The organism is Gammaproteobacteria bacterium, assembly GCA_028817225.1.
GTDB lineage: Bacteria > Pseudomonadota > Gammaproteobacteria > Poriferisulfidales > Oxydemutatoraceae > Oxydemutator.
This window is the reverse complement of record JAPPQC010000019.1, coordinates 1-57,671: the sequence shown is the minus strand read 5'-3', so window position 1 is coordinate 57,671 and position 57,671 is coordinate 1. Positions and strand designations below refer to the sequence as shown.

50 protein-coding genes and 1 tRNA gene are annotated in these 57,671 nt (G+C 61.2%); 20 read left to right on the top strand and 31 right to left on the bottom strand.

Translation table 11 applies throughout. From position 1 onward, the window contains the following. Positions 1–166: 166 nt before the first annotated feature. The 5 genes from OXU50_02655 to OXU50_02635 all read right to left on the bottom strand — a co-directional run bounded on the left by OXU50_02655 (position 167) and on the right by OXU50_02635 (position 3,838). Positions 167–574 carry a PBECR2 nuclease fold domain-containing protein gene (locus OXU50_02655; protein MDD9868784.1) on the bottom strand — a complete coding sequence of 136 codons (408 nt, stop codon included), beginning with the start codon at positions 572–574 and terminating at the stop codon, positions 167–169. 110 nt (positions 575–684) lie between these two features. Beyond that, positions 685–2,199, bottom strand: coding sequence for a YifB family Mg chelatase-like AAA ATPase (locus OXU50_02650; protein ID MDD9868783.1), 1,515 nt, complete (start codon positions 2,197–2,199; stop codon positions 685–687). Next, positions 2,156–2,428, bottom strand: coding sequence for a hypothetical protein (locus OXU50_02645; GenBank protein ID MDD9868782.1), 273 nt, complete (start codon positions 2,426–2,428; stop codon positions 2,156–2,158). The genes OXU50_02650 and OXU50_02645 overlap by 44 nt, the downstream gene beginning before the upstream one ends. A gap of 289 nt (positions 2,429–2,717) precedes the next feature. After that, entirely contained in the window at positions 2,718–3,485 is a 768-nt protein-coding gene (locus OXU50_02640) for a hypothetical protein (protein ID MDD9868781.1), read from the bottom strand. 101 nt (positions 3,486–3,586) lie between these two features. Further along, complete coding sequence (locus OXU50_02635) at positions 3,587–3,838, bottom strand: accessory factor UbiK family protein (protein ID MDD9868780.1); 252 nt, start codon at positions 3,836–3,838, stop codon at positions 3,587–3,589. 235 nt (positions 3,839–4,073) lie between these two features. On the opposite strand from OXU50_02635, the gene OXU50_02630 reads away from it, so the two are divergent. From OXU50_02630 to OXU50_02610, 5 genes are all read left to right on the top strand, one after another. Then, a complete protein-coding gene (locus tag OXU50_02630) occupies positions 4,074–4,979 on the top strand; it encodes a DUF5655 domain-containing protein (GenBank protein MDD9868779.1) in 906 nt (301 codons plus the stop codon). 267 nt (positions 4,980–5,246) lie between these two features. Beyond that, positions 5,247–5,552 carry a segregation and condensation protein A gene (locus tag OXU50_02625; protein ID MDD9868778.1) on the top strand — a complete coding sequence of 102 codons (306 nt, stop codon included), beginning with the start codon at positions 5,247–5,249 and terminating at the stop codon, positions 5,550–5,552. A 35-nt stretch (positions 5,553–5,587) separates the two neighbouring features. Continuing rightward, positions 5,588–5,998, top strand: a complete 411-nt coding sequence (locus OXU50_02620; GenBank protein ID MDD9868777.1) for a YkgJ family cysteine cluster protein — start codon at positions 5,588–5,590, stop codon at positions 5,996–5,998. Next, entirely contained in the window at positions 5,998–6,807 is an 810-nt protein-coding gene (gene cysQ, locus OXU50_02615) for a 3'(2'),5'-bisphosphate nucleotidase CysQ (protein MDD9868776.1), read from the top strand. The genes OXU50_02620 and cysQ overlap by 1 nt, the downstream gene beginning before the upstream one ends. 79 nt (positions 6,808–6,886) lie before the next feature. After that, positions 6,887–7,840 carry a site-specific DNA-methyltransferase gene (locus OXU50_02610; GenBank protein MDD9868775.1) on the top strand — a complete coding sequence of 318 codons (954 nt, stop codon included), beginning with the start codon at positions 6,887–6,889 and terminating at the stop codon, positions 7,838–7,840. Positions 7,841–7,943: 103 nt separating this feature from the next. Here the strand turns inward: OXU50_02610 and OXU50_02605 are convergent, their stop codons facing one another. From OXU50_02605 to dnaA, 13 genes are all read right to left on the bottom strand, one after another. After that, positions 7,944–11,081, bottom strand: a complete 3,138-nt coding sequence (locus OXU50_02605) for a DEAD/DEAH box helicase family protein (protein ID MDD9868774.1) — start codon at positions 11,079–11,081, stop codon at positions 7,944–7,946. 42 nt (positions 11,082–11,123) lie between these two features. Beyond that, a complete protein-coding gene (locus tag OXU50_02600; protein ID MDD9868773.1) occupies positions 11,124–11,684 on the bottom strand; it encodes a hypothetical protein in 561 nt (186 codons plus the stop codon). After that, positions 11,681–14,773, bottom strand: coding sequence for a DNA methyltransferase (locus OXU50_02595; protein ID MDD9868772.1), 3,093 nt, complete (start codon positions 14,771–14,773; stop codon positions 11,681–11,683). Before OXU50_02595 ends, OXU50_02600 begins: the two co-directional genes overlap by 4 nt. Before the next feature lie 116 nt (positions 14,774–14,889). Beyond that, positions 14,890–14,965, bottom strand: a tRNA-Phe gene (locus OXU50_02590). A gap of 12 nt (positions 14,966–14,977) precedes the next feature. Continuing rightward, positions 14,978–15,247 (bottom strand): oxidative damage protection protein, encoded by a 270-nt coding sequence (locus OXU50_02585; protein MDD9868771.1) that lies wholly within the window; start codon positions 15,245–15,247, stop codon positions 14,978–14,980. Beyond that, positions 15,213–16,295 (bottom strand): A/G-specific adenine glycosylase, encoded by a 1,083-nt coding sequence (gene mutY, locus OXU50_02580; protein MDD9868770.1) that lies wholly within the window; start codon positions 16,293–16,295, stop codon positions 15,213–15,215. Before mutY ends, OXU50_02585 begins: the two co-directional genes overlap by 35 nt. Before the next feature lie 151 nt (positions 16,296–16,446). Beyond that, on the bottom strand, positions 16,447–17,082 hold the full coding sequence (locus OXU50_02575; GenBank protein MDD9868769.1) for a ParA family protein: 636 nt from the start codon (positions 17,080–17,082) through the stop codon (positions 16,447–16,449). A gap of 31 nt (positions 17,083–17,113) precedes the next feature. Then, positions 17,114–17,971 carry a hypothetical protein gene (locus tag OXU50_02570; GenBank protein ID MDD9868768.1) on the bottom strand — a complete coding sequence of 286 codons (858 nt, stop codon included), beginning with the start codon at positions 17,969–17,971 and terminating at the stop codon, positions 17,114–17,116. A 77-nt stretch (positions 17,972–18,048) separates the two neighbouring features. Continuing rightward, positions 18,049–18,816: an exodeoxyribonuclease III gene (gene xth, locus OXU50_02565; protein ID MDD9868767.1), complete on the bottom strand. Its 768-nt coding sequence runs from the start codon at positions 18,814–18,816 to the stop codon at positions 18,049–18,051. Between the two features lie 15 nt (positions 18,817–18,831). After that, positions 18,832–21,240, bottom strand: coding sequence for a DNA topoisomerase (ATP-hydrolyzing) subunit B (gene gyrB, locus OXU50_02560; protein MDD9868766.1), 2,409 nt, complete (start codon positions 21,238–21,240; stop codon positions 18,832–18,834). Between the two features lie 83 nt (positions 21,241–21,323). Then, a complete protein-coding gene (recF, locus tag OXU50_02555; GenBank protein ID MDD9868765.1) occupies positions 21,324–22,685 on the bottom strand; it encodes a DNA replication/repair protein RecF in 1,362 nt (453 codons plus the stop codon). Between the two features lie 12 nt (positions 22,686–22,697). Continuing rightward, positions 22,698–23,801, bottom strand: a complete 1,104-nt coding sequence (dnaN, locus tag OXU50_02550) for a DNA polymerase III subunit beta (protein MDD9868764.1) — start codon at positions 23,799–23,801, stop codon at positions 22,698–22,700. A gap of 227 nt (positions 23,802–24,028) precedes the next feature. Next, complete coding sequence (dnaA, locus tag OXU50_02545; protein MDD9868763.1) at positions 24,029–25,357, bottom strand: chromosomal replication initiator protein DnaA; 1,329 nt, start codon at positions 25,355–25,357, stop codon at positions 24,029–24,031. 202 nt (positions 25,358–25,559) lie between these two features. Here dnaA and rpmH point away from each other — a divergent pair, with 202 nt between their 5' ends. The 5 genes from rpmH to radC all read left to right on the top strand — a co-directional run bounded on the left by rpmH (position 25,560) and on the right by radC (position 30,202). Continuing rightward, entirely contained in the window at positions 25,560–25,694 is a 135-nt protein-coding gene (rpmH, locus tag OXU50_02540; protein ID MDD9868762.1) for a 50S ribosomal protein L34, read from the top strand. A 6-nt stretch (positions 25,695–25,700) separates the two neighbouring features. Further along, positions 25,701–26,111: a ribonuclease P protein component gene (gene rnpA, locus OXU50_02535; GenBank protein MDD9868761.1), complete on the top strand. Its 411-nt coding sequence runs from the start codon at positions 25,701–25,703 to the stop codon at positions 26,109–26,111. Then, the gene (yidC, locus tag OXU50_02530) at positions 26,111–27,805 is read left to right on the top strand and encodes a membrane protein insertase YidC (protein ID MDD9868760.1); all 1,695 of its coding nucleotides are present in this window, start codon (positions 26,111–26,113) and stop codon (positions 27,803–27,805) included. Before rnpA ends, yidC begins: the two co-directional genes overlap by 1 nt. 57 nt (positions 27,806–27,862) lie before the next feature. Next, entirely contained in the window at positions 27,863–29,413 is a 1,551-nt protein-coding gene (locus OXU50_02525; protein ID MDD9868759.1) for a tRNA modification GTPase, read from the top strand. Positions 29,414–29,521: 108 nt separating this feature from the next. Continuing rightward, positions 29,522–30,202 carry a DNA repair protein RadC gene (gene radC / locus OXU50_02520; GenBank protein ID MDD9868758.1) on the top strand — a complete coding sequence of 227 codons (681 nt, stop codon included), beginning with the start codon at positions 29,522–29,524 and terminating at the stop codon, positions 30,200–30,202. A 71-nt stretch (positions 30,203–30,273) separates the two neighbouring features. On the opposite strand, the gene OXU50_02515 is transcribed toward radC, so the two are convergent. Together OXU50_02515 and bioB are read right to left on the bottom strand one after the other, a co-directional pair. Beyond that, a complete protein-coding gene (locus OXU50_02515; GenBank protein MDD9868757.1) occupies positions 30,274–31,437 on the bottom strand; it encodes an 8-amino-7-oxononanoate synthase in 1,164 nt (387 codons plus the stop codon). Positions 31,438–31,452: 15 nt separating this feature from the next. After that, positions 31,453–32,448 carry a biotin synthase BioB gene (gene bioB / locus OXU50_02510; GenBank protein MDD9868756.1) on the bottom strand — a complete coding sequence of 332 codons (996 nt, stop codon included), beginning with the start codon at positions 32,446–32,448 and terminating at the stop codon, positions 31,453–31,455. 167 nt (positions 32,449–32,615) lie between these two features. Here bioB and OXU50_02505 point away from each other — a divergent pair, with 167 nt between their 5' ends. Next, positions 32,616–33,548, top strand: a complete 933-nt coding sequence (locus OXU50_02505; GenBank protein MDD9868755.1) for a phosphoribosyltransferase family protein — start codon at positions 32,616–32,618, stop codon at positions 33,546–33,548. A 4-nt stretch (positions 33,549–33,552) separates the two neighbouring features. Here the strand turns inward: OXU50_02505 and ubiA are convergent, their stop codons facing one another. The 3 genes from ubiA to OXU50_02490 all read right to left on the bottom strand — a co-directional run bounded on the left by ubiA (position 33,553) and on the right by OXU50_02490 (position 36,057). Continuing rightward, entirely contained in the window at positions 33,553–34,419 is an 867-nt protein-coding gene (gene ubiA, locus OXU50_02500) for a 4-hydroxybenzoate octaprenyltransferase (GenBank protein ID MDD9868754.1), read from the bottom strand. A 4-nt stretch (positions 34,420–34,423) separates the two neighbouring features. After that, positions 34,424–35,059, bottom strand: coding sequence for a hypothetical protein (locus OXU50_02495; GenBank protein ID MDD9868753.1), 636 nt, complete (start codon positions 35,057–35,059; stop codon positions 34,424–34,426). 308 nt (positions 35,060–35,367) lie between these two features. Continuing rightward, positions 35,368–36,057 carry a DUF599 family protein gene (locus OXU50_02490; GenBank protein ID MDD9868752.1) on the bottom strand — a complete coding sequence of 230 codons (690 nt, stop codon included), beginning with the start codon at positions 36,055–36,057 and terminating at the stop codon, positions 35,368–35,370. A 173-nt stretch (positions 36,058–36,230) separates the two neighbouring features. On the opposite strand from OXU50_02490, the gene recQ reads away from it, so the two are divergent. Then, positions 36,231–38,093, top strand: coding sequence for a DNA helicase RecQ (gene recQ / locus OXU50_02485; protein ID MDD9868751.1), 1,863 nt, complete (start codon positions 36,231–36,233; stop codon positions 38,091–38,093). Between the two features lie 244 nt (positions 38,094–38,337). Then, positions 38,338–39,435 (top strand): Fic family protein, encoded by a 1,098-nt coding sequence (locus OXU50_02480; GenBank protein MDD9868750.1) that lies wholly within the window; start codon positions 38,338–38,340, stop codon positions 39,433–39,435. Positions 39,436–39,510: 75 nt separating this feature from the next. On the opposite strand, the gene dprA is transcribed toward OXU50_02480, so the two are convergent. Then, positions 39,511–40,647: a DNA-processing protein DprA gene (gene dprA, locus OXU50_02475; GenBank protein ID MDD9868749.1), complete on the bottom strand. Its 1,137-nt coding sequence runs from the start codon at positions 40,645–40,647 to the stop codon at positions 39,511–39,513. A 168-nt stretch (positions 40,648–40,815) separates the two neighbouring features. Here dprA and def point away from each other — a divergent pair, with 168 nt between their 5' ends. The 6 genes from def to OXU50_02445 all read left to right on the top strand — a co-directional run bounded on the left by def (position 40,816) and on the right by OXU50_02445 (position 46,434). After that, complete coding sequence (gene def / locus OXU50_02470) at positions 40,816–41,355, top strand: peptide deformylase (GenBank protein ID MDD9868748.1); 540 nt, start codon at positions 40,816–40,818, stop codon at positions 41,353–41,355. 16 nt (positions 41,356–41,371) lie between these two features. Next, positions 41,372–42,331: a methionyl-tRNA formyltransferase gene (fmt, locus tag OXU50_02465; protein MDD9868747.1), complete on the top strand. Its 960-nt coding sequence runs from the start codon at positions 41,372–41,374 to the stop codon at positions 42,329–42,331. Next, positions 42,328–42,975, top strand: a complete 648-nt coding sequence (locus tag OXU50_02460) for a DUF4390 domain-containing protein (GenBank protein ID MDD9868746.1) — start codon at positions 42,328–42,330, stop codon at positions 42,973–42,975. The genes fmt and OXU50_02460 overlap by 4 nt, the downstream gene beginning before the upstream one ends. 93 nt (positions 42,976–43,068) lie before the next feature. Next, positions 43,069–44,451 (top strand): Trk system potassium transporter TrkA, encoded by a 1,383-nt coding sequence (gene trkA / locus OXU50_02455; GenBank protein MDD9868745.1) that lies wholly within the window; start codon positions 43,069–43,071, stop codon positions 44,449–44,451. Further along, positions 44,451–45,905, top strand: coding sequence for a TrkH family potassium uptake protein (locus OXU50_02450; protein MDD9868744.1), 1,455 nt, complete (start codon positions 44,451–44,453; stop codon positions 45,903–45,905). The genes trkA and OXU50_02450 overlap by 1 nt, the downstream gene beginning before the upstream one ends. 121 nt (positions 45,906–46,026) lie before the next feature. Then, entirely contained in the window at positions 46,027–46,434 is a 408-nt protein-coding gene (locus tag OXU50_02445) for a hypothetical protein (GenBank protein ID MDD9868743.1), read from the top strand. Between the two features lie 111 nt (positions 46,435–46,545). On the opposite strand, the gene OXU50_02440 is transcribed toward OXU50_02445, so the two are convergent. Beyond that, positions 46,546–47,184: an OmpA family protein gene (locus tag OXU50_02440; protein ID MDD9868742.1), complete on the bottom strand. Its 639-nt coding sequence runs from the start codon at positions 47,182–47,184 to the stop codon at positions 46,546–46,548. 152 nt (positions 47,185–47,336) lie between these two features. Here OXU50_02440 and OXU50_02435 point away from each other — a divergent pair, with 152 nt between their 5' ends. Further along, positions 47,337–49,184 carry an ATP-binding cassette domain-containing protein gene (locus tag OXU50_02435; GenBank protein MDD9868741.1) on the top strand — a complete coding sequence of 616 codons (1,848 nt, stop codon included), beginning with the start codon at positions 47,337–47,339 and terminating at the stop codon, positions 49,182–49,184. A gap of 18 nt (positions 49,185–49,202) precedes the next feature. Here the strand turns inward: OXU50_02435 and OXU50_02430 are convergent, their stop codons facing one another. The 6 genes from OXU50_02430 to OXU50_02405 all read right to left on the bottom strand — a co-directional run bounded on the left by OXU50_02430 (position 49,203) and on the right by OXU50_02405 (position 57,485). After that, a complete protein-coding gene (locus tag OXU50_02430) occupies positions 49,203–49,436 on the bottom strand; it encodes a hypothetical protein (protein MDD9868740.1) in 234 nt (77 codons plus the stop codon). A gap of 17 nt (positions 49,437–49,453) precedes the next feature. Further along, positions 49,454–50,830, bottom strand: coding sequence for a UDP-glucose/GDP-mannose dehydrogenase family protein (locus OXU50_02425; GenBank protein MDD9868739.1), 1,377 nt, complete (start codon positions 50,828–50,830; stop codon positions 49,454–49,456). 16 nt (positions 50,831–50,846) lie between these two features. Further along, a complete protein-coding gene (locus OXU50_02420) occupies positions 50,847–51,788 on the bottom strand; it encodes a dimethyl sulfoxide reductase anchor subunit (GenBank protein ID MDD9868738.1) in 942 nt (313 codons plus the stop codon). 36 nt (positions 51,789–51,824) lie between these two features. Further along, a complete protein-coding gene (locus OXU50_02415) occupies positions 51,825–52,556 on the bottom strand; it encodes a 4Fe-4S dicluster domain-containing protein (GenBank protein MDD9868737.1) in 732 nt (243 codons plus the stop codon). Next, positions 52,553–55,531, bottom strand: a complete 2,979-nt coding sequence (locus OXU50_02410; GenBank protein MDD9868736.1) for a molybdopterin oxidoreductase family protein — start codon at positions 55,529–55,531, stop codon at positions 52,553–52,555. Before OXU50_02410 ends, OXU50_02415 begins: the two co-directional genes overlap by 4 nt. Positions 55,532–55,748: 217 nt before the next feature. Beyond that, positions 55,749–57,485 carry an AAA family ATPase gene (locus OXU50_02405; protein ID MDD9868735.1) on the bottom strand — a complete coding sequence of 579 codons (1,737 nt, stop codon included), beginning with the start codon at positions 57,483–57,485 and terminating at the stop codon, positions 55,749–55,751. Positions 57,486–57,671: the final 186 nt, after the last annotated feature.

Here is a 57,671-nt window from a genome sequence, read left to right as displayed (position 1 = left end):
TTTTCGACTCCTCCCTGCCCGCCACTTGCCGCCTTTTCCGCTGTAGGGAAGCAAGCATGTTATAATGCTGGCGAGAGCGGGGTTGGGTGCCTGGTGGATGGCAATATCAATGACCAGCGCGCCCCACCGGATAGGGTTGCCCCTGTGGTCGGAACTGTGCCCGCTCTCACTTCATCTTCTTCTTGTAAAGCAGAACGCCCTGTCGCTGCTTGTCCATATAACTCCAGCCTGTCTTGAAAAAAGTTGTCAGGAAACCCCCACCAGCATTTTCACATACGATTGCCATAAACTTGTAGTCCTTGCCTGCAAAGACTTTCAAGTAACGTTTTCGGCAACTCCTGTACTCCGGATAAAACACCAGCCAGACTTCGTCCGGGTTTTCCAAGGTTGGCAGGATAAAGCCTGCATATTGCTCGCGCCCTGCGGCCCTGTCCTCTGCGATGTGCTCTAACCGCTGCCGATTGATGACAACATCTTCAATCGGTGTTTTGACTGTTCTCATGGCTTTATCACCGAACAAAGCTTTGGCAAGTGCATCGACAGCACCAGCCTTGCCTGTCTTTTTCTGCCGCAATGGGGGGGCCTCAGGCAGTTCCCACTTTTCCTTCCGGGCCGGCTTCGCCGAGTATTTGCCGCCCCTCGCCCTCCTGACAAGGTCTCTGCCCACCCTTCCTGCCCGCGCGCTTATTTCAGCAGTTGGTCGAGGGAGCGGTAGCTGACGGCTTCCAGCAGGTGGGGGCGGGCGATGGTGTCGGTGGCGGCGAGGTCGGCGATGGTGCGGGCGACTTTCAGCACGCGGTAGCAGGCGCGGGCCGACAACTGCAAACGTTCCGCCGAGCGGGTCAGCAGCGCGCGGTTTTCGGCTGACAGGCCGCAGAACTTTTCGATTTCCTTGTTGCCGAGGCAGGCGTTGGGACAGCCCTGGCGTTCCAGTTGCCGCCTGCGCGCGGCGACGGTGCGCTTGCGGATAACATCGCTTGACTCGCCGCGCCCGCTGGCGCCGCCGTTCTCCAGATGGCTCCAGCGAACGCGCGGCACGCGGATGTGGATGTCAATGCGGTCGAGCATCGGCGCCGACAGGCGGCGGTAGTAGTGCATCAGCCTTTGCTCGCTGCACGGGCAGCGGCCCGTTTCGTCGGTGTCGGAACCGTCCGGGCACGGGTTCATCGCCGCAATCAACTGGAAGCGCGACGGGTAACTGACGCTGTAACCGGCGCGCGAGATGTGAACCATGCCGCTTTCAATCGGCTCGCGCAGCGCGTCAAGCGCCTGGCGGCTGAATTCCAGCAATTCATCAAGGAACAGCACGCCGTTGTGCGCCTTGGAAATCTCGCCCGGCCTCGGTTCGCTGGCGCCGCCGCCAACCAGCGCCACCGCCGTGCAACTGTGGTGCGGCGAGCGAAACGGCCTGCGGTAGAAGTGCGCGGGGTCGGGCGGCTCGGAGCCGAGCGACATCACCGCCGCGGTCTCGACCGCCTCGTCCTTGCCCATCGGCGGCAGGATGCCCGGCAGGCGGTTGGCGAGCATCGTCTTGCCGCTGCCGGGGGAGCCGAGCATCAAGCAATGATGGCGCCCGGCGGCGGCAATCTCAACCGCGCGCACCGCCTGGCGCTGGCCGCGCACATCGCGCATGTCGGGCGCGGCGGGCGGCGCCGGCGGCTGGTGCGGGTCCACCCGCTTCATTTCCACTTCGCCGAGCAGGCCGCCGTACACTTCCAGCAGATGCGAGGCGGTGTAGATGCCCTGCCCGCCGACCAGCCCGGCCTCGGCGGCGTTGTCCTCCGGGATGACGAGGTTGCGGCGCGCGCCGGCGGCGGCCAGCACCGCCGGGATGATGCCGCGCACCGGCAGCAGCGAGCCGCTCAGACTTAATTCGGAGATGAACTCGCAGTTGTCAATCGCGTCCGCCGGCAACTGGCCGCTGGCCGCGAGGATGCCGAGCGCAATCGGCAGGTCAAAGCGCCCGCCTTCTTTCGGCAGGTCGGCGGGCGCCAGGTTGACCGTGATGCGCCGGCACGGAAACTCAAAGCGGTTTTGCGACAGCGCCGCGCGCACGCGGTGCTTGCTTTCGCGCACGGCGGTCTCGGGCAGACCGACGATGTGCATAACCGGAAGCCCCGGCGCAATGTGCACCTCGACCTTGACCGGAATCGCCTCAAGCCCGCGACACGCCCTGCTGTGAACGGTAGCCAAATGCATGAAATGCTCCTGGCAACGGATTGTCCGCATACGGGGCAAGGCGGCGCGCCGAACCCGACGAACGGTCGTTTTTGGCCGACGAACGGCGCAATGGGCTCTGTTCACATTGCGTGCAATTCTGTAAAAACATCACTGCATTAAAAACCGCAGCAATGCTGTATAGCTGCAGAATACCCGGAAGTTCCATGTTGCAGGACATCACTTGCAACCATTCGGATGGTGAGTTCATCTATGTTTTCATTGGTTTCTCTGGTTTGATGGTTAAGATTAAAAGCCAGTGAACACCGCCAGCGTTTTGCCGATGAAGTTGATTTATTTAGTGCTAAGCATGTTCTACCTCAGCGGGACGATAACTTGGATACGGTCACTACCCGCAGTCTGTTAAGTGGAAATCCAGCACTTTTTTATGATTTCCCACTTGCACAGAAACTTGGCCTATCTGTGAGGAAAAAGCAAAATGTAAAGACGGTGATAGCGATGGAGGCTGAGCGCAATTAGAGATGATTTCTCGCCTTGAGTTAACGGAAATTTCTGAGTAGTTTGTATGTGATTTTCCTGTTATCGGCCTCAATAACTTCAAGAAGAGCACCTTTATAGCCAACCGTGTTTGAAACTGATAAATCGTATTCGATGGAATTGGTAAAAGCATCCCTTGCCATACCACCGCTGAATTCGCGATAACTAATATTTAGCTTGTCGCCGATTCTCCCACTATAAATCAAGGTCTGCTGAAAGTTTTTTCCGGTTTCACTTGTCACAGTGTCACGCCGCCATTGCCCTTCGTAGCAAGCAGCAGTATTAGAAAATGAGGTAGCGACACATAATTCTGCATCTGCTTCCTTGCTTAAACACAATGCCAAAATAGGATCTACAATAGGATTTTTTGTCACTCCGATTGCAGAATAAAAATCGCGCTCCGAGTCACCTCCGATTTGCATGTATGTTCTCGCTGGTATGTTGTAAGCCCAACCATTGATTGGACTGAGTACCGTTAATGCGCCGTGTTTGGTAATCACCCCCTTTTCAACCAAGTGGTCACCAACAAATGCTGTGGTCACCACACCAATCGACGGATAATCAACATTCTGCACCGATATCCCACCACCGTACGGGATACTAGCGCATCCCAACAAGCCAAGAATGGCGGTTAAAGATATGAGTTTTCTTGCATATTTCATTGCAGCCTCCAAATGCGTGGACGAAATTGATTCAAGTGTGGGTTTTTTACGTCGAGCATGATGAACCCCCAGTTGGGTTATGCCTTTTGCAGGTCTCGACTGTCCCATGTGTAGTAATTAATGCCCCACTCTTTGCAGGTGTACTTGCGTCAATCACTAATAATAACGGCGTTAAGCTGCCAGCCAATCTCTTGTGCGTACGTAGCAGACTATGCATCCGGTGAGTCACTTTCGGCTTGTTTCAGGCGTTGTTCCAGTTCGGCGACGCGCTGTTGCAGGCGTTCAAGCAGGGCGACCTGGATGTCGTATTCCTCGCGGCTGACAAGGTTCATCTTCTGCAGCAGGGATTCAAGGCCGGCGCGGGTGTTGCGCTCGAACTCCTCGCGCATCTCGCCCGCCAGCGGCGGCAGGCCGCTAATCAGGTCCCTGACGAATTGGCCGATGGTTTCGGAATCGCGCATCCGTTTATCATACATCGTTTAGGGAAAATATGTGCAAGGGACTTATATACTATAACCTAGAAGTTGTGGTATAATGCTCATACAAATCTTGGTATTGCATTGATGCGGCGAAAGCCAAGCGTGGAGTGATACGAGGTTAGCCTTCGGGAACAGGACGGTAACCGGCCTGTCAAGTACCAAATGAAACCTGAATCTGCTTTTGCAGATTTGGGCATGTAATTCGCTAAATAAAGTTATGCCTTTATTCTCAATCAACAACGGCAATGTAAAGAAAATCCCACCTATCAAGGTCGGGCGAGAAAAAGACATCCAAAAGATATTTGAGGAAAACCTCAGCGAGATTTTGGACATTACTTTTCTTGCGAGCGAATACTCAACGAGTGGCGGGCGTATTGACTCGCTCGGAATTGATAACGGCGGCTCGCCAGTAATCATTGAATACAAGCGAAGTCAAAACCACAGTATTATCAATCAAGGACTTTCGTATCTCCGTTGGCTTCTGGACCATAAAGCAGATTTTGAGATGTTAGTGCAAAAGGCGAAAGTTAATCTTGAAATTGATTGGGATTCCCCTCGCGTTATCTGCGTTGCTGGGAGCTATAACAAATTTGATTTGGACACCGTTGACTTACTCCCTATAAACATTGAGCTTCTGAAATTCCGCATTTACCAAAACGATACCCTTTTGGTTGATCCAGAAACACAGCAGAAAACCTACATCCCAAAGTCAAAAGTTTTCGACAAAGGAAAGAAAGAAAAAGCGATTAAGGAAGAAGTCCATTATGCGCTTGAAGACCATTTCCGCGGGGAAAAGCCAAAAGCCAAGAAAATTTTTGAGGAAATCAATGAAAAAATTGTTGCTCTTGATGAATCGATTATTGTTGAGCCGAAAGCGAAGTATATCGCCTACAAACTAGCGACGAATTTTGTTGATATTGTCATAAAGCAATATGGCCTCAAAATTTATCTCAATGTACCAAGTGGTCAACTGGACGATCCACACGGCATTGCCCGCAATCTCACCAAGCCGAAGGAAATCAAACATTGGGGCAATGGCGACTATGAAGTGAAGCTTGAAAAAGAAGAAGAAGTTGACGAAGTTTTTGAGCTTATCAAGCAAAGCTATACCTACAACAAATAGCTTGCGGAAGACACTTAACGGATTTTTTTCGCCTTGACCAGATGCGACCTTCGCGCCATCATGGACAAACTGAACAATTATTCTTCGGAGTCAAACCGGTATGTTGCACTTGCGAGTTGAATCCGCAGTGATAAATAACGCCAAAAAAGCAGAAATCGAATCCGGCTAACCATCGCCCTGTCAACTCGCCTATATAATATCCCATCGTTTATAATGTAATGGCCGCCGCGCGGCGGGCAAAGCCGTGGAAACGCCATCAGAAAGGCCATGAGAGACAACACACTCAACAAGGAACAACGCATCCTGATTGCGATGCGCAAGACGCTTGCGGGCGTCGTCAAGGACACGACGCCGCTGCCCGGCAGGCGACACCTGCTGAAGGAAGGCACGATACGGGACATCCGCCACTGCTTCTCGCTGATTTCGGCGCGCGAGCGCGAACTGGCCGGCGAGAAAGCCGAAGGGGCGGAGCGCAAGGTGTCGGCGATGCGCCCGCGTTACGCCGACGAGCCGCACGACGAGAAAGTCGTGCCGGTGGCCGCCATCAAAAAAACAACCGCCCCAAACCAATAACAAGAACCAATAACAAGGGCCGATAACAAAAACCAATGAAAAAACTCGACATTCCCATCCGCATTGACGGCGTTGAACTGACGCCGGAGAACAAGTGCGGCTTCTGCACCAACAGCAAATGCTGCCACTATGTTACGCAGTCCATAGACGCGCCGCGCAGCAAGCACGACTTTGAACACCTGCTGTGGCAGGTGTCGCACGGCAATGTCCAGGCATACAAGGACTCCGACGGCTGGTGCCTGCTGTTCGAGACCAGTTGCGTGCATCTGCTGCCGGACGGCAAATGCGGCATCTACGAGGCGCGCCCGGAAATCTGCCGCGAGCATTCCAACGACTACTGCGAATTCGACGCGCCGGCGGAGGAAGGCTTTGACCTTCACTTCAAGGACTACCAGTCGCTGCTGAAATACTGCAAAAAGCGTTTCCCGCGCTGGGAACGCGGCTGATGGCCGGCGTGCCCGCCGCCTGGCTGCCCGCCGTGTGCCGCACCGCGCGCAATGCCGGGGCCGAGATACTCGACATTTACCAACAGGACTTCGGGGTTGAATACAAGCAGGACAAGTCGCCCGTCACCATCGCCGACCTGAAAGCCGACCGGCTGATTACCGCCGAACTGGGCGAACTGACGCCCGCCATCCCGGTGCTGTCCGAGGAAGACTCGCCCAACCGCTCCGCCGAAGAACGCGCAAGTTGGGGCACCTACTGGCTGGTGGACCCGCTCGACGGCACCAAGGGGTTCATCCGCAAGAACGACTTCTTCACGGTCAACATCGCGCTGATTGAAGACCACAAGCCGGTGCTCGGCGTCGTCTTCGCGCCGGCGACAAACCGGCTGTATTACGCGGCGCAAAACCACGGCGCGTTTTCGCAAAATGGCGACGCCGAGCCGCGCGCGATACGGGTGCGCGACACCGCGCGCGCGAAACCGGTGATTGCCGTCAGCCGCGAGCACATCAACCAGCCGACCCGCAAGTTGATTGAGCAACTGGGCGAACACGAACTGATCCGCGCCGACAGTTCGCTGAAATGCTGCCTGGTGGCCGACGGCAGCGCCGACCTCTACCTGCGCGTCGGCCCGACCTGCGAGTGGGACACCGGCGCAAGCCAGTGCATCCTTGAAGAAGCCGGTGGCCGCCTGACCGACTGCGCCGACCAGCCGCTGCGCTACAACACGAAAGAGTCGCTGATTAATCCGTCCTTCGTCGCATATGCGCCGGCGGCGCCGGACTGGCGGCGGTATGTGGAGGGGGAGTAGCAGTAGATTAAGGGGTGGAACAGTGCCGGAAACACCGGGCTCCCGGCCTTCGTGAAAAATGAAGGCATGCGAAACAGCGATGCAACAGAACTCCAATCAAATCCTGCACGGCGACAACCTGCCGTTTCTGAAGCGGATGGCGGATGAATCGGCGGCATTGATTTACATTGACCCGCCGTTCAACACCGGCAAAATGCAGTCGCGCAAGCGCATCAAAACCACGGCGGTGGCGGATGCGGCGCAAGGCGACCGGGTGGGTTTTGGCGGGCGGCGGTATGCAACCGAGGTGGTCGGCGACTCCGGCTATGCCGATTCGTTTTCCGACTACCTCGGCTTCCTGCGCCCGCGCCTGATGGAGGCGCATCGAGTTTTAACCGCCAACGGCAGTCTGTTTTTCCACATTGACTGGCGCGAGGCGGCAAGGTGCCGTTTGCTGCTGGAAGAGATTTTCGGCGGCGCGCGGCACTGCATCAACGAAATCATCTGGGCCTACGACTTCGGCGCGCGCTCGAAGAGTCGATGGTCGGCCAAGCACGACAACATCTATTGGTTCGCCAAAAACCCCGACGACTGCATCTTTAACTACGATGCCATCGACCGCATTCCGTATATGGCGCCGGGACTGGCCGGCGCGGCCAAGGCCGCGCGCGGCAAAACCCCGACCGACACCTGGTGGCAAACCATCGTGCCGACCAACGGCCGGGAAAAAACCGGCTACCCGACGCAGAAACCGCTGGCGATTTTGGAGCGCATCGTGCGCGTCCATTCCAACCCCGGCGACACCGTGCTGGACTTCTTCGCCGGCAGCGGCACAACCGGCGAGGCGGCGGCGAGGAATGGGCGGCAGTTTGTCATGATTGACGAAAATCCCGAGGCAATTCGGGTGATGGAAAAGCGACTGGGCGGCTTGGTGGACGCAAAACAACCGGAGAAAAGACATGCAAAATCCGGAATACGGGCGGAGCAAAGAGATATCAAACAGGCGGCGCTGCCATCTAATGGCCGACCCGCTCCTGCCAGGCCCGCGTGCTGATTTGCCCGTAAATCCGCTGGCCGGGTTTTCCGATTAAGCGTTTGATTGGAGCGCCGGCGGCGCCGGACTGGCGGCGGTATGTGGAGGGGGAGTAGGGGCGGGGTTATGCCGGGGGTGTGAGGGCGTCTTTGAGGAGGCTTTCGAGTTCCGGCGCCTGTCTGTCGGCAAAGAATATGCCCTTTTGCCGGCATTTCTCACGGGTTGACGGAATATCCCCTGATATATTCCCGGTTTCAATCTGTCTGAATGGTGTTACGGACCAGATATAGGAGTGCAGAAACAGTTCAGGGTTTTTCTCTTTAACCTTTTCCTCGGTTTTCTTGATGCGTTCATGCAGCCTTATCTTGGACTTCACCCTTCTGCCGGAGTGCACAAGCCCTTTCGGGTCTATGAACAAAATATCCTGCCTTTCTGAATCTTTAACCCAGAGAATGAAATCGGGATAGAACGAATAATCATCAAAGAAGGAAATGCCTTCTCCTCCGCTCAGATTGCGCATCAGATATATCTCCTTGTCTTGCAGAAACTCATCGTCCCGGTTTTCTATGACGGTTTTCAGGTATCTGACAAAGTTGGCCTCTCCATCGTTCAGGGCAACCGGGCTGATTTTGACGGATTCCCGCAAAGGGGCGTGAAGCAAGGGCCTGTAAGCGTGAAAACTCGGGGCAAGAAGCGTTACACCGCCTGACTCAAAATCTTCCCGGTAGTTGTCCCTTTTTACCGCCTCCACCAACTGCTCAATGTCGTGTATCAAGTCCTTTTCCCTGGCATCAACGGACAGTTCGTATTCCTTGACCAGTTTTTCTTCATCCAGCGCTGCAACTTCCATGTGCTCGTGCTCCCATTTGTTCCGCTCCTTGCGCCAGTAGCGGTTTGCGTACTCACAAATCAAGTCCGTTGCAAGGTCTTCCCACTCGCGCACTCTGCCGTATCCTGAACCCTCAAGTTTTTCAGGCGGAATGTAAAGCGTGTACCACTCACTGTTCCCGCTTTCAAGCAGTTCATCGACTGTTTCCTGCGAGATGGTCATGTTGTGCCAGGAAAACCGGCGTTTGCGCTCCAGCACCTTGTGATAGACAGACCTCTTGTTTATCAGCGCCAAATGTTTTCTCTCAAGTTTAAGTTGGTCGTCTTTCCCGCCGGCTGTTTCACCGGCTGCTTGCGTTCCGTCCGATTCAAGAATCTCCAGATGTTTGCGGATATCAAGCGTGATGGCGTCGCGCCCCTTATATTCTGGCGGCAAATCAAAACGCTCTTTGGAGTATTGAAATTCTCCCGCGTCATCCCGCTTTTTGATGACTTTCAGGCTCTTCGCATCTCTGAACTGCCTCGTTGTCGGCAGTGAAAAAGTTACCCGGTCAACCTTGACGCCTTCTTTTGCAAGATACTCCTTGAACTTATCCATATAGTTGGCCTTGAGGCCAAAGATATTGAGCGTTTCAAGCAGTTTGAGTTGGTCGCTGTCCGGCGGTGGAGTTACACCTTCAAGCGCGGTATGCCGCTTGAGCGACATTTCGTGCCCCTTGAGGCGCACCCCGCGGCCAAACATCTGGATTATCTGCGGCCCTTCGCCGGTGCCGACATGCATCAGCCCCATCGTGCTGACACGCCATGAATTCCACCCGGCGGCGAATTTGCGGGCGCCGATAATAATGTTGACCGGCGAGTTGTTACTGTCCACATCGGCAAAAAGCGGCTTGGCGAATGCGTTTTTGTCCAGCGCAAAGGGGCGCGGCTTTTCAATGGCCTCAAGCCGCGTGTAAAGTCCGGCGGCGTCACCCACATTGATAACGCCGAACGACTGGGCATCGCCTGCGGCCAGTTGCAGTTCATCGGCGCCGGTGAGATGGGATACATGCAGCTGGCCCTTGCCGAGGAAGACGGTCGAACACAAGTCGTCATAAATCTCCTGCGCCGTGCCGGTGATGCACGGGAAAGACTTGCTGAAAATGTCCACGCCTTTTTCATCTATGAGTCCCGTATTGCCGCTAATCAGTTCCCCGATGATTTTGACAACCGCTTTCCGGTCGCGCAGCACCCAAGCCAGAAACCGGATAATCCGGACGACATCGGTTTCAGTTGCCTCTTTGCCGGCACTCTTGCCGCCGGTAACAGTTTTGCCGAGAAAAACCCAGAGAGGTCGGGCGATATTGAAATCCCGCCACTCCCCGCCCTTGTCTTCATAGAGGTAGCACTGCTGGTAGAAACTCAAAAGGCAGGCCAGCAAGTAGCGATTGTTGGCCTCACCGTCATCGCTTTGTTGCAAGTTGGAGATTTTGTAATCTTTGCCGTAGCCATCGGCATAGAAAAACTTGTATGAATAGTCAAACAGGATTTGCTTGCCGTATTCATCGCGCAATTCCCTGATGCCTTCCCCGCTGCCGGCCACCGCCTGATTGAAGGTTGCCGAGTATTCAAAAGTGAAGCCGTTTTGGGCCAGTTGTTTGCGGCGTTTTCTCCACACCTTGCCGCCGGTTCCCAAGTGCCCCTCGTCCACCAGAACCAGGTTGTTTTCCTCAAACGATTCCAGCGCCACCCGCTTGATGCCTTTCTTTTCATCCAGTTTGTGCAGGTCAATGATGTCCACCACCGTGCCGCCATGCGAAAACATTGGTTCATCGTCCGAAAACAAGCGCGCCGGCATCCCGCTCGATTCCAGTTCGCGCAGGTGCTGGCGGGAAAGCCCCTCGTCCGGCGTTACCAATATGATTCTGTTGAGTTTGTGTTGCAGTTTATATTCTTTCAGGTAGTGCTGATATTGCAGAATGTTGGCGTGCAGAAGAAGCGTCTTCCCCGAACCGGTCGCGCTCTGGAAGGCGAGAGTGTGAATATCGTCAGTTGTGTAGTCGGGCATATCGGACAGGCGATTGTCCTCTTTCCACTTGTTTAATGCCTCAATCAGAGTCTCCTGATCCTGAAAGTACAAATCAAGGTAGCGCTCGGTAAAAAGCAGGGCAAGGTACTGAAACGGCTTCCATGTTCTGCCGTTGTCTTCGGTCATTCCCAGCGCATTGCTGAGAACGCCGATGTTTTCGTCATAGCGGGCAAGGTCATCTTTGGTTGCTCCTTTTGTATAGGGGTCTATGTATGTGGAAATCGCTTGCGAAAAACGGCTTGTTCCGTTCTCCATAAATCCTTTTGGCAGCCCATCCAGCCGCTTCAGCATATCGCGCAAGCTGCCGTAACCAAACTGGCCGCACATGAAGCCGTGCAACACCATTCTTTGTTCAAGAGTAGGCATTATCTTTCAGCTGTCTCTGCTTTTAGTCATTTTCCATGATTTTCATTCATAAACCTCGTCTTTGCAAGCATCCAGGACTTTTTGTTTCTCCTCTGACCTAATCAATGTGGCCCAAAGTTCACCAGGCTTTAATGCAGAGTCGTCATGCCCCAATTCTTTGCGGATTGTTCTAAAAAATCGCTCACCACCTTTGATGAAATCCTCTTCAGACTCTCCTCCTTTGGCGCGGGAATTTTGCAAGTCATTCCAGGCACGAAGCATAGGCGGCGTTCCCCAGACAAGCAACGCTGGCAAAAAATGCTTTAATTTATTCCGTATCTTCAAGACTTTTTCCTCCTCACTGCCCTTTTCATCATGCAGCGAAGAAATAAGGATATCAACAAGCTCAGTAAGGTAAGCCTCTTTATTGCGCAATAACCAGTTCCGATGTTCTCTTTTTTCTTTCCTTATTTGCAGATGCCATAGAATCCCAGATGGTACCAACCCAACAAATATACCTACCAATATTTCGTGTGGGACGCTGCTAAAAAACCAAAAAAGCGACCCCACAATTGCCACGATTATCAAAAAAGTCACAAAACTGATGATAGTGTCTTTGTTCATACAATTCCTCCAAACATCAATTGCCGAAACATCGGCTCAGTAGTAATAGCCTCCCATTTGTCGTTTGACTTTCTGAGAGCATTCAAGGTGTGGTCACCATTGACATAAATTAGGTTCAGGCTATGGCCAAAAGTTTTGCGGTGCTTGGTGAACCATTTGTTGAGTTGGGAGGCGTCCATTTTGTTCAGATTGCGCCAGAGAGTAAGGCAGTTTTCGCCCTTCCGGGTTGTGCCGGTGATGGCCAGAACGCCGTCCATTTGCCGGCGGCTGGTGAGACGCAAACCGAGCAGGAAGTTGAAAGTTTCGGCGAGGTCGGCTTTCACATTGCGGCGCACGCCATCGCGCACCACGGACAGGGTGTAGTTGAACGGGTCTATGAAATCCTGCCCCACCAGCGAGGCGCTGTCGGCTGTTTCCTCACCGAGCGCATAGCGGAGTTGGTAATCTTCGACAATTCCTTTGTCTTCTCCTGTGAGCAAATCCTTTCGGGATTTGACCGCCAAACTGTCAAGCGTGTCTTCGTATGATTCAAGGCGGACATACTTGAATAACTGGCTGATTCCATTTCTGTCTCCCGGTTTGCCGTCTTTCCATTCGTCGGAATAGGCAACCTTTTTCATGCGCGGCAACATAACATCTTCAAAATGGTGCCCAATTTCAACAAGGACATATTTACGATTTCCATTATCCTTGCGGTTAAGATTAATCACCGCATGTCCGGTGGTGCCGGAGCCAGCAAAATAGTCAAGAACAGCACCTGATGGTTTATTTTTCAAGGATGCATCTACACTATTTCTTACTGTGTTGATGGACTTGGGATAGTCAAAGTCATTGGCGGGAATCATTCCGTTAAGAATCACGCTGCCATGCGAGTTGGCCGAGTATTGTGACCCTGTCCAGACAGTATTGTAAGTAAAATGAGATTTGGTTCGTATGATGTCGCTTTGCTTGGTCTTTTTATCATATTTCACGGAAAGTTCACCGGCGATATTCTCAACAGTTTCTCTGGAAAAAACCCATTTCCTTTCCACTCCCGATGAATCAATAGGATAAACCTCTATCACCCCATCATCTCTGATAATGTTCTTTGAATCTGGGTGAAATTCTTCATCACAAACAGGACCAAATCCCTGAATCTTTCCCTTTTTCACATAAATAGGATAAAAGCAACTAGCCGCATCAGTCCGGAGATGAGAACCAGTAGAAACATCTCTGAGAGGTCTAATATCAGGGCTTTCTGTTCTATCCTCAAGACCAATCATCCTGCTCTTATCAGGATAGATAAAATATGCAAATTCATTTGTATGTGAGAAGTTGGTGCCTTGCTGTCCGGTAGGATTATGCACAACAGTTATGCAGGTTTTGGAGTAGTTTGGAAAAACTTCCGGGATTAGTTTCCCCAGTCTTTCCTGCTCTACCTCATCTATCGCAATAACTGTAACGCCATCCGGTGACATGAGACCTTTGCCAATGGACAGCCTGTTCTCCATCAGAGAAAGCCAGCTAGAATGTTTATAATCATTCTTGTACAGAATTTGTGATGACTTTGCATTGTATGGAGGATCAATATAAACACAGTTAATCTGTCCCCGGTACCTCTCTTGCAGCAAATTCAAACCCTGAAAATTCTCCCCGTGAACAAGCAACCCGTCCATCTGCTCGTCAACCGACCCCGCTTCCGACAAAGCAACAAGCAGTCCGTCCGTGAACTTCTTGTCAAAGTGCCTTGTGTCCAGCACCAGATACGGATTCTCTTTCAGGAATTCGGGTTTCAACACTTTGCTATACGCGGTCGCGCCATCAGCACCATCCAGTTCGTCAATGGCGAAAAGTTTGACCCATTCATCTTGCTGGGCCTTGTTTTTGGCAATGGCCGGATAGAGCGCCGCCGGCACCTTGTCGAGCGTTACGCAATACTGCGTTTCCAGCACAAACTTCTTTTTCAGCCAGAGTTGCTTCTGAAAGTTTTCCAGTTGCGCCAGAAAGTCTATGATTTTGTGGCCGACAGCCCTGATTGCCTTCACCTGGGCAAGGCCGCGGATGAAAACGGTCGGGTCATCGGTCAGTTCCAGATTGTCAACGGAGATGACCTCGCTCTTGATATAGGTGTCCAGTTCGCGGCGCAGAAAGCCGCCCAGGTCCTTGTGGATGAAATAGTCAAAACTGTTCTTCGCCGTATAAACGGCGATGTGTTTGTCCAGCAGGGTGCGCTCCGGATCCGCTTCGGTGGGGCAAGGGGCGGAAAGCAGGCGCTGCCAGTCGCCTTTGGTTTTGCCGAGTTTGCCGAGTATCCGCTGCCCGGCTTCCTTGTTGATGGACGCCTGCCGCCTGATGCCGTTTTGAGGATGTTTCTTTTTCTCTCCTTCCGTCAACGGGCGGTGCTCAAAGCGGACAATCAACTGATTCTTTTCTTCGGCGATGAAGTCTTTCGACAAAACAAAGAAACGCTGTTTGCCGTTCGCTTCCTTGATGTTGTCTTTTTCATTGTCGGCTTTCGCAGTCTCAAACCGCACGCGGAGTTTGTCATCGCCGGGAATGAAAATGTAGGAGCAGTAATTCTCCGTTGTCTTGATGTAATACTGGTCGGCGTTTGCCCAATGGAGTTTTACTTCCTCGCCGTTGTACGGGATTGAGTAGGCTTCCTTGCCCGCGCCCTTGTAACGGCGCAGCGACATGAAGTCACCTTCGTCATAGTAGCGGGAAAAGAAGTTGTAAAGGTGGTTGTAGGTGTCGGCTTCTGTCTGCTGGTCGTCTTTGACCGCTTTCAATTGCTTGTGAATCTCCCGCACTTTCGGCGAGGCGTCAGGGCTGACGCCCGCTTCCTTCAGCCCTTTTTCAAGTTTATCCAACTCGGCCTGCAACACCGATTCATCCGATTGCGCGATTTCTCCCAGTGCTTCGGATACCTGCGGCAACAAATCATTATCCAGAAAATCACCCACCTCGGCGCTCTTGTGCGCCATGATGCGGTACAAACCAAAATCAAGGTCGCCGCGGTCGAGTTGAAACAACTCGCGCAGTTTCTCTTTAAGTTTCGAGAAGTTTTCCTCGGAGACTTTGCTTGCGGCGGTCTTGGGGGTATCGCTCATTTCGGGATTCACGACAGGAGATGAGCGCCATTATACAAAACAGGCCGGCCCTTGCGGGGACAATTTGGCGGGGAAATTTGCCGGAGAAATGCGGCAGGCCAAACACCCGCCTGAATTGGTGGCCAGAGGTGGAATCGAACCACCGACACGCGGATTTTCAGTCCGCTGCTCTACCGACTGAGCTATCTGGCCAACCGGGGGCTGTTATTCCGGCGCGACATAGTCCGCCGGTTTTTCGGCGCCGCCCTCGAACAGGAATTTCTCCATTTGCTCCTCGAGGAATTTGCGCGCCTTCGGGTCCACCGGCGTCAGGCGGTATTCGTTAATCAACATCGTCTGGTGGTTAACCCACTCCTGCCATGCCTGCTTGCTGATCTGGTCGTAAATCCGCTGGCCGAGTTCGCCGGGGTACGGAACATAGTCCAGCCCCTCGGCCTCCTCACCCAGTTTCGCGCACTGAACCATCCGTGCCATTGGTTTGTTCCTCAAGTTTTCCGATTAAGCGTTTGATTGGCGCGGCGGCGGCGCCGGATGCCGCCGATAGTGTACACCAAACCAGGCGGTCGTCGTCCGCGATGTCGTCCGCGACGGCGCCGTTGAGCGACTTGTATTCCAGTTTCAGCGGCACGATGACCAGGCGCAGATGCGTCAGGTCGTGGTGCACGGCGGGCCAGTAGCAGGCGGCGTCGGGTTGGCCGAGATGGTGTTCATACCACGCCCGCGCGCGCTGCTTGTCGGGGGCTTCCGGGAAACTCATCAAACGCCCCCAGATGCCCTTCGGCGGGCGGCGTTCCAGCAGCAGGCGGCCCCGGTGCAGCGCCATCAGCGCGATGATGCGCCGCTGCCGGCGCACGCTACCGGGCCTCGGCGCCGGGCGCCGCGCGACGCGCCCGGCGGCCAGCGCGCGGCAGTCTCCGGCAACGGGGCAGGCCCCGCAGTCCGGGTTGTTTCTGGTGCAGACGAGCGCGCCCAAATCCATCATCGCCTGCGTGTAGTCGGCGATGCGCTCGCGCGGCAGGCGTTTCTCGGCGGCGCGCCACAGCCGCCGCCCAACCGCGGCCCTGCCCGGCCAGCCGGCGATGTCGTCGTGCCTTGCCAGAATGCGCTTGACATTGCCGTCCAGTATCGCGTGGTGTTCGCCGCAGGCCAGCGCCAGTATCGCCGCGGCGGTCGAGCGCCCGACGCCGGGCAGTTTCACCAGGTGCTCAAAACGCCGCGGCACGCGCCCGCCGAACTGCTCGCAGATGATGCGCGCGGCGGCATGCAGGTTGCGCGCGCGCGAGTAATAGCCAAGCCCCGACCAGTGCGACATCACATCGTCAAGCGGCGCCTGCGCCAGTTTGCGAACGCCGGGAAAACGCCGGATAAAGCGCCGGTAATACGGTATCGCCGTCTGCACGCGGGTTTGCTGCAACATAATCTCGGACACCCAGACGCGGTAGGCGGAAACATTGCGCTTCCACGGCAAGTCGGCGCGCCCGTTGTCGTCGTACCAGTGCAGCAGCCGGTGGGCGAAGGACATGGCCGGCGTTTACGGCAGGCGGGCGGCGGGCGCGATGCCGCTGATGCTGCGACCGCTGGCGAAGAACATCGCGCCGGTGTTCAGGGCATGCTGCCAGCTCACGCTACAGCAAGATGCCTTTGCTACCCGGGCGAAGAACATGGCCGAGTGTTTACGGCATGCTGCGCTGGCTGCCCAGCCACCGCAGCAGCGGTGTCCATTCCTCGCGGTCCGTGGCGGTTGCGTAGCGCGACATGTCGAACACGCCGAGGCCCTTGTCCGCCGCGCGGATGTAGTTCATGCTGTCGCGCAGCGAGGTCGGAAAAGCGATGCGCTGGGCGCGCAGAAATTCATCAAGGTCCCAGAAGATGTTGGTGTAGTCGCGCACGCGGCAGCCGACCAGCGCGATTTTCGCGCGCTTGCCGTGCACCGTCGGCGTCGCCTTGAGTTCTTTCAGGAAGTCAGCCGCCGCGCGCATGTCCATCGGCGACGGCAGCACCGGCACAATCAGCGTCTGCGCGCGGCGCACCAGGTTGTTCAGCGCCGCGCCGTGCTGCGCCGCCGGCGTGTCCATAATGCAGATGTCGGCGCTGCGCCGCGACGCGCCGCGCTTTCTGACGGCGTCGTAGCCCTTGATGGGCGGCTTCGCCGACGACCGGCGCTTAAGCCATTCAATGCTGCTGCCCTGGGGGTCGAGGTCGCACAAAACGACATCCATCTGACGGTTGGCGTAGTAACTCGCCAGATTGGTGGCGATGGTCGTCTTGCCGGAACCGCCTTTGGCGTTGACCACCATGATTTCTCTCATTTGCTTTCTCCTTTATTAATTGGTTGAGCGTTTATCCGCCGCTTGCGGCGTTATATGCTTCTCTGACCAAATCAGTAATGGTATCTGTATTTTCCTCAATTTCTCCCGGCCTGAGGCGGAGCCGGTACCGTCGCCATTTGTAGCTTACGTCTAAACCAGTGCTTTCCAACTTGTCTGTTATTTCCTTGGAACGCTCTAACCTTAAAAGAAGCCAAGTGTGTTTTTTCCTGGGTATAAAGACAATGAATCTGTTGGAACGGCCATTTTTCACCATACCGATTGACCCTTTGTTGTAATTCAATTCCAACGACCCATCAAACTCTTTTACCAAGTTTAGAATTTCATCCGCCATCGCGACGGTTTCTTTGCTTCCCCTGTTTTCCCAATACTCTCTATCTACCGGTTCGTAGGTTTCTTCATCTTCTTCCTCAAAACCAAGCGACATTTGATTCATAACTGTTGTGAATATCAGGCCGACTTTGTCCTGATTCTTGAGGGCTCTCATTTGAATTGCGACGATTGGAATCGCGCCGTTAAACAAGCCGATGACATTCAGAAACCGGCTTGTAATGTCTTCGGCGATGATGACGGCGGTATGTTCATATTGAGGATAGCGTCGTCTTTCTATGTCCCAATACTCGATGGTTCGGATGATGTGGCTGGGGTCGGTGGCGCCAAGTTGAACTTCCACTTCATAGCGCCAATCGCCATCTTGCAACAGAAGATCGAGAACACCGGCTCTCGGCTGGGCCCTCTCCTTGTCCCGGAGAATCACATCCTCGCCCAAACCGAGAATCGCGGGATCTTCCGCTATGCGAGCCTGCACCCACTTTTCATCCAGGTCAGGATGATTTGTGAGCCGTATTTCTTCAAATTTTGTAAATTCCATTTGTGTAGTTTCCTTGTGGATGGGAGCGTAAAGGATACGGGCCATCCGTGCGGTGGTCAACTGGTTGCGGGGGGTGGTCAGGCGAATTCGGCCACCACCGGGGCGTGGTCGGAGGGGCGTTCCCAGCCGCGCGGTGTTTTGTCCACGGTGCATGACAGGCAGCGTTCGGCGAGGCGGGCGCCGGCCAGCAGCAGGTCTATCCGCAGGCCGCGGTTGCGCTCGAAATCGCCGCCGCGGTAGTCCCACCAGGAAAACGCCGCGTCGTCGGGGTGGTCGAACAGGCGGAAAGTGTCCACCAGGCCCAAGTTCATCAGCGCGGCCAGCGCCTCGCGCTCCGGTTCGCTGCACAGGATGCGCCCGCGCCATTTCTCCGGGTCGTGCACATCGCGGTCGCCCGGCGTGATGTTGAAGTCGCCGAGGACGACGCAGTCGGGGTTTGCCGCCAGTTCGGCCTCGACAAAGGCGCGCACGGCGGCCAGCCACTCCAGTTTGTGCGCGTATTTGTCCGAACCGACTTCGCGCCCGTTGACCACATACAGGTTCAGCACGCGCACGCCGCCGAGCGTCATCGCAAGCGCGCGCTTTTCCGGCGGGCCGGGCAGCGCGATGTCAGCGGTGATGTCGCGGGCGTCGCCGCGGTACAGAAAGGCGACGCCGTTGTAGGATTTCTGCCCGGAGAAAACGGCGCGGTAGCCCGCCGCCTCAATCTCGGCCAACGGGAAGTCGTCGTCCTGAACCTTGGTTTCCTGCAGCGCCAGCGCATCCACCGGCACGGCGCGGAGCCAGTCGAGAACATGCGCCAGGCGGGCGCGCAGCGAGTTGACGTTCCACGAGGCGATTTTCACCGCGGGGCCGCCGAATCAGATGTCGAGGTTGCTGACCGCGAGTGCGTTTTGCTCGATAAACTCCCGCCGCGGCTCGACTTCGCCGCCCATCAGCGTCGAGAAAATGCCGTCGGGGTCGGCGCCGTCGGGTATCTGCACCTGCATCAGGCGGCGGGTGGCGGGGTCCATCGTCGTCTCCCACAGTTGCTCCGGGTTCATTTCGCCAAGGCCCTTGTAGCGCTGGATGGAAAGGCCTTTCTGCGCCTGCGCGAACAGCCAGTCCACCGCCTCATCAAAGCGTTCGGCCTGCTCGCGCGCATCGCCGCGCACAACGCAGGCGCCGCCATTAAACAGTTGCCACAGGCGCGCCGCCAGTTTGCGGATGGCGGCGAAATCATCGGACTGGAAGAATTCCTTGTGGATGGTGTCGGTTCTCTCGTGGCCGTGCACATTCTTTTTGATCAGCAGGCAGAAGTCGTCGCCGGGCTGCATTTCCAGCGTCCAGGCGGCGCCCGCAGGCTGCGCCTCGTTCAGGCCGCGTTGCAGTTGGTCAAGCCATTGGCGCAGCGCCGCGGCATCTTGCTCGCCGCCATCGGGCAGCGGCTTGGTGAACAGCATTTGTTTCAGCACATCCTCGTCGTGGCGCCGCGCCAGACGCTGCAAGCGCTTGCGCGCCGTCAGGTATTCCTGCACGAGGCCGGCCAGGGCCTTGTTTTCAAGCAGGCATTTGCCGTTGCCGTCGCTGATTTCGGCGCCGTCCATCGCCATCTCCCACAGGTCGAAGTCGAGTTCGTCGTCGTCTTTCAGATACTTGATGCTCTTGCCCTTGCGGATTTTGTAGAGCGGCGGCAGGCCGATGTAGAGGTTGCCGTTGTCCACGATGTCGCGCATGTGGCGGAAGAAGAAAGTCAGCAGCAGCGTGCGGATGTGCGAGCCGTCCACATCGGCGTCGGTCATGATGATGATGCGGTGGTAGCGCAGTTTCTGCGGGTCGTACTCGTCCTTGATGCCGCAGCCGAGCGCGGTAATCAGCGTGCCGATCTCGACCGACGACAGCATCTTGTCAAGGCGCGCCCTTTCGACATTCAGTATCTTGCCTTTCAGCGGCAGCACGGCCTGCGTTCTGCGGTCGCGCGCCTGCTTGGCGGAGCCGCCGGCGGAGTCGCCCTCAACCAGAAACAGTTCGCATTTGGCCGGGTCTTTTTCCTGGCAGTCGGCGAGTTTGCCGGGCAGGCCGGCAATGTCGAGCAGGCCCTTGCGGCGGGTGATTTCGCGCGCCTTGCGCGCCGCCTCGCGCGCGCGCGCCGCCTCGATGATCTTGCCGACAATGGCCTTCGCTTCCGCCGGTTTCTCGAGCAGGAAATCATGCAGGCGCTGCGACAGCAATGATTCAACGACGCTGCGTACTTCCGACGAGACGAGTTTCTCTTTTGTCTGCGACGAGAACTTGGGGTCGGCGAGTTTCACCGACACCACGGCGGTCAGGCCCTCGCGCGCGTCTTCGCCGGCCATCGAGATTTTCTCCTTGCCGGCGATGCCTTCCTTGTCGAGGTACTGGTTCAGCGTGCGCGTCAGCGCGGCGCGGAAACCCGACAGGTGGGTGCCGCCGTCGCGCTGCGGAATGTTGTTGGTGTAGCAGTGGATGTTGTCAACATAACTGTCGTTCCACTGCATCGCGACCTCGACGCCGATGCCGTCTTGTTCGGTTGTGAAGTGAAAGACCGTCGGGTGCAGCATCGTGCGGCTTCTGTCGAGGTAGGCGACGAAGGCCTCGACGCCGCCCTCGTAGCAGAAGCGGTCTTCCTTGCCGCAGCGGTGGTCCTTCAGGTGAATCGAGACGCCGGAGTTCAGGAAGGCGAGTTCGCGCAGGCGGGTTGTCAGCGTTTCGTAGTGAAACTCGGTGGCGCCGAACACTTGCTTGCTCGGGATGAAACGCACCGCGGTTCCGGTCTTGCCGTTGACGCCGGCGCGCTCCTGGACCGGGTGCTGCGGGTCGCCCATGGAATAGACCTGCTCGTAAATCTTGCCGTTGCGCCAGACCGTCAGTTCCAGGTGTTCGGACAGCGCGTTGACGACCGACACGCCGACGCCGTGCAGGCCGCCCGAGACCTTGTAGGAGTTTTCGTCGAACTTGCCGCCGGCGTGCAGCGTTGTCATGATGACTTCCGCCGCCGAGCGGCCCTCTTCGGGGTGGATGTCCACCGGGATGCCGCGACCATCGTCGCTGATGGTGGCCGCGCCCTGCTCATCAATCAGCACCTCGATGTTGTTGCAGTAGCCGGCGAGCGCCTCGTCCACCGAATTGTCCACGACCTCGAAGATCATCCGGTGCAGGCCGGTGCCGTCGTCGGTGTCCCCGATATACATGCCGGGGCGCTTGCGGACGGCCTCGAGGCCCTTCAGAACCTTGATGTTGGAAGAATCGTACGACATGGGGTCAGACATTCGGCATTTTAGCGCGAAACGGGGCTGCAATCAAGCAAAAATGCCCCCGGTGCGCGCATGTTTTGCACGAAATTCGCTGTGTGTTATTCACCGTTGCTTTTTCCCGCAACGGAAGGCTGCATCTCGCGCATCTGCTGGTTGTGTTCCTGGTCGGGCGCCGAACCTTCTTCTGTTTTTTTTGCCGGCGCGGGCTGTTCGCGCTTCTCGAATTCCGCCTGGCATCTCGCGCACCTTTTGATGTCCGGCATGGCCAGCACGCGGGTTTGCGGGATGGGCACGCCACAGGTGATGCATTTGCGTCGGAAAATGCGGTCCGTCTGCTGGATTTCCTCAAATTCGGATGAACTCTCCGCTTCTTTTGCCGACACCGACTGAATCTCGGTTACTGTCCCCTGTTTCACATGAAACACCTTCATTTCAGACCACGGTGATAGATCCAGGCCGTTCTCGGTTTGCGTAACGATGGTCTGCTGCTCCAGGCGTTTCAGTTCGCCGAGCGCCCATTTGCGGTGTTTGGTGTCCAGTTCGGAGGCCAGATCGTCAATCAGCACAATGCCTTCCCTGTCGTGGGTGCGGACAAAATGCCGGATTTGCGCCAGCGTCAGGACCAGCGCGATGACCTTCTGCTGCCCGCGCGACGCGGTGCTTTTCGCCGGCTGGCCGTCCCAGGTCAGGTGCATGTCGGCGCGGTGCGGGCCGAAACGGGTGGCGCCCTGCTCGCGGTCGGTTGGGTAGTTTTCCTCCAGCACACCGGCCAGATCGCGGTCGGCGGGCCAGCCGCGGTCGTATTCGATAATCAGTTCCTTGCCGGGCTTCAGTTCCGACAGGAAATCGCGCACCACCGTGCGCCACGAGTGGAAATACTCGCTGCGGCTTTCGTCCAGTTCGGCGGCATACTCAATCATCTGCCCGTCCCACTGTTCGGGGCGGGATTGCGGGCGGCGCTGCTTCAGCAGCGCGTTGCGCTGTTGCAGGCAGCGGCGGTAGCGGTTCCAGCACTCGACAAACCCCGGTTTCACATGAAACACGCCCCAATCAAGGAAGCGCCGTCGCTCCGACGAGCCGCCCTGCACCAGCAGGTGGCTGTCCGGATGAAACGCCCTGACCGGGAAAAGCGAGGCGGCCTCGGCAAAGCCGCCGCCGCTGTCGCCGTTGACGGTGACGACGGTCTTGCCGTCGCGCTCCTTCTGCACCGACAGTTTCTGGTCGCTGCCGCCGTGGTCCAGCGTCGCGCCAATCAGCAGGCCGTCCTGCTGCAATTTAATCAGGTCGTTCTTGCGGTTGGTGCGGAAACTGTGGCCGGTTGACAGGATGTCGAAACTCTCGAGAATCGAGGTCTTGCCGCTGCCGTTGTCGCCTATCAGGAAGTTGATTCCCGGGCTTAGTTCAATCCGGGCCTGCGCGATATTACGCAGGTTTTTGATGAAAATAGAGGTTACGGGCACTTCACGGACACTTCACAGGCGCAGCGGCATGACGACATATTCCTCGGACTCCGAGCCTTCGGCCACAATGCGCACGCCGCTGCTGGAATCGCGGATTTGCATGATGACGGTCTCGGTATCCAGCGTCCGGAACACATCGGCTAGGTAGTTGGTGTTGAAGCCGATGTCCAGCGGATCGCCCTGGTAGTCAATCTTCTGCTCTATCAGGGCCTGCTCGCCTTCGGGGTTTTCAACCTCCAGTTTCAGCAGGCCGGCGGAAAAACTCAATTTCGCGCTGCTGCTCTTGGTGTCGGCGATGGCGCCGGCCCATGTCAGCGATTTCATCGTCTCGTCGCGGTTCAGTTGAATTTCCTGCTCAAAACTGGTCGGGATGACGCGCTGATAGTCCGGGAATTGGCCGTTGATTGCCTTCGCGCTGATTTGCTTGTTGCCAAAAGACAGCGCCAAGTTCGCTGAATCAACGCCAAGTTCCGCCATCTCCTCGCTTTTCTGCAAAACACGCATCAACTCAAGGGCAACCCTGCGCGGCATGATGGCCTGGGTTTTGGCGCTGACCGGCTGGTCAACCTCCAGCGTGCTGCGGGCGAGGCGGTGGCCGTCGGTTGCGACCGCCGTCAGTTTCTTGCCTTCCACTTCTATCAGCATGCCATTCAGGTAGTAGCGGGCGTCGTGGTCGGCCATTGAAAAGTGGGTTTTCTCAACCACATGTTTCAGGTCGTCCTGGCGGATGGACATCGTGTTTTCAAGCGTCACCTCGTCCGACAGCGGGAAGTCATCCGCCGGCATCGTCAGCAGTTTGAAGCGCCCGTTCTCGGAAGTAACGGTAACCCGGTCATCGCCGAAGTTCAGCGTAATTTGGGTGTCATGGCTTGTGTTTCTGCATATTTCGTAGAGTTTCGCCACAGAAACCAGCGCCGGCGCCGGGTCGGTAACCGTCATTTCCTCAACAAGCAGGCGGAGTTCCATCTCCGGGTTCATCGCGATGATGGAGCAACCCTTGCCCTGCGGCGAGAACAGCGCCATGGACGAGGCCGGTAGCGTGCTCCTTGATTCCACAACGCCCCGCAAGGTTTCAAGGACATGGTACAGTTGCTCGTTGATGATTTTGATCTTCATAATAATTATTTCTCCATATTTCTATGGTTTGTTGTTGTAGGTTCTGTCGTTTTCTGTTGATTGGCGTCGCCGGCGCCTGTTTTTCTGCGCTTTTGCCGCTTTGTTTGCCTGTGGATAACTATCCGCCGGTTTGTTTGTTTTCGCTGTTTGCCCTCTTTTTCTGCAATTTGTTCCGGTTGTTTCGCAGGTTTCCCACAATTTTCAGTGGATAGCCCCGCCAACAGCCGTTATCCGTTCAATATTCGCGTTAAATCCTTGTATTCCTGTTCAACCTGGGTGTTTTCCTGTCGCAAATCCCTGATTTTCCTGCAAGCGTGTATCACGGTCGTGTGATCGCGCCCGCCGAAGGCCTCGCCAATCTCCGGCAGGCTGTGGTTGGTCAGGTCTTTCGCAAGCGCCATCGCCATCTGGCGCGGGCGCACGACGGTGCGGTTGCGGCGCGGCGACACCATCTCGTTGGGCCGGATGCTGTAATAATCGGCGGCGGTCTTCTGAATCTTTTCTATCGTCAGTATCCGGTTGTGGGTCGCTATCAGGTCTCGCAGCGCATCACGCGCGAACTCAATGGTGATTTCCTTCGCGGTGAAACTCGCGTTGGCGATGACGCGGCGCAGCGCGCCTTCCAGTTCGCGGATGTTCGAGCGGATGTTCTCGGCGATGTAATGCGCCACCTCGTCCGGCAGCGTAACGCCGTCGTGCCTGGCCTTGCTTTGCAAAATGGCGACCCGCGTTTCCAGTTCGGGCGGCTCGATGGCCTGGGTCAGCCCCCAGCCGAAACGCGATTTCAGGCGTTCCTGCAGGCCCTCGACCTCGGCGGGATAGCAGTCGCATGTCATGATGATCTGGCTCTGGCTCTGAAACAGCGTGTTGAATGTGTGAAAGAATTCTTCCTGGCTTTGTTCCTTGTCGGCGAAAAACTGGATGTCGTCCACCAGCAGCACATTCAGCGACCGGTAGAAGCGGGTGAACGAATCCATCTTGCCCTTGCGCAGCGCGCGCACCATGTCGGCGACGAAGCGTTCCGATGTCAGGTACAGCACCCGCAGGTTGTCGTTGGTGCGTTTAATCTCGTTGCCGATGGCGTGCACCAGGTGCGTCTTGCCAAGCCCGACGCCGCTGTAAAACAGCAGCGGGTTGAACGACCGGCTCGGGTTCGACGCCACTTGCTGCGCGGCGGCGCACGCGAGCCGGTTCGACTTGCCCTCGATGAAAGTCTCGAAGGTCTGCTCCGGGTTCAGGCACGACTCAATGCGCGGCTCGGCGGCCTGCGCCAAAGCCCTATGCCGTTGTTCTGGCGCTGTTTCCTGAACGTCCGACGGCGTCTCCTGGGGGCCGGCCTCCAGTTGCACGTCCACCGTGTCCTGTTTCAGCGACAGGATTCTGCTGATGTGTCCCAGACAATTTTTCCGTATCCATTCGCGGGTGGACGCATTCGGCGCGACCAGTCTCAGACAGTGTTCGGTCTCAACCGCTTCCAGCGATCGTATCCATGTGTTGACGTCTTCCTCAGGGAGCAAAGACTCCAACTCTGTAATGCATTGTTGCCACAAACTCATCGTATTAATTATGGTGGTTGTTGGTTCGCCGGGGGGCGGCGAATCCCGAGGGGTAAGATTACCCCGAACCGGGGAAGTTATCCACCATAAATTGAAGGAATCTTCGGGGCGGCCCCCAAAGGGCGCGGCCATGCGGTTTCCGTTTCGCATTTCCCGGCGGATGGGGTAGAATACCCCCCCGCCCGACAGCGGTGGAGTCAAAATGAAGCGAACCTATCAACCGAGCAACATCAAGCGCAAGCGCACGCACGGCTTCCGGGCGCGGATGAAAACCCGCGCCGGGCGCGCGATTATCAACGCCAGGCGCCGCCGCGGCAGAGCCCGGCTGACTCCCTGAGCGGGTTTGGATAACGCGCGCGCGGAGAGTCTGGGGAAACAGCACCGCCTCGACAAACCGTCACAGTACAAAGCGGTTTTCTCAAACGCGAAGAGAGCGCACGCAGGTGTTTTCTTTATCCGCAGTCGCGACAACCAATGCGGCGTGCCGCGCCTGGGGCTTGCGTTCTCGGTGCGCGCCGCCGGCAAGGCGGTGGCGCGCAACCGGCTCAAGCGCCTCGTGCGTGAAAGTTTCAGACGCCACAAAAACCATCTTCCCGGGCGCGACTATGTCGTCGGCTGCAAGACCGACAAGAACAGCAAAAGCGGCAAGAGCGGCGCGGGCCGCGCCGACGGCGCGCAGGTGCGGGCGGCGATGAACCGTTTCTGGGAAAAAGAATCGGCCCGCAAGGAACCGCCCCGAAAGGAATCGCCCTGATGGACAACGTTCGCCTCATACTCTACCTGTCGTTCGCGCTGGTGCTGTTTCTGCTGTGGGAGCGCTGGCAGGAATGGCAGACGCCGCCGTCGGCGCAGGCGCAGGCGCCGTCCGGCGTTTCCGGGCCGCCCGCCGTGCACGACGCCGGGCCGGGCGCAGGCGCCGCGCAGCAGCCCGACGCCGACCTGCCCGAGGCGGTCGTGGCGACGCCGCGCGCCGGGCAGGCGCCGGCGTCCGCCGGGCGGCGCGCGGCGAGCCGGCGCATCCGCGTGCGCACCGACACGGTGGAGATGATGATAGACAGCCGCGGCGGCGACATCCGCAGCCTGAAACTGCTGCAAGTTCCGGTGTCGCTGGACACGCCGGAGGTGCCGTTCACGCTGTTCGACGAGAACGCCGAAGTCTATGTCGTCCAGTCCGGGCTGCTGCACGACCGCATCAACGGCGTGGCCGCGGCGCAACTGAAAAAACTGGCGCCGTCGCACCACGAGCATTACCGCGCCGACGCCGGCGATTATGCGCTGGACGACGGCGCCGACGAACTGCGCGTCGTGCTGCGCTGGAACAACGGCGCCGGCATCGAGGCCGACAAGATCTACACGCTGCGCCGCGGCAGTTACCTGGTGGACATCGAACACATCGTGCGCAACCGCGGCGGCGAGCGGTGGGTCGGGCGCCAGTACCGCCAGTTGCGGCGCAGTGAAATCCCGGATGCCGGCGCGCGCCTGCTCTACACCTTCACCGGCGCCGCCTGGTACGACGGCAAGTACAACAAACTCGCGTTTGACGAACTGGACGAGCAGCCTCTGGAGCAGCGCGTCACCGGCGGCTGGGTCGCGATGCTTCAGCATTACTTTGTCAGCGCGCTGCTGGGCGACGACGAAAACGACTTCTACACGCGCGTCACGCGCGGCGAGCGCGGCGCCGAATACATCATCGGCATGCGCTCCTACCCGGTGACGGTCGAGCCGGGCGGCGACGGGCGTTTCAGCACCCGCCTGTTCGCGGGCCCCAAACTGCAAAACCACATGGACGAAATCGCCGACGGTCTTGAACTGACGACCGACTACGGCATCCTGACCTTGCTGTCAAAGCCGCTGTTCTGGCTGCTCGACAAGATCAACAACCTGGTCGGCAACTGGGGGCTGGCGATTGTGCTGCTGACGGTGCTGATCAAACTGGCGTTCTACAAACTCTCCGAGACCAGTTACAAATCCATGGCGCGCATGCGCAAACTGCAACCGAGCCTGATGAGTTTGCGCGAACGCTACCAGGACGACAAGGAACGCCAGCACAAGGAGATGATGGCGTTCTACAAGAAAGAGAAAATCAACCCGCTCGGCGGCTGCCTGCCGATTGTCGTGCAGATTCCGGTGTTCATCGCGCTTTACTGGGTGCTGCTGGAAAGCGTCGAATTGCGCCAGGCGCCGTTCATGCTGTGGATCAACGACCTCTCGACGCGCGACCCGTATTTCGTGCTGCCGCTGCTGATGGGCGCGACGATGCTGATACAGACCAAACTGAACCCGACGCCGCCCGACCCGCTGCAGGCGAAAGTGATGATGGCGCTGCCGGTTATCTTCACGGTGTTCTTCGCGTTCTTTCCGGCGGGGCTGGTGCTGTACTGGTTTGTCAACAACCTGTTGTCCATTGCCCAGCAATGGATGATCAACCGGCGGATTGAAGCAGCCTGAAAACGCGGCCACGCCGGGCGACACGATTGCGGCGCGCCCCGCCGCCCGCTGATGGCGATGACGACGACTGAAAATGCAGCCACGCCGGGCGATACGATTGCGGCGGTTGCGACGCCGCCCGGCAGGGCCGGCATCGGCGTCATCCGCGTCAGCGGCCCGCGCGCCGCCGCCATCGGCGCCGCGCTGACCGGCGCCGCCGCCAATCTTGCCGAACGCAGAGCCTCGTTTTGCCGCTTTCTCGACCGCAGCGGCGATGTGCTGGACGAGGGCATCGCCATTTTCTTCAAGGCGCCGGCCAGTTTCACCGGCGAGGATGTGCTGGAGATTCACGCCCACGGCAGCCCCGTCGTGCTCGGCGCGCTGCTCGACAGAATCTTCAATCTCGGCGCGCGGCCCGCGCACCCCGGCGAGTTCAGCCAGCGCGCGTTCCTCAACGGCAAGTACGACCTGGCGCAACTGGAGGCGGTGGCCGACCTCGTCAACAGTTCCAGCATCCAGGCGGCGCGCAGCGCGCAGCGCGTGCTGCAGGGCGAGTTTTCACGCGCCATCGCGCGACTGTCGGCGGAGATGAAGGAATTGCGCGTGCTGACCGAGGCGGCGCTCGACTTCCCGGAAGAGGATGTGGATGTCGTCGGCGACTACCAACTGGTGCAGCGGCTGGAGGCGCTGATTGCATCCATCCGCGACATCATCAAAAGGGCCGCGCACGGCGCGCGCCTGACCGAGGGCGCCGAACTCGTCATCGCGGGCCGCCCGAACGCCGGCAAGTCCAGCCTGCTGAACCGCCTGTCACAAACCGACGAGGCCATCGTCAGCGCCCTCGCCGGCACCACCCGCGACATCGTAAAGAGCGAAATCCTGCTGGACGGCATCCCCCTGCGCATCCTCGACACCGCCGGCCTCGCCGCGCCCGGCGACACCGCGAGGCCGGCAAGCAGCCGTGCGCCGCAGCCCGATGCCGCCGCCATCAGCGCATCCGGCGACGCAATCGAGGAAGAAGGCATGCGCCGCGCGTTGCGGGCAATGGACGCCGCCGACATCGTGCTGCTGCTGGTGGACGCGACCGCCGGCATCGGCGCCGCCGAACGCGCCGTCACCCGCCGCCTGCCGGACGACACACCGATACTGACCGTCTTCAACAAGGCCGACCTGACAACGGACCGCCGGGACACAAACGCCGACCTCTGGATCTCCGCCAAAACCGGCGAGGGCCTGGACAATCTGCGCGCCCTGATCAAACAAAAAATCATCATGCCCGACAGCGCCATGACCGGCGCCACCACGACCGGCGGCAGCCCAGTCAGTGGCAACCCAACCAGCGACGGCACAACCAACGACGGCACAACCGGCGGCAGCCCAACCGATGCCGTCGCGACCGACAGCGCCGAAAACGCCATCGCCGCCCGCCGCCGCCACCTCGACGCCCTGTCGCGAGCACAACAATCCCTGCAACACGCCCTCGAACACCTGCGCCCCGCCACCGCCCGCACCGAACTCGCCGCCGAAGGCCTGAAACAAGCCCAACAATCCCTCGCCACCATCACCGGCACCTACACCACCGAAGACCTGTTAGGCGACATCTTCGCCGACTTCTGCATCGGCAAGTAAAAGGGTTTCAGCCCTTCTATTCGGCGGTTTCTCGCCGGTGGTCGGTTACTTGCGACCGTTGGTCGGGTAAGCGGGGTTGGGGGGTTGATTTTTGGGGATGATGGGGGCATGGGGCGGGAAGTTATCAACGAGTGGCCGCGGCACGAGAGGCCGCGCGAGAAACTGCTGAAGCGGGGGGCGTCGGTGCTGACGGATGCCGAATTGCTTGCGGTTGTCATCGGTTCCGGCACGCGCGGCAACAGCGCGCTGGACATCGCGCGCGGGCTGCTTGTCGATTGCGGCAGTCTGCGCGCGATTGTCGGCGCCGACCGTGCGCACCTGTGCCGCAACACGGGCCTCGGCGCGGCGCGTTACGCCCGCTTGCAGGCCGCGCTTGAAATCATGCGCCGCACGCTGACCGAGTCCATGCGCGAGAACGATGTGCTGGCCGACGCCGCAGACACCCGCAATTACCTGACGCTGAAAATGCGCGATTACGGCCACGAGGTGTTCGCCTGCCTGTTTCTCGACGGCGCCCACCGCCTGATTGCCTTTGAGGAGTTATTCCACGGCACGATAGACGGCGCCAGCGTCTATCCGCGCGAGGTCGTCAAGCGCGCGCTGTACCACAACGCCGCCGCCGCGGTTTTCGCGCACAACCATCCGTCGGGGCGGTCGGAGCCGAGCCTCACCGACCGCCTCATCACGCGCACATTGAAGCAGTCGCTGGAACTGATCGGCGTGCGCGTGCTCGACCACTTTGTTGTCGGCGAAGTGATTACTTCGTTTGTTGACCGCAATCTTCTGTGACGGTGTGCGTCGCCTGCCGCTTGACAGATTTCCCGATAGTTCCTTCGGCAGAATTTTCGGCAGCCCGCCCGTCAGCCCCCCCCAACACCCCGCTCCAGATGCCGCGCCAACGACTCAACCAGCCGTTCAATCTCGCCGGGTGTGTGCGCGGCGGACAGCGTGATTCGCAGGCGCGCGCCGCCTTCGGGCACGGTCGGCGGGCGGATGGCGGCGACATGCAGGCCGTCGTCCAGCAGCGCCCGCGACAAAACAAGGGCCGCTTCCGCGCCGCCGGTCACGACACCCTGAATCGGCGTTTCGGACGGCAGGCACGCCAGGCCGGCCTGTCCGGCGAGGCGGCGAAACAGCGCGACATGTTCAAGCAGTTTGCGCCGCCGCCAGCCTTCGCCGCGCACCAGGTTCAAACTCTCGGCGGCGGCGCACGCCAGCGCCGGCGGCGGCGCGGTCGTGTAGAGATAGGTGCGCGCGTGCTGCACCAGCGCCTCGATCCATTCCGCGCTGCCCGCCGCAAACGCGCCGCACACGCCGAACGCCTTGCCGAGCGTGCCGACCAGCAGCGGCGCCTCGCGCTGCCCAAGCCCGGCCAGTTCAGTCGCGCCGGCGCCGCTGTTGCCAAGCACGCCGATGCCGTGGGCGTCGTCCACCACCAGCAGCGCGCCGGCGTCGGCGCACAGCGCGGCGAGTTCGCCCAGCGGCGCGAGGTCGCCGTCCATGCTGAACACCGCGTCACTTGCGACAACGCAGTCGTCCAGCCCGCGCAGTTGCGCGCGCAGAAAGGCGGTGTCGCAATGCGGGTAGCGGTGCAGGTGCGCCCTCGACAGCACGCCGGCGTCCAGCAGCGAGGCGTGATTGAGGCGGTCTTCAAACAGATGACTGGTTCTGCCGGCGAGCGTGGCGATAACGCCGAGATTGGCCATGTAGCCCGACGCGAACAGCAGCGCGCGCTCGCGCGACAGAAACGCCGCCAGGCCCTCTTCCAGTTCGCGGTGCGCCGCCGTGTAGCCGTTGATCAGGCACGACGCGCCGGCGCCGACGCCGTAACGCCGCAGGCCGCGCACGCCGGCTTCAATAACGCGCGCATCCGCCGCCAGCCCCAGATAGTCGTTGCTGCAAAACGACAGCACCTCGCGCCCGTTCCAGCGCCGCCGCGGCCCCGCCGGGCCGTCGCTGACGCCGCGCTCGCGGTACAGGTGCAGCCGCCTGCGCGCCTCAAGGTCTGCGCGCGGGTCTTTCATTGCGGCGCGCGCGGCTCAGCCGCGGCGGGCGGCGACGGGTTCGATATCAAGCCGCTGGAACAGGCGGCGGTCGCTGTGCGTTTCCGGGTTCGGCGCGGTCAGCAGTTTTTCGCCGTGGAAGATCGAGTTGGCGCCGGCGAAGAAACACAGCGCCTGCATCTCGTCGGACATCTCCTCGCGCCCCGCCGACAGCCGCACCCACGCGCGCGGCATCAGCACGCGCGCGGCGGCGACGGTGCGCACGAACTCCAGCGGGTCGAGTTGCGCCGCGCCGTAAAGCGGCGTGCCCTCAATCTGCACCAGCATATTGATCGGCACCGATTCCGGGTGCTGCGGCAGGTTGGCCAGTTGCTGCAACAGGCCGGCGCGGTCGTCGCGCGTCTCGCCCATGCCGAGTATGCCGCCGCAGCAGACCTTGACGCCGGCGTTGCGGACATGCTCCAGCGTGTCGAGGCGCTCCTGATAGACGCGCGTCGTGATGACATGGCCGTAAAACTCCGGCGAAGTGTCGAGGTTGTGGTTGTAGTAATCGAGGCCGGCGTCGGCCAGCCGCCGCGCCTGCGCCGCGTCCAGCATGCCGAGCGTCGCGCAGGTCTCAAGCCCCAGCGCCTTGACCGCGGCGACCATCTCCGACACCCGCGCAAGGTCGCGCTCCTTCGGCTCGCGCCACGCCGCGCCCATGCAGAAGCGGTCGGCACCGTGCGCCCTGGCGTCGCGCGCCGCGGCCACGACCTCGTCCACATCCAGCAATCGCTGCGGCGCCACCGGCGTCTGGTAGCGCGCGCTTTGCGGGCAGTAGGCGCAGTCTTCCGGGCAGGCGCCGGTCTTGATGGACAGCAGCGTGCTGATTTGCACCTTGTTCGGGTCGTGAAAGGTGCGGTGAACCTGGTGCGCTTTCAGCAGCAGGTCGTTGAACGCGGTGGCGAGCAGCGCCGTTATTTCGTGCCTGCTCCAGTCGTGGCGCAACTCGTGGCGCGGCTCATGACGCAATGGGGGGGTGTGGTCGTTCATTCTTTCCGGCGGGGTTTCGGTGCAGTCTATAAGGAGACGGGGGCGTGTCAACTTGCCCCCATTCGGATTGAATGGCGGGTTGAATGCCGGGTTGGACGCCGGGTTGGACGCCGGGTTGAATGGCGGATTGAATGGCGGATTGAATGCCGGGTTGAATGGCGGGTTGAATGATGGTTTGGACGCCGGACTGGATACCGGGCCTGCTGACGCGCCGCGCCAGTCGTTCGCACGCGACCGGGGACCGGATGACAGGCCGGATACCGGGCCTGCTGACGCGGCGGTTGTTCGCGCGCCGCTGTCCGCTGTGCTGCGTGCCGGAGACCGACGGCGGCTTGTGCCGCGATTGCGTGGAAGCGCTGCCGGCGCTCGGGCCGCATTGCCGCATCTGCTGCGAGCCGCTCGCCATGCCGGCGTCGCTGCCCGCGCCATTGCGCGCACGCGGTCTCGCCACGCCGCCGCCGCCGCCGCTGCCCGCACCGTTGCCCGCGCCATTGTGCACACGCGGTCTCGCCGCATCGCCGCCGTTGCCCAAACGTTGTCTCGTCGCATCGCCGCTGTTGGCGCCGTTGCCGCTGTGCGCGCGGTGTCTCGCCGCGCCGCCGCGCTACGAACGGGTGCTGGCGCCCTGCCTCTACGCGCCGATGGCCGACCGGATGATTCGGGAATTCAAGTATGGCCGTCGCATTGAGTGGGCGGCGCCCATCGGCAAAATGCTGGCGCGCCATGTCCGCGCCGCGGACGGCGGCCTGCCCGGCGCGCTGGTGCCGGTGCCGCTGCACCGCGAACGTCTTCGCCGGCGCGGCTTCAACCAGTCGCTGGAGATTGCCCGCGTGCTGTCGGCGGAACTCGGTGTGCGGCTGGAGGCGGCCTGCGTCGCCAAAACGCGGCGCACGGTGCCGCAGACCGCGCTCGACGCGAAACGCCGCCGCCGCAACCTGAACGGCGCGTTTCATCTGCGCCGCCGCCCGCGCGCGCAGCGCGTCGCCATCGTGGACGATGTGATGACGACCGGCGCCACCGTCGGCGAGATGGCGAAGGTGCTCGCGCGCGCCGGTGTCGCGCACATCGAGGTTTGGGTCGCGGCGCGCGCCGCGGCGTGAACGCTCACAGCCACTCGACAAACAGGCCGGTGAAAACCGCCAGGCCGAAGTAGTGGTTGTTGGCGAAGGCGGCAAGGCAGTCGTCGGCGCGGCGGCTGCGAATCAGGCGTTGCTGGTGCAGCGCGAAGCACGCGGCGACGGCCAGCCCGGCGTTGAAGAAAAGCCCCAGATCCTCGACGCGCCCGGCGGCGAACAGCAGCGCCAGCGCCGCCGCCTGGAACGCGCCGACCAGCCAGCGGTCGCGGTCGCCGGCCATCTCGCTGAACAAAATGGCGGTGGAGCGGATGCCGGCCTTGATGTCGTCGTCGCGGTCGGCCATCGCGTACATCGTGTCGTAGGCGACCGACCACGCCACATTGGCGGCGTAGAGCAGCCAGATCGGCGCCGGCGGAACAGTCTGCGCGTGGGCGACCCAGGCCATCGGAATCGCCCAGCCGAAGGCCAGCCCCAGATGCACCTGCGGCAGCGGGTGCAGGCGCTTCATCAGCGGGTAGGAGGCGGCCAGCGCCAGCGCGACGACGGCCATCAGCACCGTCGCCGTGTTGGTCATCAGCACCAGTGCGAACGCCGCCAGCGCCAGCACCGCGAACAGCGCCAGCGCCTCGCCGGGCCGCACGCGCCCGCTTGCAATCGGGCGGGTGCGCGTTCTTGCAACCAGCGTGTCCAGTTTGCGGTCGGCGTAGTCGTTGATGACGCAGCCCGCCGAGCGCATCAGCACGACGCCGGCGGCGAAAATCAGCAGCAGGCTTCTGGCGGGGGGGCCGTCGGCGGCGAACCACAGCGCCCACAATGTCGGCCACAGCAGCAGGTAGATGCCGATGGGGCGGTGCAGGCGCGCCAGTTCCGCGTACAGTTTCAGTTTGCCGAACATGCCGTCAGGCGCCGGCTTGCAGCGTAATCCGGATGATGCTGTGCCCCGGCGGCAGTTGTCCGGCGGCGGGTTGCCCGCTTTCAAGCAGCGCCCGGATTTGCAGCGCCTCGGTGCGCGCCAGGTTGTCCACCGTGACTTCAATCGAGTCGGGGCGCATGTCCGCCCGCGGCTTTTCGTTGTTGAAGCGCTTCATCGCGCCGGCCATCAGCCGCAGTTCGGTCTTCATCCGCAGTTTTTCCGACAGTTTGAAACGCGCGCGGTTGAGTTTCAGGCGGGTCAGCAGCGTGCCGGCGAGCCGCGCGAGGCGTTCGATGTCGTCGCTTTCCAGCCGCAGTTCGCGCCGCGCAAGCCAGGTGCGTTGGCCGCTGCGGCTGTCGTAGCGCTGCACCGCCTGCGGGTTGGACGCCGACATCTTCACATTCGGGTAGGCGGCGCGGTGCGACAGCGCCCAGTCAATCGCGGTGTCGGCGTCGGCGGACGCGCCCTGCCGCCCCGGGCTTTGCGCCTCGGCGACAAGCAGCATCTCGGCGATGTCGTTCCCGACCCTTTTTTGCGCGGTGATTGAGAAGGCGCCGGCGGCCTGCGCCGCGCACGGCAGCGCCGGCACGAGCGCCAACATAAAAGCCAGCACAAAAGCCAACACAAAGGCCGGCGTGCACGGGAAAGGGTTCGGGCGGCGGCGCCGCTGCCGAGCGCGAGTCACGCCGTCCGCAGGGGGGCGGTTACAGTTGGGCCATGTAATAGACGGCCACCATGATGGCGATACCGACGACAATGGCGGTGGCGCGATAAATGTTCATGATGCAATCTCCATGACAGTGTGTGTAGTGTGTGAAAGCGGCGCGGTTTCTCCGGCGCCGGACGGATACTATAAAGAATGGCCGCCGCTTTATCAACAAATTGTCAACGGCGGGCCGGCGGCGGGGCGGGGGCCGCCGCGCGCCGCCGTTATTCGCTGAGTATTCTGAACGAGCGCGAGTGGAACTCGCGGCGGTAGAGCACCAGCACGACCCACGCCGTGGCGCCGATGAACAGCACCGGGTGCAGAAACCAGCCGAGCGCGGCCAGCGCGAAGAAGTAGGCGCGCAGCCCGTTGTTGAACTGGCTTCCGGCGAGGCTGTAAAGCCGCCCGATGCGTTGGGTTTCGGTGAGTTTCTCCGGCGTCAGTTCATCGTCGGGCGGAATCGAGCCGACCAGGATCGCGCAGTAGTTGTAAAGCCGGTAGCACCACGCGAACTTGAAGAAGGAATAGACGAAGATGACGACCATCATCAGCACCTTCAATTGCCACAGTATCGGCGACACCTTGACGCCGAACGGCAGCCCCGCCACCACCGCGATGGCCTCGTCGGTGGCGCCGAGTATGGCCAGCAGGCCGCCGACCATCAGGATGGAAGTCGAGGCGAAGAACGCCACGCCGTTGGCGAGCGAGCCGTGTATCATCGTGTCCACCATGCGCATCACGCCGCGCAGCGCCATGTTGCGCATCCACATCTGGCGGCGTTCGTTGATCAGCGCGCTGGCGCTGCGCCTGGCCCAGCGCGTGTGGTCGGCAATCCACACATAGCCGAACCAGCACAAGATAAACCAGCCAAAGGCGGCGATGTCGAGCAGCGTCAGGTCGGGAATGGTGAACATGGGGCTTGCGGTTGAATCTGCCCGCATATAGTAGCATTTGCCCGCATCGGATTGCCGGATGCCCGCCGGAAATGACGCACATTCGCGCCGCGCGCCTTGCCCGTTCGTCGGCGGAGGGCTACCATTTGTCGGGTGGGCGGCCCCGGCCTCCGGCAATGCGCCATCATGCAGCAATGGATACTCCAGAACCCCTGACCGGCCCGATGGCCGACGCCCGCCGGATTCTTCAGAACGTTTTCGGCCACCCCGGTTTCCGCTTGCAGCAGGAGGACGCCATCGCCGACCTGCTGGCCGGGCGCGATGCGCTGGTGCTGATGCCCACCGGCGGCGGCAAGTCGCTGTGCTACCAGATACCGGCGATGGTGCGCGGCGGTGTCGGCGTTGTCATCTCGCCGCTCATCGCGCTGATGAAAGACCAGGTGGATGCGCTGCGCCAGTCCGGTGTGCGCGCCGCCTGCCTGAACTCGGCGCTGGATTGGCATGAAATCCGCGAGGCCGAGGCCGCGGTCGAGGACGGCGCGCTCGACTTGCTCTACATCGCGCCGGAACGCCTGCTGCAAGCGCGCACGCTCGACTGGCTCGACGCGCAGCGCCTGTCGCTGTTCGCGATAGACGAGGCGCATTGCGTGTCGCAGTGGGGGCACGATTTCCGCGAGGAGTACCGGCAACTGTCGGTGCTGCGCGAGCGCTACCCCGGGGTGCCGCGCATCGCCCTGACCGCCACCGCCGACGCGCCGACGCAGCGCGACATCATCGTGCAACTGCAACTGTCCGACGCGCGTGCCTATCGCAACAGTTTCAACCGCCCCAACATCCGCTACACAATCCGCGACGGCGAAAACAGCCGCGAGCGCCTGTGGCAATTCCTCGCCGGCCGGCACCCGAACAACGCCGGCATCGTCTATTGCCTGTCGCGCCAGAAAGTCGAGGAGACCGCCGCGTGGCTCAGCGGGCGCGGGCGCTGCGCGCTTGCGTATCACGCCGGCCTGCCCGCCGAAACCCGCCGCAGGCACCAGGAGCGCTTCCTGCGCGAGGACGGCGTCATCATCGTCGCCACCGTCGCCTTCGGCATGGGCATAGACAAGCCCGATGTGCGCTTCGTCGCCCACCTGTCGCTGCCGAAGAGCATCGAGGCGTACTACCAGGAAACGGGCCGCGCCGGGCGCGACGGCCTGCCCGCCGACGCCTGGATGAGTTACGGCATGAAGGAAATCGTCATCTTCCGCCAGTGGCTGCGCGAGTCGCAGGCGGGCGAGGACCACAAGCGCGATGCCCACCGCAAACTGGAGGCCATGATCGGCCTGTGCGAACTGACCACCTGCCGCCGCCGCGCCATCCTCGAGTATTTCGGCGAGACCGCCGCCGCCGCGTGCGGCAACTGCGACAACTGCCTGGAGCCGCCGCAAACCTGGGACGGCACCGAGGCCGCGCAGAAGGCGATGTCGTGCGTGTACCGCACCGGCCAGCGTTTCGGCGTTCATTACCTGGTCAATGTGCTGCTCGGCAAAAGCGACGAGCGCATCCGCCGCTTCAATCATGACCGCCTGAGCGTGTTCGGCATCGGCGCCGGCCACAGCGCCGCGCAATGGCGCTCCATTTTCCGCCAGTTGGTGGCCGGCGGCTGCCTGATGGTGGACACGGAACGCTACGGCGCACTGCGCCTGACCGACGAGGCGCGCCCGGTGCTGCGCGGCGAACGCACGCTGCGCCTGCGCGAGGCACACCGCGCCGCCGCCCGCCCCGCCATCGCCCGCTCCGCCGAGGCGCCGCCAATCGCGCCCGGCGACGAGGCGCTGTGGGAGGCGCTGCGCGCACTGCGCCTGAAACTCGCGCAGGAACAGGGCGTGCCGCCCTATGTCGTCTTCCACGACGCCGTCCTGCGGCAAATGGCGCACCTGCGCCCGCAAGACAAAGACCAACTGGCCGCCCTCTCCGGTGTCGGCGAATACAAACTGCAACGCTACGGCGATGATTTCCTCAATGCGGTCCGCCAGCACCCGCGACCCGAAGCGGGGCCGGAAAGCGAGGCGCCGTAAGGATATGTATAGAAATACGCGAAAAGTATCTATTGGGGCAGGGGATATGTATAGAAAGTATCTATTGGCGCCCATGATATGTATAGAAATTCCGAAAAAGTATATATTTGCCCTGCGCTTATGTATAAAAAGTATCTACTTCCCAATCAGAAATATATAAAAAACAAGAAAAAGTATATATATCAGGATTTGTGACGTATAATAATCCGTATAAACTATATCTTTGAAAAGAGAGACAGCCCGGATGACCCCCGACCCCCTGTACAACCCTGAAACCCCGTGGAACCGCCTCCCGGGCTTGCCGCCCAAGGCGGACATTGAGCCCCCGGAGGTGCTCAGGGCCTGCATTGCGGCCAGAGCCGAATTGGCACGTGTCGGCGCCCTGGGCGAGGGGCTGCCGAATCAGGCCATCCTGGTGGATGCCATCCCGCTGCAGGAGGCGCGCAGCAGTTCCGAGATTGAGAACATCGTCACCACCGGCGACGCCCTTTACCAGGCGCTGGCGTCCGGCGATGAAGATTCACAGATGGACCCCAACGCCAAGGAAGTGCTTCGTTACCGCGAAGCGCTGTGGGCCGGTCTCGGCAGTTTGCAGAAACGCAAGACTCTGGACATTGCACTGTTTGAAAGCATCTGCTCGCTCATCCGGGGCATGGATGTGCAGGTGCGCCGTGACGAGGTGTCCATCGGCGCCCCGGATATCGGGCTGGTGGTGTACACCCCGCCCGGCGGCGAGCATGTTGGCAGGCTGCTTTCCAATCTGGAGGGCTTTCTCAACGACGACAGCGACGGAGTGGATCCGCTGGTAAAAATGGCGGTCGCGCATTACCAGTTCGAGGCGATACACCCCTTCATGGACGGCAACGGCCGCACCGGACGCATTCTGAACATCCTCTACCTGTGCCGGCGGGGGTTGCTCCAGTCGCCGACCATTTATCTCAGCCGCTATTTCATTGAAAACCGGGCGGACTACTACCGGTATCTGCGCGAAGTGACCGAGGCCGGCAACTGGACTCAATGGATTCTGTACATGCTGGCCGCGGTCAAGGAAACTTCCCGCGACACGATAGCCAGAATAGAGAAAATGCGGGACCTTGCCGATGAAATGGCGGAGCGCGCGAAAGGAAAGACCCGCGCCGCCGAACGCGAGGGGTTCATGGAAATTCTGTTCAAGTGGCCCTACTGCAAGATTGGAATTATGGAGCGCGAACTGCCATGCAGCCGCATCACGGCCAAACGCTATCTGGATGACATGGTGACCCTGGGCTTGCTGGCCCGCATCAAGATTGGGCGCGTATATTATTATGTGAACGAGCGGCTGGCTGACCTGCTGGGGGAATAGGGCGGGCATCCTGAAAACCCGCAGCCGGCAAATGCCGAAGTTTTGTCGGGTATCTGCGCGCTCTGGCGCTCCCCGCTACTTAATCCGCTGATAAAAACCCCCTCCGGCGCCGACATAGCCTTCCAGTTCCAGCATCAGCAGCATGGCCGACACCTGTTCCACTGGCAGGTTGGTGCGTTCGACGAGTTCGTCCACGGTGGTTTGTTCAAAGCCCATTTGGTCCAGCAGCGCCAGGTGTTCGGCGTCGAGGGAGTCGGGCGGCGCGGTCTCGGAGAGGACGAGTTCGGCGTTGGGCGCGTCCTGCCGCCGGCCCTGCCGGTGTTCGGGTTTCAGCAGGTGTTCGATTTGCGGTTTCAACTCAATCAGCACATCGCCGGCGTCCGCGATCAGTTTGGCGCCCTGTTGTATCAGGCGGTGGCAGCCTTTCGCCAGCGGGTTGCGCGGCGAGCCGGGCACCGCGAACACCTCGCGGCCCTGTTCGCCGGCGAGGCGCGCGGTAATCAGCGAGCCGCTGCGCTCGCCGGCCTCGACGACGACGACGCCTAACGCAAGGCCGCTGATCAGGCGGTTGCGGCGCGGGAAATGGCCCGGCAGCGGCCCGATGCCGCACGGAAACTCCGACACCAGCGCGCCGCGTTCGGCCATCGCCTGCGCCAGTTTCTTGTTCTCCGCCGGGTAGATGATGTCCTGGCCGGTCGCGATGACGGCAATCGTCGGCTTGCCAGCGTCGAGCGCGCCGTGGTGCGCGCACGCATCAATGCCGCGGGCGAGGCCGCTGGTCACCAGCAGGCCGCTGCCGGCCAGTTCGCGCGCGAGATGCCGCGCGTTTTCGCGCCCCGCCGGTGTCGGGCGGCGCGAGCCGACAATCGCAATCTGCGGCTCGCCAATCAGCGAGGCGTCGCCCTTGACGAACAGCAGCGGCGGCGCGTCTTTCAGCGGCAGCAGTTGCGGCGGATAGCCGTCGCCGCCGAATGTGACCATCGTGTGCGCGGGTTCTTCAAGCCACGCCAGGTCGGCCTCTATCAGCGCCGGGTCGGGTGCGCGCAGAAAGCGTATCGTCTCCTGCGCCAGCCCGGCGCGCGCCAGTTCGCCGCGCCCGGCGCTGAACAGCGCGGCGATGCCGCCGAAGTGTTTCAGCAGGCCAAGCAAGCCCACGGCGCCAAGCCCCGGCGCGCGGCTGGCCAGCAGCCATTGTTCGGTGTTGTTGTCCATGCCTTGTGGTTCCGGATAAAGTTGTGCCTGTTGTTTTTTGTGTTGTTCCATTTGTTGTTTTGCCGCCGTTTAGCACGCGGCGGCGTGCCGCCCGGCGCATCGTGCGCGCGGCGGGCCGTGCGGAAGGGGGCGTTAGAATTTCCCCGCCGGCTACTATAAAATACCGGCATGGCGAAACTCAAAATCCTGACCTATCCGGACCCGAGATTACGCAAAAAAGCAACCCCGGTGGAGTCTTTCGGCGACGAAACGGCCCAAATAGTGGACGACCTGCTCGAAACCATGTACGAGGCCAAGGGCATCGGCCTCGCGGCGACGCAGGCCGACATCCAGAAGGCCATCCTCGTGGTGGACATTTCCGCCGACCGCGACCGGCCGCAGTGCCTGATCAACCCGCAAATCATCGAGTCGCACGGCGTTGAGGAAATGGAGGAAGGCTGCCTGTCGGTTCCCGGCATCCACGCCAAGGTGAAGCGCGCCGAGCGCATCCGCGTGCGCGCGCAGGACCGCGACGGCGCGGCGCACGAGTTCACCGCCGACGGCCTGCTCGCGGTCTGCATACAGCATGAGATGGATCACCTGCGCGGCAAGTTGTTTGTGGACTACCTGTCGGCGGAAAACCGCCGCCGCGTGCTTGAGGAAGTCAAGCGAATCAAGCGCACCGGCAAAGTGCCGGTGCGTGAAGAAGTGCCTTACGAACTGGTCTGAGCCGCCGCGAGCGCCGGTGCCCACCTGTCGGATTGTCTTTGCCGGAACGCCGGATTTCGTGCTGCCGGTGCTGGAGGCGGCGCGCTCGTCGCGCCACGAACTGGCCGCCGTGTACACCCGCCCCGACCGCCCGTCCGGGCGCGGGCGCAAGTTGCGTCCCGGCCCGGTAAGGCAATACGCCGAGCGCCACGGCCTGGCGCTTGAACAACCGGCGGTTTTCGACGCCGAAGCCGACCGCCGCCTCGCCGACCACCGCCCCGACCTGCTGCTGACGATGGGCTACGGCCTGCTGCTGCCGGTGCCGACGCTGGCGCTGCCGGCGCTGGCCTGCGTCAATGTTCACACCTCGCTGCTGCCGCGCTGGCGCGGCGCCGCGCCCGTCGCCAGGGCAATCGAGGCGGGCGACGCGCAAAGCGGCGTCAGCCTGATGCGGATGACCGAACAACTCGACGCAGGCCCCGTCATCAGCCGCCGCCCGTGCGCGATTGACGGCGACGACACCGCCGCCGCGCTGTCGCGCAAATTAGGCGAACTGGGTGCGGGCATGGTCGTTGAGTTTCTCGAACAACTCAGCGCCGACGCCGCGCAGGCGCTCGACGCCGGGCCGCAGCCGCCCGATGGCGTGTGCTACGCCGCGAAACTGCAAAAGCGCGAAGCCTGGATAGACTGGCGCGATTCGGCGGCGGCCATCGCCCGCAAGGTGCGCGCGCTGAACCCGTGGCCGGTCGCGCAGGGGCGCCTCGGCGAACAGGTGTTGCGCATCTGGCGGACCGAGGTGTGCGCCGGCGGCGGCGCGCCCGGGCAGGTGGTGGAGGCGTCGCCGGCGCCGGTCGTCGCCTGTGGCCGCGGCGCGCTGCGGCTGCTGTCGGTGCAGTTGCCGGGCGGCAAGCCGGTCAGCGGCGCCGCGTTTGCCAACGGCCACCGCGTCGCCGGGCGGCATTTCGAGCCGCAGCCTGCGGATTCAGCGGCGGATTGAACAGCAGATTGATTGGGGCCGGTGCTGTTATAATCCGCTCCGTCATGCTGTCCGCCGGTTTTCGATTGTTCACGGTGCTGCTGCTGGTTCAGGCCGTGCAGGCCCAGGTCGCGCAGGCCCAGGAGGGCGCGCGCGAAGCCGCGCCCGCCGCCGAAGCCGACGGCGGCGGCATCACCCTTGGCGACATTGATTCAGGCGAGCGCGACGGTTTCATCCGCTTTGACGCGCAGGCCGACTACCAACTGCCGGCGGCGCTGATTGCGGCGATGAACCGCGACACGCAACTGGTGTTCGTCACCCAGATACAGGTGCTCGGCGAACGCCGCTTTCTGCCCGCCCGGAAAATCGCCCGCCTGCAACTGCGCCGCCGCATCGGCTACCACTCGCTGACGCGCAAATACATCGTGGACGACCTGACCTTTGCCAGGCAGGCGGCCTTCAACTCGCTCGACGACGCGCTCGACCACCTCGGGCGCTACCGCGGCATCCGCGTTATCGAGAAGGCGTTGGCGGCGGGGTCGGGCGCCACGCATGTCCGCATCCGGGTGCGGCTGTCGCGCGCCGATTTGCCGCTGCCGATGAAGGCGCAAAGCCTGCTGCCGGACTGGTGGCTGGTCTCGGACTGGTACCGGTGGCCGCTGTAACCGCAACCGCGGCGCCCGTCTTCGCCGCGCGCTGATTCCGGCGCCTGCTTCGCCAGCGGCAAATCGGCGCGCCGGCGGCACGGCGGAAATACGATGAAAGTCATCATTCTCGGAGCCAACCACTTCGGCGTGTCGCTGGCGCTGAACCTGATCGAGGAAGACAACGATGTCACGCTGATAGACGAGAACCCCGCCCGCCTGCACGACATTCAGCACCGTTTTGATCTTCGCACCCTCGTCGGGCGCGGCTCGCACCCGGATGTGTTGCAACGCGCCGACGCCGACGACGCCGATGTGCTGATTGCGCTGGCCGAGGAGGACGAGGTCAACATCATCGCCTGCCGCATCGCCCACACCATCTACAACATTCCGACCAAGATCGCGATGGTCAGGACGCGCGCCTACCTGGACGAGCGCGAACGGCTGTTTGGCCGCGACGCGATACCGATTGATGTGCTGGTCAGCCCGGAGCAGGTCGTGTCGCGCAACATCAGCCTGCTGATCAATCACCCGGGCGCGCTGCAAATCGCCGAGTTCGGCGGCGGGCGCCTGCAACTGGTGTGCGCCGTCGCGCGCGAGGGCGGGCGCCTGCCGGGGCGGCGCATGGACGAACTGCCGCAGATACTGCCCGGCCTGCCGATTCGCATCGCCGCCTTCTACCGCGGCGACCGCGCTGTCTTCCCGGACGGCGACACGCGGCTGCAAGCCGGCGACGAGGTGTTTTTCATCGCCCCGAGCGGCCAGATGGACGAGGTCACCGCGGCGCTCGGATGGAAGGAAAAGCTCTACCGCAGAATCATCATCGCCGGCGGCGGCCACATCGGCTCGCACCTGGCCGAACTGCTGCAGGACGACCACCATGTCAAACTGATCGAGGCCGACGAGCAGCGCGCGCGCCTGCTGGCCGAGCGCCTCGACCGGGTCGTGGTGCTGCACAACAACGCCACCAGCGAGGCCGTGCTGCTCGAGGAAAACATCGCCCACACCGACATGTTCTGCGCGCTGACCAGCGACGACGAGGACAACATCCTGTCGGCGATGCTGGCGAAACAACTGGGCGCGCGCAAGGTGCTGGCGCTGATCAACCGGCCAAGTTATGTCGAGATGATACGCGGCAGCCGCGTCGGCATTGACATTCCGCTGTTCGCGCAGCAGGCGTCGCTCGGCCAGTTGCTGCGCCACCTGCGCAAGGGCGACACCGTGGCGGTGCATTCGCTGCGCCGCGGCCAGGCCGAGGCGCTGGAAATCGTCGCCCACGGCGACGCGCGCACATCGCATGTCGTCGGGCGCAGCGTCGGGCGCCTGCGGCTGCCGCCGGGCGCGGTCATCGGCGCCATCGTGCGCGGCGAGGAGGTCGTCATGGCGTCGCGCGAACTGGTGATCGAGTCGAACGACCATGTGGTGATTTTCGCCGACAGGAAAAAGCGCATTCCCGACATCGAGAAACTGTTCCAGGTCAGCGCGACATTCCTGTGATGCACCTGCTTCCGGTCCAGCGCGTGCTGGGCATTTTGCTGATGTTGTTCAGCCTGACGATGCTGGCGCCGGCGGCGGTGGATTTGTGGTACCGCGAAAACAGCGCGCAGCCGTTCACCGTCTCGTTCGCCGCCATCCTCGCCGCCGGGCTGCTGGCGTGGCTGCCGGCGCGCCGCTGCCGCGCGCCCCTCAACCTGAAGGAGGCGTTTTTGATTGTGGTGCTGTCGTGGGCCATCCTGTGCGCCGCCGCCGCGCTGCCTTTCTACCTGCTGCCGCACCCCGGCCTGGCGCTGCACGACGCCGTTTTCGAGGCCGTCTCCGGCCTGACGACGACCGGCGCCACAGTGTTGCAGAACCTTGATTCGCTGCCGCGCGCGGTGCTGTTCTACCGCCAGTTCCTGCAGTGGCTGGGCGGCCTCGGCATCATCGTCATCGCGATTGCGATTGCGCCGGTGCTCGGCATCGGCGGCATGCAGTTGTACCGCACCGACCTGCTGTCCACCGCGCGCGACACCAAGTTGATGCCGCGCATCGGCGACACCGCGCGCGGCCTGCTGAACATCTACCTGCTGCTGACCGCGCTGTGCGCCTTGGCCTACTGGCTGGCCGGGATGTCGGTGTTCGATTCGGTGGCGCACGGGTTTTCGACGATGGCCATCGGCGGCTTCTCGACGCACGACGCCAACCTCGGCTATTTTGCCGAACAGCCGGCGGTGCTGGTCGTCGCCATGGTGTTCATGCTGATTGCCGGCATGAACTTCAGCCTGCACTTCATCGCCTGGCGGCGGCGTTCGCTGCTGGCCTACTGGAAAGACACCGAGTGGACGGTGTTTCTGTCGGTCGTCGGCGTGATTGCGCTGGCGACGGTCGCCTACCTGCTGGCTGTGGGCAACTACGACGACGCCGGCGATTCGGTGCTGCTGGGCGCCTTCCACGCCGTCTCCATCACGACGACGACCGGCTTCACCGCGGCGCCGCACCATGCGTGGCCGGGGTTTGTCCCGATGCTGCTGCTGTTGGCGAGTTTCATCGGCGGCTGCGCCGGCTCGACCGGCGGCGGCATGAAGGTCATCCGCTTCTGGCTGCTGCTGAAGCAGGGGCTGGGGGAGATGGCGCAACTCGTCCACCCGGACGCGAAGATACCGGTCAAGGTCAATCACAAGGCGCTTGATGTCAAGGTTGTCCAGGCGGTGTGGGGGTTTTTCTCGGCCTATGTCGGCTCGCTCATCATCATCTACCTGCTGCTGATGGGCGCCGGGCTGGACCAGGAAACCGCCTTTTCGGCGGCGGCGGCGGCCATCAACAACCTGGGGCCGGGGCTGGGCGAAGTCGCGCAGCACTACACCGGCCTCAACGCCTTCTGCAAGTGGGTTCTGTCGTTTTCGATGCTGCTCGGGCGGCTGGAAGTGTTTGCGCTGCTGATTGTTTTCACGCCGATGTTCTGGCGGAAATAATGCGCCGGGATAGACCGGCGGCCCGATGATGTAGTATCCTTACCGGCGCGGCCCCGCCGAGGCGGGGCGTTTGTCATTTATTTCAACCATAAACTTCAGGGAGAACCAGGGGGAGAACACAGTGAACAAGAATTTCAAATTGAAAAAGTCGAGCAGGCTTGTTTCTGCGGCGCTGGCGGGCGGTTTGGCCGTCACCGGGGCCGCCGCCGCCGAGGAGAACGTGTTTGCCGCGAGTGAACTGCCTTCCGGCTACATGGTGGCCGACGCCCACGGCGGCGAAGGCAAATGTGGCGAGGGCAAGTGCGGCGAAGGCAAATGCGGCGAGGGCAAACGCGGCGAAGGCAAGTGCGGCGAAGGCAAATGCGGCGAGGGTAAATGTGGCGAGGGCAAGTGCGGTGAAGGCAAATGCGGCGAGGGCAAGCGCAGCGGGGGCGGCTTTTTCCAGTCCTTCATGGAATTCTTCGGCATGGGCAAGGACGACAGTGAAGGCAAATGCGGAGAAGGCAAGTGCGGGGAAAACAAGGAGTAACCCGGAGAGGGTAATCCGGGCCTGACCCGGCGACTGTCAAACTGCCTCCCCCGCCGGGGAGGCAGTTTTTTTTGTGCCTGCGCCGGGCGGCCCGCCCGGGCGCTCAGGCGCTCAGTAAGCCAGTTCCACGCGCCTGTCCAGCGCGCCGCCCTGGCCCTTGTCTTCCGAGGCCGCCTGTTCCTCGCCGTGACTGATGGTCTCAATCTGCGAGGCGGACACCCCCATCTGCATCAATATCTGCGCCACGGCCTGCGCCCTGTGCATCGCCAGCCGCTGGTTGTACTGGCCGGACGCGACCGAATCCGTGTGGCCTTCCAGGCGGACGGTTGCGCCCGGGTTGGCCATCAGGTATTGCGCGTGCAGTTGCAGCAGGTTCAGGCTGCCGGCGGGGACGGTCGTGCTTTTGTACTCGAAATACACCGAGGCGCGGTTCGGGGCGCCTGTCGCCTGCATCCGCCGCTCCTTCGGCGCGGCTTTTGACATCGGGCGCTCGCCGGCGGGCTCGTCGCCGACTTCGTCCTCGAATTCGTCTTCGAATTCATCCTCGAATTCGTCTTCAAACTCGTCGTCGAACTCGTCTTCGAATTCATCCTCGCCGTCATCCTCGAATTCCTCATCCTCGATGTCTTCCATTTCCGCCACTTCTTCCTCGTCGTCCTCATAGAACCAGTCCCAGGTTTTGGACAGGGTGGAACATCCCGCGAGGGAAAATGCCATCAGAATGCTGATAAAAAGTCTTTTTATATCCATTGGTTTCCTTCTTCCTGATTGGGGGCGCGACTCTTGCGCGGCGCCTTTTGTGTAAGGATTCTGGTAGTATAATCCATTATAGCGCGCTTCAATAAAAGCCCGAAAACGCCCGCCGTCGGCGGCGGCGCGGGCCGCAAGCGGGGGAACCGGCATTGTTCAAGGCACTCAAGAGAATTCTGCACCTTCTGGGGCGGCGCGGCACCCTTCAGGTGGGCGGCCTTTCCCTCGTGCTGCTGTCCGGCACCGCCCTGCAATTTCTGCCGATTGTCGTGGTGCTGCCGATCATCCGCCTGATTACCCGGCCCGGCGAACCGCTGTCGCCCCGGCTGCTGGAAGTGATTCCCGACGGCTGGCATGAACCCATCAACCACATTCTGACCCAGACCGATTATCAAACGCTGGTCATCAGCATGGTTTTGTTCGCGGTGGTCGTGACGCTGGTCGAGGGGTTCGTCTCCATCGGCCTGAACAATCTCAATCATTTCTTTCTGTTCAGGAAAAAACTGGCCCTGGCGAAAAAGATGTTTCGCAGGTATCTGGCCACCCCCAGAATCAGCCACCGGGACCCCGTCAACGACATCGAGTTCGGCAGCCAGTCCCTCGGGGCAATACTGGGAGGCGCATTGGGCCTGTTCCAGAACGGCGTTTTGTTCCTGGCCTCGTTTGCCGCCATTGTGTTCCTGTTTCCGCTTCCCGGGCTGGCCGGATTTGTCTTCCTGATAGTCACCGCCGTGCTGCTTTTTCTGGTCATCAACCCCTTTCTGGCGGCCTTCGGGGAAGAGAAAATAAGGGCGCTTGAGAAAAAACGATTCGGCCTCAGCGATGAAATGATGGCCGTCAAGGAAATCAAGGTTCTCGGGCGCGAAAAACATTTTTACGACAGTTTTGTCGAAAACGCGACGATACGCGAGAGGAATGAGCGGATAAGGAACACCATCAGCCACTCTTCAGGCACCTTGTTTGCAAGTTTGCGTTTTTTGAGCCTGCTCGCCGGTTTCTTTGTCGCCTTGTGGCAGGGCCTGCCCAGCACCGCGCTGGTTTCCTTCCTGTTCGCCTACACCATCGTCGTGATGAGGGCCGGCGGCTACCTGGGAGGCATCCTTGGCATCATGATTGACATAAAAACACAGGTTAGCCGGTTCAACCTGTCTTATGACACGATGGAAAAACTGAACGAGGAGCACGAGATGGAGACCGACGAGATGCTGGATTTCGACGAAAGCATCGAATTGAAGGAAGCGTCGTTCCGCTATGACACGGAGCGCGACATCGTGCTCGACCGGCTGAACCTGCGGATAGAGAAGGGGGCGTGCATCGGCATCATCGGCAAGAACGGTTGCGGCAAAACAACGCTGATTGATCTTCTGACGGGCCTGGCGAAGCCCACCGGCGGGTCGCTGCTGATTGACGGCCTTGAACTGACCGATGCGCGCCTCCGCAGCTGGCAACGGCGGATCGGCTATGTGGTTCAGAACCCGCACATCATAGACAACACCATCCTCGCCAACATCACGCTGGGCCTCAATCCGGATGAAGTGGACAGGGAGCGTTTGCGCGAGGCGGTCGAAACCTCGAAACTCGATGAAATCATCCGCCAACTGCCCGACGGCATGGACACCGTTGTCGGTCAGAAAGGCTCGAAACTCTCCGGCGGCCAGGCGCAGCGCCTCGGCATCGCGCGCGCGCTGTACCGGGATGTGGATGTCATCGTGCTCGACGAGGCGACGAAGTCCATTGACCCCCAGACGGAGGCGGAGATTATTGGCAACATCACCCGCATGAAGAAGGAAAAAACCATCATCATGGTCACGCACAAACTGCAAACGCTGCAACAGTGCGACAGAATCTACATGCTGGAAGGGGGGCGCGTCGGCAGGCAGGGAACCTACCGTGAGGTGGTCGAGGACGACCGGCAACTCCGCCACGACATTGAAAGCGCCCGCAAGCCGCCCGGCGCGGCGGCGGGGAGCGGGGCCGGCGCGGCGCCGGAAGTCGCCTGACCGCCGGCGCCCGGCGCCCTACTTCTCCCACTCGCGCAGAATCGGCGGTTCGCGCTTCTCCGCCAGCAAGTCCGCCGCCGCCTCTTCGCTGTCCGCAAAAACAATCTTGACGGTGCACTCGCTGTCCGCCGGCAGTTCCGCGCGCATCGCCCGCGCCCGCTTTTTCGCCTCCGGGAAGGCGTCGAGGCGGGTGATGTATTCCAGCGCCGCCAGCCCGGCGCGCCGGTGGATTTTGTACAGAAAATACGGCATCGTGCCCGGCCCTGCGTTCAGTTCTTCTCCGGAACAAGCGGCGCGCCGCCGACCGGAAAATAATGGAACCCGAGTTCGCGCATCCGCGACAACTCGCACAGGTTCCTGAAATCATACACGACGGCCCCGCGCATCGCGCTTTTGACGCGCCCCCAGTCGAGCGCCGCAAACTCCTCCCAGTCGGTGTGCACAACCAGCGCGTCGGCGCCCGCCGCCGCGTCGAGGGCGCTTGTGCAGTATTCCACATCGCGCAGCAGGCGCCGCGCCTGGTCCATGCCGGCGGGGTCGAAGGCTTTCACCGCCGCGCCGCCGCGCAGCAGGCCGGCGACCAGGTCGAGAGCGGGCGAACACCGCACATCGTCGGTGTCGGCCTTGAAGGCAAGCCCCAGCACCGCGACGGTCTTGCCGGACAGGCCGCCGAGCGCGCGCCGCACCCGTTCCGCCAGGCCCTGCTTGCGGGCCTCGTTTGAGCGCACGACGCTTTCCAGTATCGGCAGCGCCACATCGTGCCCGCGCGCGGCGGCCAGCAGCCCGAGCGTGTCTTTCGGAAAGCACGAGCCACCGAACCCCGGCCCGGGCCGCAGAAAGTCGGCGCCGATGCGCGGGTCCAGGCCGATGCCCGCGGCGACCTCGCCGATGTTCAGCCCCAGCGCCTCGCACAAATCGGCGATTTCGTTGACGAGGCCGACTTTGGCCGCAAGAAAGGCGTTGGCGCCGTACTTGATTAACTCGGCGCCGGCGCTGCTCGTGTGCACAAATTCAACACCCTGCGCGGCCAGTGGCCGGTAGAGGTCGCACAACACATCGCGGCCCGCGGCATTGTCGGCGCCGATGACAACGCGGTCGGGGCGCATGAAGTCGTCCACCGCCCGCCCTTCGCGCAGAAACTCGGGATTGGACACCACATCAAATTGTGCGGCAAGCGGCGCCGCACCGCCATCCCGCGCCATCGCCTGCGCCACCGCCTCGCGCACCGCGCCGCAGGTGCCCACCGGCACGGTGGATTTGACGGCGACCACCGTGTGCCCGCCAAACGCCGGCACCGCATCGCCCGCCGCCGCCAGCACCGCCGACCGGTCGGGGCGCCCGTCGTCGCCGGGCGGCGTATCCACCGCGATGAAGACCGCCTGCACAGGCGCCCGCGCCTGCGCGGCGCGCGCATCGTCGCAGCGGTCGGTGAAAAACAGCCGCCCGTCGCGGACATTGGCCGCAATCAGCGGTTCCAGGCCCGGCTCGTGAATCGGCACATCGCCGGCGTTGAGGCGGCGTATCTTGCCGGCGTCAATGTCCACGCAGGTTACGCGGTTGCCCCACTGCGCGAAGCAGGCGCCGCAAACCAGCCCGACATAGCCGGCGCCGACAACGACGATGTTCATGCCGGGTGCGCCGGTCATGCCGCAAGCGGCGGAATCAGGTCTGCCGCCTGCCGTGATAGAGATTCACGACATGCTGCGCCTCGGCGAAGAACAGCCAGCGCTCGATGAAGATGCCGGCGAGCGCCAGCGCCAGCGCCGACAGCGCCGCGGGCCGCACCGCCAGCGCCTGTGCGAGGCCGCCGAGCATCAGCAGCGCCGGCAGCGCAAAGCCCAGCAGGAAGACGCACCAGCGCAGCAGCACGCGCCTTTCGCGCGCCAACTGGAAGCCGAATTCCTCGGTCAGAAAAGTCCCGGCGCCGTGCCCGACATCCAGCAGGCGCACATTGGCGCGCGTGAACCCGGTCGCCGTGTTGATGGTCGGCCCCTGCGGCGGCGCAATCCATGCGTAGTAAGCCAGTTTCACCAGCGCGCCGGCGGCCAGCAGGCCGAGCGCAATCTCCATCTCGTAGGCGCTGACCGGGCCGCCCGCAAGGTCTTGCAGCGCCAGCATCAGCAGGTGGCCGGTCATCAGCGCCAGCACGACATAATTGACCGGCGTCAGCGGCGTGTGCCACTGGCGGATGGTCTTCAGGCATGCGTAAATCATGCCGGTCGAGAACACCGTGGCCAGCGCAATCAGGCCAATCAGCAGCGACACCGCCACCCACACCGGGTTGTCGAGGGCGTTGCCGCGCGCCCACCACAGCGCCGTGTAGGCGAGCGCCAGCGGATAGAAGACGATGGCGAGCACAGCCTCGCGCGCCAGCCACGAAGTTTTGAAACGGCTGAACGCGCGCCACGCATTCTTCGGGTTGGCGAGATGCAGCGTCGAGGAAACCAGGCCTAACGTCGTCAGCACGAGGCCGGCGGCGCACGCCAGCAGCGCCGCCTCCGTCTGCGGCCTGCCGAACAGCCCGGCGACGGACAGCACAATGAACAGCCCCAGCCCGGCGCCGGAGACGACCGTGAAAAAAATGATGGACAGGGCCGGTTGCATGGCCTCGGTGTCCGCCGCCCGCCGTGCGCCGGCGGCCTACCGGGCCACCGCCCGGTTGACCCAGTTCTTGACGCGCTCCGCCAGACCGCCGCCGTTGCCGCCATCGCCATCGCCGCCGCCGGCGCCTGCGGGCGCGTCGTGGGGCGGCACCTGCGCGGCCTTGCGCGGTTTCAGGTAGAGATTGGTCGGGTTGTAGCCGAGTTCCGGCATCAACTGCCCGCCGTCGCGCTCGCGCACCAGCGTCGAGACTTCGGAGTCGGGGTCGTCGAGGTCGCCGAAAAATCTCGCGTGGGTCGGGCAGGTCAGCACGCAGGCCGGCTGGCGTTCCGGTTCCGGCAGTTCCTCGTCGTAGATGCGGTCAACGCAAAGCGTGCATTTTTTCATCACGCCGTCCTCGCGGTCGAGTTCGCGCGCGCCGTACGGGCACGCCCAGGCGCAGTAGTTGCAGCCCATGCACTTGTCCTGGTCCACCAGCACGATGCCGTCCTCGGGACGTTTCCACGAGGCGCCGGTGGGGCACACGGTTACGCAGTCGGCGTCTTCGCAATGCATGCACGACATCGGGAAGTGAACGGTCTTGCTGTCGGGATAGTCGCCGACCTCGTAATGGCGGATGCGGTTGAACCACACGCCGGAAGGGTCCTTGCCGAAGGGCCGGTAGTCGGACAGCGGCCCGGTCGTGCCGGATGTGTTCCATTGCTTGCACGCCACCGCGCAGGCGTTGCAGCCGACGCAGGTGTCGAGATCAATGACCAGCCCCAGTTTCATTCGCCCCTCCTCAGGATGTCGTGAAAAGCGCGCTGCAGATTGACCGCCCGGTGCGTCTGGTAGCGCAGCGGCGGCTGGCGCGCGGCATCGCCGTCCTTGCCGAACAGCGGCCAGGTGCGCCCGTCGCCGTCTTCGGCGGGGGTGATTTTAACCCGCAGGTCGTACCACGCCGCCTGGCCGGTGATTGGGTCGGAGTTGCTGATGTTGGCGCCGTCGCCGTTGCCGCCATCGCCGTTGCCGCTGGCGCGCGGCAGCAGTTCGCTGATCAGGTGGTTCATCAAAAAGCCCTGGTTGGACTCGTTGGCATCGGCGGAAAGGCCCCAGGTGCCGCGTTCCTTGCCGATGGCGTTCCATGTCCACACGGTGTTTTCCTGCACGCCCTCCATCAGCCGCACGCGCACGCGCACGCGCCCGTTGCGCGATTCCATCCACACCCACGACATGTCCTTGATGCCCATGCGTTCGGCCTGCGCGCGGTTCATGTACAGCAGGTTGTGCGTGTGGATTTGCCTGAGCCACGCATTTTGCGAATCCCACGAGTGATACATCGCCATTGGCCGCTGCGTGATGGCGTAGAACGGGTATTCGCCGGGTTCGGTCAGCGACTGTTCAAGCGGCTGGTAATGGAAAGGCAGCGGGTCGAAGAAATGCCGGATGCGCTCGCGCTGGTATTCGTGCGCCGGCTGCGGGCCGTCGTACAGCCCCTGCGCGGCGAGGCGGAATTTCTGCAATGGCTCGGAATACAGTTCAATGACAATCGGCTCGTCGCTGGCGTTGAAACCGGCCTCTTTTGCGAACGCCAGATAGTCCTTGTTGGCGAAGCGGTAAAAGCGCATCCGCTCCGGCAGTTCGTGGTGAAAGAAACAGCCGTTGTCGATGTATTTCTGCCACTGTTGCGGGTTCGGCGCACCGCGCAGCGACTGTTCGCCGTTCTCGCCGCGCCAGCCGGCCAGAAAGCCGATGCCGGGGGCCTTCTCGAAGCGCACGATGAAGTCGCGGTAATCGCTGTATTTGGGGCTGCCGTCGTCGTTGGTGAACGCCGGGAATTTCAGGCGCCCGGCCAGTTCCACCATCACCTCCTGCCACGGCCTCGCGTCGCGGTCGGGTGCGAGCACCGGCGCGCGGATGGAATCGCACACCGCGTCGGGTTCGGAAATCGGGCGGTCGAGCAGCGAGATGGCGTCGTAACGCTCCAGGTAGGTCGTGTCCGGCAGCACCAGGTCGGCGAAGCGCACCATCTCCGAGTCAAAGGCGTCAATGACGACCAGAAACGGTATCCTGTATTCGCCGCCGGCGTCCTTCGCCTTCAGCATCTCGCGCACGCGCGCGGTGTTCATCGTCGAGTTCCAGGCCATGTTGGCCATGAACATCATCAGCGTGTCCACCGGGTAGGGGTCGCCGTTGACGGCGTTGGTGATGACCATGTGCATCAGGCCGTGGTTGGCGAGCGGCGCGTCCCACGAATAGGCCTTGTCAATACGCAAAGGCCGCCCGGCATCGTCCACCGCGAGGTCTTCGGGGCAGGTCGGGAAGCCGAGCGGCGGCGACGCCAGCGGCTGGCCCGGCTCGGTGCGGGTCGCGGGTTTCAGCGGCGGCGGGATGTGGCGCGGGAAAGGCGCCTTGGCGCGGTGGCCGCCGGGGCAGTCAATCGCGCCCAGCAGCACCTGCAGGAAGTGAATCGCGCGGCAGGTGTGAAAGCCGTTCGAGTGCGCCGAAACGCCGCGCATCGCGTGCATGGACACCGGGCGTCCGATGAACTTGTCGTGTTTGCGCCCGGCAAAGTCGGTCCATTCGCACTTCACCTCAATGGTCTCGCGGAACGCGACCTGCGCCATTTCAAGCGCGAGGCGTTCAATGACATCGGCGCCGATGCCGCACACCCTGGCGGCGTTGGCGGGCGCGTAGCGCGGGTCGAGGTATTTTTCGGCGAGCAGCGTGAACACGGTTTTCGCGGTTTCGCCGCGCGGCGTCGTGTATTCGCCGAACAGCGCCGGCTGCGTGCCGGTGCGAAGGCCGTCGGCGACCGCGCCCGCCGCCATGTCCCACACCTGCGGGCGGCCTTCGCTGTCGCGGCAAATCAGGCCGTCGCCTTTCTCGCCGGGCTTTTGCGCGACCAGGTACGGCGCGTTGGTGTAGCGAATCAGGAATTCCCAGTCAAACAACTCGCGTTCAAGCAGCACATGAATCATGGACAGCGCCAGCATCGCGTCGGTGCCGGGCTTGATGGGCAGCCACTCGTCGGCGATGGACTGGTAGCCGGTGCGCACCGGGTTGACGGCGACGAACTTGCCGCCGCGCCGCTTCAGTTTTTCAAGGCCGATCTTGATCGGGTTGGACGAATGATCCTCGGCCACGCCCCACAGCACGAAGTATTTGGTGCGCTCCCAGTCGGGGTCGCCGAATTCCCAGAACGAATGGCCCAGCGTGTAAAGCCCCGCCGCCGCCATGTTGACCGAGCAGAAACCGCCGTGCGCGGCCCAGTTGACGGTGCCGAACTGCTGCGCCCACAGCCCGGTCAGCGCCTGCATCTGGTCGCGGCCCGTGAAATAGGCGAGTTTTTTCGGGTCGGTGGCGCGGATTTTCTCAAGGCGCGCGGCGAGGATGTCGAGCGCGCGCTGCCAGGTGATTTCCTCAAACTCGCCGTCGCCGCGCTCGGCGCCGGGCTTGCGCAGCAGCGGCGCGCGCAATTTCGCCGGCGACATCTGCTTCATGATGCCGGCGTTGCCCTTCGCGCACAGCACGCCGCGGTTGACGGGGTGGTCGGGGTTGCCCTGGATGAAACGGATTTTGTCGTTCTCCAGCGTTACCTTGATGCCGCAGCGGCACGCGCACATGTAGCAGGTGGTGTATTTCACCTGCTGCGCCGCGTGGTCCTCAAAGCGCGGCAGCACGGCGCCTTCGGTGGCGCTTTCGGTGGTGCCTTTGATGGCGCTCCTGGTGGCGCTTTCAGCAGTGTTTTCGGGCTTGGCCGCCATGAATTTCCGTTGTGTGCGAATGTGATGTGGCCGCGTGGCCGGGGGTGGCAGTGTATAACAGAAAAGCGGCGACGGACAATATGACGGGTGGGTGGGGGTGGGTCAGTTGGCGCCGGTCCAGTCGGCGCACAGCACCTCGGCCTGTTCTAAATTGTTTTCATTCATACCTTTAGGCACTGCCCCGTATTTCCTTCCGGGTTTCTCGGTTTTCAGGCAATCAGTCTTCGCCCATCCGCAGTTTGGCGCTGTTTGCGGTGCGGACAATCGCATCCAGTTTCTCGCGGATTTCCGGGTCAATCTCGTCTTCGGACACATGTTCGGCGAGCTCGTAGAAACTTTTTTTGGCCATCAGGTTTGGCAGGCCGAGTTTCTTGAAGTAAGCATCAAAAAGAGGAGTCAGAAACTCGTCGCTTACCTTGGTGTCGGCATCCCAGGGAGAGCCCTTGCCCAGTTTCGTCATTGCTTCGGTAATTTCTCCGATGGCTTCGTGCATGGCCGCTGTGCGTTCTTCGATCTCAGCAGGAGAGAATAAAGACCCAAAAATATCCGCGTGAGCAGACGCCTGAACATATCTCTCTAGGGTTGTCTGGGAGCACAGATAGTTTTCAATCTCGCGTTGTTTCCACATCCGGCAGTCAATGTGCTCTATCTTGGGCATTCCGGCTTCCAACCGGTCAAAAATAGCCGCAGCCTTCAAGTCTGGAAGTGCTTCCCGAAGGCCGTAGTAATGCCGTTCAGCATCTTTTGGCCTGTTCCCCACATAGTGCACAAAAGGCTTCCGAAGCAGTTTAACTGCTTCATCATGCCCGAGACGGCGGGCAAAAGCCTGAAGAATTGCGAGGTCTGTGGAGCCTTCAAGATAGAGAACCCAGCCGGTTTGTTCCGCCTGATAGTACTGCTCAAAGCCGATTTCCCTGAGGGCTTTCAGAACCTGGCTTTTGCGGTCGTCAATCCGGTGCGGTTTTCCGACAAAGGCGATGACCATGTCCCTGTCCGCCGCCTCATTGAGTAGAACCTCGGAATGGCTTGCCGCGATAATCTGGCTGCTGCTGTCTTTGGCAACATCGGTGATTAACTTATAGTTTTGGCGCTGCCGGAGAATCTCAAGATGTGCGTCAGGCTCGTCCAGCAACAGCACTGCGCCAGGGTTCGCATACATATAAGTCAGCAGAAGAAGAGTTTGTAGCAGGCCCCGTCCGCCGGATGACAGGTCAAGTTCAACGGCCTGCTCCCGGTAACTCATCGTAATTTCGTCGCGTTCCCGGCCATAGTTCACCACACCCAGCTCCACCCCAAAGAGATTCTGTGTCTCGGTTTTAATCCTTTCCCATTTATCAGGCCAATTCTCTTGGATACGGTAGCAGAGATTGCGCAGAACCTCGGCTGTCCGGCCATCGCCGATTCGAGCATTCATTGCGCCATCGTAGAGATGTGTTTCCGTAGCCAGGATGCCGGACATTGGAGGGAGAAAAGCGATTTGTGTGGCTTCCGCCTCAGGTGGAACCAGCATGCGTTTATCATCTTTAAGGCGCAAAGGGCGGCAGTAAAAGGACTCCGAGTTCGCGTAGTCAAATTCTAGGCCGCAGGTCCACTCCCGGCCTTCGGTGACTCCCTCGACGATGATGTCAATGCGGACATTGCTTGTCCGTTGTTTGCCACCGACTTTTCGTGTGTCTCTGACATGGAGTCCGCGCCACAGAAGATTGGCATCCGGGACGGGAATGGCGACAAGGTCCTGGCGGTTGACTGTCACGCCCGGGCGTTTCTTCGGCGTGTTTTTCTTTTTGGAACGTTTCTCATTCCACCGCTTAAGCCCAATATCCCAAAGCGCCAGCGCCTGCATGGCCGAGGTTTTGCCCGAGTTGTTCGGCCCGATGAACACGACGGGACTGCCCAGTTCAATTTCGACCTCGCCGAAGCGCTTGAAGTTGCGGATGGTAATCTTGGTCAGCATTGGAGTTGGCCCTCTCCGGGGGGTTGTTTTGGCTCACCGCCTTCGGGGGGCGGTGCGTCCCACACAATCATACTGCCATGCGCCCCCCGGCACAATCGCCGCCTCATGCCCTCAGCCAATGCGTTGCAGGTTTTGACAGAAAGGTTTCCACATCAATGCCGTCGCCGCCGACCAGCAGTTTGCGGA

Coding starts and splice junctions, on each gene's coding strand:
- OXU50_02650 (MDD9868783.1), bottom strand. CDS start 2,199: ATGCATTTGGCTACCGTTCACAGCAGGGCGTGTCGCGGGCTTGAGGCG.
- OXU50_02645 (MDD9868782.1), bottom strand. CDS start 2,428: ATGAACTCACCATCCGAATGGTTGCAAGTGATGTCCTGCAACATGGAA.
- OXU50_02640 (MDD9868781.1), bottom strand. CDS start 3,485: ATGGGACAGTCGAGACCTGCAAAAGGCATAACCCAACTGGGGGTTCAT.
- OXU50_02635 (MDD9868780.1), bottom strand. CDS start 3,838: ATGCGCGATTCCGAAACCATCGGCCAATTCGTCAGGGACCTGATTAGC.
- OXU50_02630 (MDD9868779.1), top strand. CDS start 4,074: ATGCCTTTATTCTCAATCAACAACGGCAATGTAAAGAAAATCCCACCT.
- OXU50_02625 (MDD9868778.1), top strand. CDS start 5,247: ATGAGAGACAACACACTCAACAAGGAACAACGCATCCTGATTGCGATG.
- OXU50_02620 (MDD9868777.1), top strand. CDS start 5,588: ATGAAAAAACTCGACATTCCCATCCGCATTGACGGCGTTGAACTGACG.
- cysQ (MDD9868776.1), top strand. CDS start 5,998: ATGGCCGGCGTGCCCGCCGCCTGGCTGCCCGCCGTGTGCCGCACCGCG.
- OXU50_02610 (MDD9868775.1), top strand. CDS start 6,887: ATGCAACAGAACTCCAATCAAATCCTGCACGGCGACAACCTGCCGTTT.
- OXU50_02605 (MDD9868774.1), bottom strand. CDS start 11,081: ATGCCTACTCTTGAACAAAGAATGGTGTTGCACGGCTTCATGTGCGGC.
- OXU50_02600 (MDD9868773.1), bottom strand. CDS start 11,684: ATGAACAAAGACACTATCATCAGTTTTGTGACTTTTTTGATAATCGTG.
- OXU50_02595 (MDD9868772.1), bottom strand. CDS start 14,773: ATGAGCGATACCCCCAAGACCGCCGCAAGCAAAGTCTCCGAGGAAAAC.
- OXU50_02585 (MDD9868771.1), bottom strand. CDS start 15,247: ATGGCACGGATGGTTCAGTGCGCGAAACTGGGTGAGGAGGCCGAGGGG.
- mutY (MDD9868770.1), bottom strand. CDS start 16,295: ATGTCCTTCGCCCACCGGCTGCTGCACTGGTACGACGACAACGGGCGC.
- OXU50_02575 (MDD9868769.1), bottom strand. CDS start 17,082: ATGAGAGAAATCATGGTGGTCAACGCCAAAGGCGGTTCCGGCAAGACG.
- OXU50_02570 (MDD9868768.1), bottom strand. CDS start 17,971: ATGGAATTTACAAAATTTGAAGAAATACGGCTCACAAATCATCCTGAC.
- gyrB (MDD9868766.1), bottom strand. CDS start 21,240: ATGTCTGACCCCATGTCGTACGATTCTTCCAACATCAAGGTTCTGAAG.
- dnaN (MDD9868764.1), bottom strand. CDS start 23,801: ATGAAGATCAAAATCATCAACGAGCAACTGTACCATGTCCTTGAAACC.
- dnaA (MDD9868763.1), bottom strand. CDS start 25,357: ATGAGTTTGTGGCAACAATGCATTACAGAGTTGGAGTCTTTGCTCCCT.
- rpmH (MDD9868762.1), top strand. CDS start 25,560: ATGAAGCGAACCTATCAACCGAGCAACATCAAGCGCAAGCGCACGCAC.
- yidC (MDD9868760.1), top strand. CDS start 26,111: ATGGACAACGTTCGCCTCATACTCTACCTGTCGTTCGCGCTGGTGCTG.
- OXU50_02525 (MDD9868759.1), top strand. CDS start 27,863: ATGACGACGACTGAAAATGCAGCCACGCCGGGCGATACGATTGCGGCG.
- radC (MDD9868758.1), top strand. CDS start 29,522: ATGGGGCGGGAAGTTATCAACGAGTGGCCGCGGCACGAGAGGCCGCGC.
- OXU50_02515 (MDD9868757.1), bottom strand. CDS start 31,437: ATGAAAGACCCGCGCGCAGACCTTGAGGCGCGCAGGCGGCTGCACCTG.
- bioB (MDD9868756.1), bottom strand. CDS start 32,448: ATGAACGACCACACCCCCCCATTGCGTCATGAGCCGCGCCACGAGTTG.
- OXU50_02505 (MDD9868755.1), top strand. CDS start 32,616: ATGATGGTTTGGACGCCGGACTGGATACCGGGCCTGCTGACGCGCCGC.
- ubiA (MDD9868754.1), bottom strand. CDS start 34,419: ATGTTCGGCAAACTGAAACTGTACGCGGAACTGGCGCGCCTGCACCGC.
- OXU50_02490 (MDD9868752.1), bottom strand. CDS start 36,057: ATGTTCACCATTCCCGACCTGACGCTGCTCGACATCGCCGCCTTTGGC.
- recQ (MDD9868751.1), top strand. CDS start 36,231: ATGGATACTCCAGAACCCCTGACCGGCCCGATGGCCGACGCCCGCCGG.
- OXU50_02480 (MDD9868750.1), top strand. CDS start 38,338: ATGACCCCCGACCCCCTGTACAACCCTGAAACCCCGTGGAACCGCCTC.
- dprA (MDD9868749.1), bottom strand. CDS start 40,647: ATGGACAACAACACCGAACAATGGCTGCTGGCCAGCCGCGCGCCGGGG.
- def (MDD9868748.1), top strand. CDS start 40,816: ATGGCGAAACTCAAAATCCTGACCTATCCGGACCCGAGATTACGCAAA.
- trkA (MDD9868745.1), top strand. CDS start 43,069: ATGAAAGTCATCATTCTCGGAGCCAACCACTTCGGCGTGTCGCTGGCG.
- OXU50_02450 (MDD9868744.1), top strand. CDS start 44,451: ATGCACCTGCTTCCGGTCCAGCGCGTGCTGGGCATTTTGCTGATGTTG.
- OXU50_02440 (MDD9868742.1), bottom strand. CDS start 47,184: ATGGATATAAAAAGACTTTTTATCAGCATTCTGATGGCATTTTCCCTC.
- OXU50_02430 (MDD9868740.1), bottom strand. CDS start 49,436: ATGCCGTATTTTCTGTACAAAATCCACCGGCGCGCCGGGCTGGCGGCG.
- OXU50_02425 (MDD9868739.1), bottom strand. CDS start 50,830: ATGACCGGCGCACCCGGCATGAACATCGTCGTTGTCGGCGCCGGCTAT.
- OXU50_02420 (MDD9868738.1), bottom strand. CDS start 51,788: ATGCAACCGGCCCTGTCCATCATTTTTTTCACGGTCGTCTCCGGCGCC.
- OXU50_02415 (MDD9868737.1), bottom strand. CDS start 52,556: ATGAAACTGGGGCTGGTCATTGATCTCGACACCTGCGTCGGCTGCAAC.
- OXU50_02410 (MDD9868736.1), bottom strand. CDS start 55,531: ATGGCGGCCAAGCCCGAAAACACTGCTGAAAGCGCCACCAGGAGCGCC.
- OXU50_02405 (MDD9868735.1), bottom strand. CDS start 57,485: ATGCTGACCAAGATTACCATCCGCAACTTCAAGCGCTTCGGCGAGGTC.